At 57.2% G+C, this 57,671-nt stretch carries 47 protein-coding genes (2 of these 47 cut by a window edge); 25 read left to right on the top strand and 22 right to left on the bottom strand.

Going from position 1 to position 57,671, the window contains the following annotated elements:
- Positions 1-41 carry the beginning of a type 1 glutamine amidotransferase domain-containing protein gene (locus PAG01S_RS15995; RefSeq protein ID WP_062759371.1) on the bottom strand. Its footprint begins 481 nt before the window's first position, so only the first 41 of its 522 coding nucleotides appear in the window; it begins with the start codon at positions 39-41; its stop codon lies off the left edge, out of view.
- A gap of 145 nt (positions 42-186) precedes the next feature.
- On the opposite strand from PAG01S_RS15995, the gene PAG01S_RS16000 reads away from it, so the two are divergent.
- Positions 187-822, top strand: coding sequence for an NAD(P)H-binding protein (locus PAG01S_RS16000; RefSeq protein ID WP_062759372.1), 636 nt, complete (start codon positions 187-189; stop codon positions 820-822).
- On the opposite strand, the gene nrdG is transcribed toward PAG01S_RS16000, so the two are convergent.
- Positions 814-1,281 (bottom strand): anaerobic ribonucleoside-triphosphate reductase-activating protein, encoded by a 468-nt coding sequence (gene nrdG / locus PAG01S_RS16005; RefSeq protein WP_022625291.1) that lies wholly within the window; start codon positions 1,279-1,281, stop codon positions 814-816. The genes PAG01S_RS16000 and nrdG overlap by 9 nt on opposite strands.
- Positions 1,278-3,416, bottom strand: a complete 2,139-nt coding sequence (gene nrdD, locus PAG01S_RS16010; protein ID WP_062759373.1) for an anaerobic ribonucleoside-triphosphate reductase — start codon at positions 3,414-3,416, stop codon at positions 1,278-1,280. Before nrdD ends, nrdG begins: the two co-directional genes overlap by 4 nt.
- 249 nt (positions 3,417-3,665) lie before the next feature.
- On the opposite strand from nrdD, the gene PAG01S_RS16015 reads away from it, so the two are divergent.
- Positions 3,666-6,038: a beta-N-acetylhexosaminidase gene (locus PAG01S_RS16015; protein ID WP_062759374.1), complete on the top strand. Its 2,373-nt coding sequence runs from the start codon at positions 3,666-3,668 to the stop codon at positions 6,036-6,038.
- A gap of 33 nt (positions 6,039-6,071) precedes the next feature.
- Here the strand turns inward: PAG01S_RS16015 and galR are convergent, their stop codons facing one another.
- The gene (gene galR, locus PAG01S_RS16020; protein ID WP_010251726.1) at positions 6,072-7,073 is read right to left on the bottom strand and encodes an HTH-type transcriptional regulator GalR; all 1,002 of its coding nucleotides are present in this window, start codon (positions 7,071-7,073) and stop codon (positions 6,072-6,074) included.
- 190 nt (positions 7,074-7,263) lie between these two features.
- Here galR and PAG01S_RS16025 point away from each other — a divergent pair, with 190 nt between their 5' ends.
- From PAG01S_RS16025 to lplT, 8 genes are all read left to right on the top strand, one after another.
- Positions 7,264-9,537: a molybdopterin guanine dinucleotide-containing S/N-oxide reductase gene (locus PAG01S_RS16025; protein WP_010251724.1), complete on the top strand. Its 2,274-nt coding sequence runs from the start codon at positions 7,264-7,266 to the stop codon at positions 9,535-9,537.
- Between the two features lie 279 nt (positions 9,538-9,816).
- Positions 9,817-11,556, top strand: coding sequence for a penicillin-binding transpeptidase domain-containing protein (locus tag PAG01S_RS16030; RefSeq protein ID WP_010251720.1), 1,740 nt, complete (start codon positions 9,817-9,819; stop codon positions 11,554-11,556).
- A gap of 420 nt (positions 11,557-11,976) precedes the next feature.
- Positions 11,977-13,188, top strand: a complete 1,212-nt coding sequence (locus tag PAG01S_RS16035) for an MdtA/MuxA family multidrug efflux RND transporter periplasmic adaptor subunit (protein ID WP_062759375.1) — start codon at positions 11,977-11,979, stop codon at positions 13,186-13,188.
- Positions 13,185-16,418, top strand: a complete 3,234-nt coding sequence (locus PAG01S_RS16040) for an efflux RND transporter permease subunit (RefSeq protein ID WP_062759376.1) — start codon at positions 13,185-13,187, stop codon at positions 16,416-16,418. Before PAG01S_RS16035 ends, PAG01S_RS16040 begins: the two co-directional genes overlap by 4 nt.
- Positions 16,415-19,516, top strand: coding sequence for a multidrug efflux RND transporter permease subunit (locus PAG01S_RS16045; protein WP_062759377.1), 3,102 nt, complete (start codon positions 16,415-16,417; stop codon positions 19,514-19,516). Before PAG01S_RS16040 ends, PAG01S_RS16045 begins: the two co-directional genes overlap by 4 nt.
- 3 nt (positions 19,517-19,519) lie before the next feature.
- Entirely contained in the window at positions 19,520-20,908 is a 1,389-nt protein-coding gene (locus PAG01S_RS16050) for an efflux transporter outer membrane subunit (protein ID WP_062759378.1), read from the top strand.
- A gap of 90 nt (positions 20,909-20,998) precedes the next feature.
- Positions 20,999-23,149 carry a bifunctional acyl-ACP--phospholipid O-acyltransferase/long-chain-fatty-acid--ACP ligase gene (aas, locus tag PAG01S_RS16055; RefSeq protein WP_010671792.1) on the top strand — a complete coding sequence of 717 codons (2,151 nt, stop codon included), beginning with the start codon at positions 20,999-21,001 and terminating at the stop codon, positions 23,147-23,149.
- On the top strand, positions 23,146-24,336 hold the full coding sequence (gene lplT, locus PAG01S_RS16060) for a lysophospholipid transporter LplT (RefSeq protein WP_062759379.1): 1,191 nt from the start codon (positions 23,146-23,148) through the stop codon (positions 24,334-24,336). Before aas ends, lplT begins: the two co-directional genes overlap by 4 nt.
- A gap of 76 nt (positions 24,337-24,412) precedes the next feature.
- On the opposite strand, the gene ridA is transcribed toward lplT, so the two are convergent.
- The 4 genes from ridA to argF form a co-directional block, all read right to left on the bottom strand.
- Complete coding sequence (gene ridA / locus PAG01S_RS16065; protein WP_010251687.1) at positions 24,413-24,799, bottom strand: 2-iminobutanoate/2-iminopropanoate deaminase; 387 nt, start codon at positions 24,797-24,799, stop codon at positions 24,413-24,415.
- 72 nt (positions 24,800-24,871) lie between these two features.
- Positions 24,872-25,336, bottom strand: coding sequence for an aspartate carbamoyltransferase regulatory subunit (gene pyrI / locus PAG01S_RS16070; RefSeq protein WP_010251684.1), 465 nt, complete (start codon positions 25,334-25,336; stop codon positions 24,872-24,874).
- Between the two features lie 12 nt (positions 25,337-25,348).
- A complete protein-coding gene (gene pyrB, locus PAG01S_RS16075; RefSeq protein WP_062759380.1) occupies positions 25,349-26,284 on the bottom strand; it encodes an aspartate carbamoyltransferase in 936 nt (311 codons plus the stop codon).
- Between the two features lie 315 nt (positions 26,285-26,599).
- Positions 26,600-27,607, bottom strand: coding sequence for an ornithine carbamoyltransferase (gene argF, locus PAG01S_RS16080; protein ID WP_062759381.1), 1,008 nt, complete (start codon positions 27,605-27,607; stop codon positions 26,600-26,602).
- Between the two features lie 160 nt (positions 27,608-27,767).
- Here argF and rraB point away from each other — a divergent pair, with 160 nt between their 5' ends.
- The 4 genes from rraB (at position 27,768) to PAG01S_RS16100 (ending at position 31,495) form a co-directional block, all read left to right on the top strand.
- On the top strand, positions 27,768-28,184 hold the full coding sequence (rraB, locus tag PAG01S_RS16085; protein WP_010251675.1) for a ribonuclease E inhibitor RraB: 417 nt from the start codon (positions 27,768-27,770) through the stop codon (positions 28,182-28,184).
- Between the two features lie 54 nt (positions 28,185-28,238).
- On the top strand, positions 28,239-29,000 hold the full coding sequence (miaE, locus tag PAG01S_RS16090) for a tRNA isopentenyl-2-thiomethyl-A-37 hydroxylase MiaE (RefSeq protein ID WP_062759382.1): 762 nt from the start codon (positions 28,239-28,241) through the stop codon (positions 28,998-29,000).
- Positions 29,001-29,370: 370 nt separating this feature from the next.
- Entirely contained in the window at positions 29,371-30,699 is a 1,329-nt protein-coding gene (locus tag PAG01S_RS16095; RefSeq protein ID WP_062759383.1) for an OprD family porin, read from the top strand.
- A 10-nt stretch (positions 30,700-30,709) separates the two neighbouring features.
- On the top strand, positions 30,710-31,495 hold the full coding sequence (locus PAG01S_RS16100) for a histidine phosphatase family protein (RefSeq protein WP_062759384.1): 786 nt from the start codon (positions 30,710-30,712) through the stop codon (positions 31,493-31,495).
- Here PAG01S_RS16100 and PAG01S_RS16105 read toward each other — a convergent pair.
- Positions 31,490-31,990 (bottom strand): GNAT family N-acetyltransferase, encoded by a 501-nt coding sequence (locus PAG01S_RS16105; protein ID WP_010671786.1) that lies wholly within the window; start codon positions 31,988-31,990, stop codon positions 31,490-31,492. The genes PAG01S_RS16100 and PAG01S_RS16105 overlap by 6 nt on opposite strands.
- 305 nt (positions 31,991-32,295) lie before the next feature.
- On the opposite strand from PAG01S_RS16105, the gene PAG01S_RS16110 reads away from it, so the two are divergent.
- Genes PAG01S_RS16110 through PAG01S_RS22120 form a run of 3 tightly spaced genes read left to right on the top strand, consistent with a single transcriptional unit; the run spans position 32,296 to position 33,706 of the window.
- Positions 32,296-32,775 carry an Hcp family type VI secretion system effector gene (locus PAG01S_RS16110; RefSeq protein WP_010671785.1) on the top strand — a complete coding sequence of 160 codons (480 nt, stop codon included), beginning with the start codon at positions 32,296-32,298 and terminating at the stop codon, positions 32,773-32,775.
- Positions 32,776-32,825: 50 nt separating this feature from the next.
- Complete coding sequence (locus PAG01S_RS16115) at positions 32,826-33,188, top strand: tlde1 domain-containing protein (RefSeq protein WP_010671784.1); 363 nt, start codon at positions 32,826-32,828, stop codon at positions 33,186-33,188.
- Positions 33,185-33,706, top strand: coding sequence for a hypothetical protein (locus PAG01S_RS22120; protein WP_062759385.1), 522 nt, complete (start codon positions 33,185-33,187; stop codon positions 33,704-33,706). The genes PAG01S_RS16115 and PAG01S_RS22120 overlap by 4 nt, the downstream gene beginning before the upstream one ends.
- 51 nt (positions 33,707-33,757) lie before the next feature.
- Here PAG01S_RS22120 and PAG01S_RS16125 read toward each other — a convergent pair whose 3' ends face one another.
- The 3 genes from PAG01S_RS16125 to pepA all read right to left on the bottom strand — a co-directional run bounded on the left by PAG01S_RS16125 (position 33,758) and on the right by pepA (position 38,654).
- The gene (locus PAG01S_RS16125; protein ID WP_010251660.1) at positions 33,758-36,613 is read right to left on the bottom strand and encodes a valine--tRNA ligase; all 2,856 of its coding nucleotides are present in this window, start codon (positions 36,611-36,613) and stop codon (positions 33,758-33,760) included.
- 5 nt (positions 36,614-36,618) lie between these two features.
- The gene (locus tag PAG01S_RS16130) at positions 36,619-37,077 is read right to left on the bottom strand and encodes a DNA polymerase III subunit chi (RefSeq protein ID WP_010251657.1); all 459 of its coding nucleotides are present in this window, start codon (positions 37,075-37,077) and stop codon (positions 36,619-36,621) included.
- A 65-nt stretch (positions 37,078-37,142) separates the two neighbouring features.
- On the bottom strand, positions 37,143-38,654 hold the full coding sequence (gene pepA / locus PAG01S_RS16135; protein ID WP_010251654.1) for a leucyl aminopeptidase: 1,512 nt from the start codon (positions 38,652-38,654) through the stop codon (positions 37,143-37,145).
- A gap of 268 nt (positions 38,655-38,922) precedes the next feature.
- On the opposite strand from pepA, the gene lptF reads away from it, so the two are divergent.
- A complete protein-coding gene (lptF, locus tag PAG01S_RS16140; RefSeq protein ID WP_010671780.1) occupies positions 38,923-40,023 on the top strand; it encodes an LPS export ABC transporter permease LptF in 1,101 nt (366 codons plus the stop codon).
- On the top strand, positions 40,023-41,099 hold the full coding sequence (lptG, locus tag PAG01S_RS16145) for an LPS export ABC transporter permease LptG (protein ID WP_010251648.1): 1,077 nt from the start codon (positions 40,023-40,025) through the stop codon (positions 41,097-41,099). Before lptF ends, lptG begins: the two co-directional genes overlap by 1 nt.
- Positions 41,100-41,247: 148 nt before the next feature.
- On the opposite strand, the gene PAG01S_RS16150 is transcribed toward lptG, so the two are convergent.
- Positions 41,248-41,883, bottom strand: a complete 636-nt coding sequence (locus PAG01S_RS16150) for an NADPH-dependent F420 reductase (RefSeq protein ID WP_062759386.1) — start codon at positions 41,881-41,883, stop codon at positions 41,248-41,250.
- A gap of 101 nt (positions 41,884-41,984) precedes the next feature.
- Between PAG01S_RS16150 and PAG01S_RS16155 the strand changes: the two genes are divergently transcribed.
- Positions 41,985-42,893 carry a LysR family transcriptional regulator gene (locus tag PAG01S_RS16155; protein ID WP_033787469.1) on the top strand — a complete coding sequence of 303 codons (909 nt, stop codon included), beginning with the start codon at positions 41,985-41,987 and terminating at the stop codon, positions 42,891-42,893.
- A 9-nt stretch (positions 42,894-42,902) separates the two neighbouring features.
- On the opposite strand, the gene PAG01S_RS16160 is transcribed toward PAG01S_RS16155, so the two are convergent.
- From PAG01S_RS16160 to PAG01S_RS16170, 3 genes are all read right to left on the bottom strand, one after another.
- The gene (locus PAG01S_RS16160) at positions 42,903-44,183 is read right to left on the bottom strand and encodes a DUF445 domain-containing protein (RefSeq protein WP_033759683.1); all 1,281 of its coding nucleotides are present in this window, start codon (positions 44,181-44,183) and stop codon (positions 42,903-42,905) included.
- Positions 44,184-44,209: 26 nt separating this feature from the next.
- Positions 44,210-45,712, bottom strand: a complete 1,503-nt coding sequence (locus tag PAG01S_RS16165) for a helicase HerA-like C-terminal domain-containing protein (RefSeq protein WP_062759387.1) — start codon at positions 45,710-45,712, stop codon at positions 44,210-44,212.
- A gap of 120 nt (positions 45,713-45,832) precedes the next feature.
- Positions 45,833-47,404 carry an ABC transporter substrate-binding protein gene (locus tag PAG01S_RS16170; protein WP_062759388.1) on the bottom strand — a complete coding sequence of 524 codons (1,572 nt, stop codon included), beginning with the start codon at positions 47,402-47,404 and terminating at the stop codon, positions 45,833-45,835.
- 689 nt (positions 47,405-48,093) lie between these two features.
- On the opposite strand from PAG01S_RS16170, the gene PAG01S_RS16175 reads away from it, so the two are divergent.
- From PAG01S_RS16175 to PAG01S_RS16185, 3 genes are read left to right on the top strand one after another with little or no spacing between them, the layout of a single operon-like run.
- Positions 48,094-48,822, top strand: coding sequence for a gluconate 2-dehydrogenase subunit 3 family protein (locus PAG01S_RS16175; RefSeq protein WP_010251628.1), 729 nt, complete (start codon positions 48,094-48,096; stop codon positions 48,820-48,822).
- 36 nt (positions 48,823-48,858) lie between these two features.
- Entirely contained in the window at positions 48,859-50,628 is a 1,770-nt protein-coding gene (locus tag PAG01S_RS16180; protein ID WP_010251625.1) for a GMC family oxidoreductase, read from the top strand.
- A 4-nt stretch (positions 50,629-50,632) separates the two neighbouring features.
- The gene (locus tag PAG01S_RS16185) at positions 50,633-51,895 is read left to right on the top strand and encodes a c-type cytochrome (RefSeq protein ID WP_062759389.1); all 1,263 of its coding nucleotides are present in this window, start codon (positions 50,633-50,635) and stop codon (positions 51,893-51,895) included.
- 43 nt (positions 51,896-51,938) lie between these two features.
- On the opposite strand, the gene PAG01S_RS16190 is transcribed toward PAG01S_RS16185, so the two are convergent.
- The 3 genes from PAG01S_RS16190 to PAG01S_RS16200 form a co-directional block, all read right to left on the bottom strand.
- Complete coding sequence (locus tag PAG01S_RS16190; RefSeq protein WP_022625312.1) at positions 51,939-52,607, bottom strand: MarC family NAAT transporter; 669 nt, start codon at positions 52,605-52,607, stop codon at positions 51,939-51,941.
- Between the two features lie 24 nt (positions 52,608-52,631).
- Positions 52,632-53,267 carry a hypothetical protein gene (locus tag PAG01S_RS16195; protein ID WP_010251615.1) on the bottom strand — a complete coding sequence of 212 codons (636 nt, stop codon included), beginning with the start codon at positions 53,265-53,267 and terminating at the stop codon, positions 52,632-52,634.
- 131 nt (positions 53,268-53,398) lie between these two features.
- On the bottom strand, positions 53,399-53,908 hold the full coding sequence (locus PAG01S_RS16200; protein WP_010251612.1) for a YjjA family protein: 510 nt from the start codon (positions 53,906-53,908) through the stop codon (positions 53,399-53,401).
- 546 nt (positions 53,909-54,454) lie between these two features.
- Here PAG01S_RS16200 and PAG01S_RS16205 point away from each other — a divergent pair.
- Complete coding sequence (locus tag PAG01S_RS16205) at positions 54,455-54,856, top strand: DUF2382 domain-containing protein (RefSeq protein WP_010251609.1); 402 nt, start codon at positions 54,455-54,457, stop codon at positions 54,854-54,856.
- 16 nt (positions 54,857-54,872) lie between these two features.
- On the top strand, positions 54,873-55,868 hold the full coding sequence (locus tag PAG01S_RS16210) for a YsnF/AvaK domain-containing protein (RefSeq protein WP_052271154.1): 996 nt from the start codon (positions 54,873-54,875) through the stop codon (positions 55,866-55,868).
- A gap of 169 nt (positions 55,869-56,037) precedes the next feature.
- Here the strand turns inward: PAG01S_RS16210 and PAG01S_RS16215 are convergent, their stop codons facing one another.
- The 3 genes from PAG01S_RS16215 to PAG01S_RS16225 all read right to left on the bottom strand — a co-directional run.
- On the bottom strand, positions 56,038-56,247 hold the full coding sequence (locus PAG01S_RS16215; protein WP_029519648.1) for a hypothetical protein: 210 nt from the start codon (positions 56,245-56,247) through the stop codon (positions 56,038-56,040).
- Positions 56,228-56,869 carry an Ssp6 family T6SS pore-forming effector gene (locus PAG01S_RS16220; RefSeq protein WP_073970687.1) on the bottom strand — a complete coding sequence of 214 codons (642 nt, stop codon included), beginning with the start codon at positions 56,867-56,869 and terminating at the stop codon, positions 56,228-56,230. Before PAG01S_RS16220 ends, PAG01S_RS16215 begins: the two co-directional genes overlap by 20 nt.
- Positions 56,870-57,271: 402 nt before the next feature.
- On the bottom strand, positions 57,272-57,671 hold the 3' portion of the coding sequence (locus tag PAG01S_RS16225; protein WP_010251600.1) for a class I SAM-dependent methyltransferase. It continues 278 nt past the right edge of the window; the window shows 400 of its 678 coding nt (coding positions 279-678); the start codon falls outside the window, past its right edge; it ends in the stop codon at positions 57,272-57,274.

Below are 57,671 nucleotides of genomic sequence, written 5' to 3' on the forward strand. Positions count from 1 at the left end.
TCAAATTCATCGGTAATTAAAACCGCCACTTTCTTGCTCATTTTTTTCCTCCTTCAGCATGTGGAGCGCGAGACGCGCTTTCCGGATAACGCTATAAGCCTGGTCGCTGAGAGTGAGAACGCAAGCCAGCCCGTTAAGATCAGCTATCTTTTAACCAGTCAGCAGTGAAATAAGGATGAATCTGAGATGAATCGCGTATTACTGACCGGTGCCACCGGCTTAGTCGGGTCGCATCTGCTGCGCTTACTGATTGAGGATCCACGCGTCGATGAGATCATCGCGCCAACCCGTCGGCCACTACCCGCCATGGACAAGGTGGTGAATCCGGTTGAGGCCGATCTCACCGATGTACTCGGGCCGCTGCAAAGCTCGCTGGACACGGTGTTCTGCTGCCTGGGCACCACGCGTAAGCAGGCGGGCAGTAAACAGGCTTTTATCCACGTTGATTACACCCTGGTGGTGGACAGCGGGTTAAGCGGATTACGTCTGGGGGCGAAGCAGATGCTGGTGGTCAGCGCGCACGGGGCCAGTCGTCACTCGCCGTTTTTATATAATCGCGTCAAAGGCGAAATGGAGAATGCGCTGCGCCATCAGGGCTGGCCGCGCCTGACGCTGGTGCGGCCTTCATTGCTGCTTGGGGATCGCGCGCAGAAGCGCCGGGGCGAAAGCCTGGCGGGACCGCTGTTTTCGCTGCTGCCTGGCAACTGGCGGGCGGTCAGCGCGCACGACGTGGCACGCTGTCTGCACCAGCAGGCTTTTACGCCGGGGAGTGAGAGCGTCAATATCATTGAGTCTGGCGAAATTCCGCGCCACTCAGCGTAACTGCCAGATAATCTGATTACGGCTGCCGCGCCATTGCAACGTGGCATCCTTCTCCTCTTCGACAAAACGGCCATCGATCAGCACGTCGAGATAGACCAGTACAGCGCGCTGCGCCGCATTCAGCTCCTGCATCCGGTAACCGGTCCAGAGCCAGATATCTTTACCGGGACACGTCTGTCGCACCCGTTTCACCAGACGGCGAATGTGCGGCACGTTATGCGGATGCAGCGGATCGCCGCCGCTCAGCGACAATCCCTGGCGCGGAATGCGGGTGTCCTGTAAATCCGCCAGCAGTTGCTCCTCCATCGCAAGCGTAAAGGGCACGCCGGAATCAAGCCGCCAGGTGCTCTGGTTGTAGCAGCCGCGACACTGATGTTCGCAACCAGCGACAAACAGCGTGCAGCGGGTGCCAGGTCCATTAACGATATCCACATCATAGTAGCGATGGATATGCATCATCCCAGCGGTCCTTCAGACAGATGCTTCACCCGACGCTGCACTTCCTGCTGTTTACCGGCATTAAAGGGTCGCGCATCCGGGCTGCCCAGATAGCCGCAGACCCGCCGGGTAACGGAGACGCGCGCCGGATCGTGGTTGCCGCAATTCGGACAGGTGAAGCCGCGGCTGGTACAGGTGAACTCGCCGTTGAAGCCGCACTCGTAACACTCATCAATCGGGGTATTGGTGCCGTAATAGGGCACGCGGTCGTAGCTGTAATCCCAGACATCCTCCAGCGCCTTGAGGTTGTGCTGCACATTCGGGTATTCGCCGTAACAGATGAATCCGCCATTCGCCAGCGGCGGATAGGGCGCTTCAAAGTCGATTTTGTCGTAAGGATTGACCTTCTTCTCAACGTCAAGATGGAAGCTGTTGGTGTAGTAGCCCTTGTCGGTAACGCCTGGCACCAGGCCAAACTGCGCCGCATCAAGACGGCAGAAGCGGTCGCACAGATTCTCGCTTGGCGTGCTGTAAAGGCTGAACCCATAGCCTGTTTCAGCTTTCCAGCGCTCGGTGGCATCGCGCATGTAAGCAATGATCTCCACGCCTTTGGCGCGCAGAGCCGCGTCATCGTAAGGATGCTGATGACCGCCGCTGAGCGCATTCAGGGTTTCATGCAGGCCGATATAGCCCAGCGACAGCGACGCACGGCCATTACGGAAAATAGGACCGACTTCATCATCCGCATTCAGCCGAACGCCACAGGCGCCTTCCATATAGAGGATGGGCGCCACGCGCGCTTTGGTCTTCTCCAGCCGCGCCACCCGCGTCATCAGCGCCCGCTTAGCCAGCTGCAGTCGCGCATCGAGCAGCGTCCAGAAGCGCGCTTCATCACCGCCCGCTTCCAGTGCGATGCGCGGCAGGTTCAGGCTGATTACCCCGATATTGTTGCGGCCCTCATGAATCTGCTCGCCGTTCTCTTCATAAACGCCAAGGAAACTACGGCAGCCCATTGGGGTTTTAAACGAGCCGGTGACTTTAACCACCTGATCGTAATTGAGGATGTCGGGATACATCCGCTTGCTGGCGCACTCCAGCGCCAGTTGTTTGATATCGTAATTAACGTCGCCCGCCCGGCGGTTGACGCCTTCGCGAATGCTGAACACCAGTTTAGGGAACACCGCCGTCTTGCGATTTTTACCCAGTCCGGCCAGCCGGTTAAGCAGAATCGACTGCTGAATCAGCCGGGCCGCCCAGTCCGTCCCCAGACCAAAACCAAAGGTGACAAATGGCGTCTGGCCGTTGGCGGTGTGCAGAGTATTCACCTCATACTCCAGCGACTGAAAGGCGTCGTAGCACTCTTTCTCCGTACGCTGGCGCGCATACTGCTCGGCCTGCGGGATCTGCCACTGCTCAGCAATCGCCAGATGCCGGGCATAGCTCTGCTCAACAAACGGGGTCAGCACTTCATCAATACGGTTAATGGTGGTGCCGCCGTAAATATGGCTGGCGACCTGCGCGATGATCTGCGCGGTCACGGCGGTGGCGGTGGCGATCGATTTAGGCGGCTCGATTTCAGCATTGCCCATTTTGAAACCGTTGGTCAGCATGCCTTTCAGATCGATCAGCATGCAGTTGAACATCGGGAAGAAAGGGGAGTAGTCGAGATCGTGATAGTGGATCTCGCCGCGCTCGTGCGCCAGCACCACATCGCGCGGCAGGATCTGCTGCTGTGCGTAGTGTTTTGCCACGATCCCGGCCAGCAGATCGCGCTGAGTCGGGATCACTTTGCTGTCTTTGTTGGCATTCTCGTTCAGCAGCGCCGCATTGGTCTGATCGACCAGCCCGCGGATGGCGTGATGTAACTGGCTCTGACGATCGCGGGCGACATCGCGATCGTGGCGGTATTCAATGTAGGCGCGGGCCAGTTGAGGGTAAGGACCCGCCATCAGCGTCTCTTCAACCGCACACTGAATTTCACGGATATCCACTTCCGGACAATCGGCCAGCCGCAATGCCACGCGCTCAGCGACCTGCGCGCACCAGGCCGCGTCTTCTACTTCGGCTGCCCGTGCCGCCGCCGCCACGGCCTGCTCAATACGCTGCGCATCAAAGCCTGTCCGGCATCCATCACGCTTGATTACCACCGTCGCCATTTCTCTCTCCATAAACTACATATAGGGGTCGAAAGGATTCTATTCGCTACATGTAGTGATTGCTGAGAATTATTGCGATCAGATTTGACCTGAAACAAGGAAGCCTCAACCCGCTGGAAAACTCTGGCTGATGTAAAAAATCGGGTGCTGGTTCAGGTTTCCTGCAGGATCCACTGGCGGATTGGCGAGCAGCAACTTTAATCAACGTTCTGCCCTGTCAAAACGTTGACGTTACAAGGATGCCCGCCAATGTGGTTACCCCGTTCTTTGCTCCTGCTCTCAGCCCTCTGCCCGATCGCCCTGGCCAGTCCGCTGCCGCTGATGCCCTGGCCGCAACAGGTGGAACAGCCCGCCAGCGGCGGCACGCTTATCCTGACGCCGCAGCTGACGCTGCAAATCTCTGGCGATCATCTGGCGGGTGCCGAAGCGCGCTGGCTGGAGCGCATCAGCAATCAGACCGGCTGGCCGCTGTTGCCCGCCACCCAGCCGGTGGCAGCACCGACTATCCGCATCGTCATTGCGAAGGCGGTGGATCCGCAGCCGCTGCCTGATAGCGATGAGAGCTATCAGTTGCAGGTCGATGGCGACGGTGTCCTGTTAACCGCGCCCAGCCGTTTCGGCGCGATGCGCGGCATGGAAACCCTGCTGCAGCTGATACAAAACGGCGCACAGGGGACAACCATTCCTTACGTCACCATCCACGATCATCCGCGCTTTCCGTGGCGCGGCGTGCTGATCGACACGGCGCGTCACTTTATGCCGGTGGAGACGCTTAAACGTCAGATCGACGGCATCGCCGCCGCGCGCATGAACGTCTTTCACTGGCATCTTACTGACGATCAGGGCTGGCGCTTCGCCTCAAGCCACTATCCCCAGCTGCAGCAGAAAGCCAGCGATGGCAACTATTACAGCCAGCAGCAGATGCGGGAGATCGTGAAATATGCCACCGATCGCGGGGTGCGTGTGGTGCCGGAGCTGGATATGCCGGGACATGCTTCCGCGCTGGCGGTGGCGATGCCAGAGCTGATTAGCGCACCCGGCCCCTGGCAGATGGAGCGCGGCTGGGGCGTCTTTAAACCGCTGCTCGATCCCAGCAACGAACAGGTTTATCAGGTGATCGACACGCTGGTGGGTGAGATGGCGGCGATCTTCCCCGATCCCTGGCTGCACATTGGCGGCGATGAGGTGGATCCGACACAGTGGAACGACTCGCCCACTATCCAGCAGTTTATGCGCGACCACGATCTGAAAGATGCCCATGCGCTTCAGGCATATTTCAATCAGCGGGTAGAGAAGATCCTGGAAGTCCATCACCGTCAGATGGTGGGCTGGGATGAGATTGCCCATCCCGACTTGCCGCGCAGCATTCTGATCCAGTCGTGGCAGGGCCAGGATGCGCTGAGCGCGCTGGCAAAAGAGAACTACCGCGGCATCCTCTCCACCGGTTTCTACCTCGATCAGCCTCAGCCTGCCAGCTATCACTACCGCAATGAGGTCACGCCACAGGGCCTCAACGGCCAGGATCGTCTGCGGCCAGGCGACCAGGCGCAGAGCTGGTCATTCACCATGCCGCGGCTGAAAGGCAGCCCGGTAAAGGGCAGCTTTACGCTGATACAGGGAGAACCAGGCTGGCGCGGTTTTATCGACTTCGATGGCAAAGCCCGCCGGATGGTCGGTCAGATCAACTGGCTCTCGACTCAGCAGGTGCGGTTTAGCGTGGATAGCTGGATGGGGCCGTTCCAGCCGGTGTTCACGCTGCAACAGAACGCCCTCAAAGGTTATGCAGAGGTAGGCAACGTGCGTTATCCCACCACCGGCCAACGGCTGGCGCAGACGCCTGCGGGCATCGCGCCCGCGCTGCCCACACCTGCGCAGGTGCAGCAAAATCTGCTGGGTGGCGAGGCGGCGCTGTGGGCGGAAAACATCAACAGCCAGATTATTGATACCAAACTGTGGCCGCGCGCCTTTGTGGTGGCCGAGCGGTTATGGTCGGCACAGGATGTCACCAATACCGACTCGATGTATTCGCGGCTGGCGGCGATGGATCGCTGGAGCAGCGTGTCGGTCGGAACGCTGCAACACGCGCAGACGGAGCAGCAGATGATGCGGCTGGCCAGTGGGCATGACATCGCCCCACTGCGGGTACTGGCCGAGGTGCTGGAACCGGCGCAATACTACACGCGCCAGCATCTCAAGTTTCAGGCGGGCCATTACGACTACCATGAACCCCTGAACCGGCTGGCAGATGTACTGCCCGCTGAGAGTGAGGCGGTACGTCAGCTGGAGCAGCAGGTCGCCGTGTTAATCGCCAATCGTAATAATCCGGCTGCCGCCTCTGCGGTTCGCGCGCCGCTGCAGCGCTGGCAGGCTAACACCAGCGCGGTGCTGCCGATCATTAACGCGAGTGCAACGCTGAAGCCGCTGGCACAGAGCGTGCAGCAGATCGAGGCGCTGAGCGCCATGGGCCTCGCGCTGGTTAATGCTTACGTTCGCAATCAGGCGTTTGGTGCCAGTGAAGTGGCGGAGATGCGTGCGACACTGGATGCCGCCGCAGAGGTACAGGATGAAACAGTGATTGCGCTGGTCAGGCCGCTGGAGACGCTGCTGCGCGCCTTTCAGTAAACGCTGCGGCCGGATAAACCGGCCATAGCGTCCTCAGGCCGGGCCGCTGACCGAGTGGCGGCGCACCAGGGTCGGGCTGAACATGTGGGTCACTTCCGGCAGCGGCTGATTGTTAGCCAGCGCCAGCGCCAGCTGGGCCGCCTGCTGCGCCATGGTGACAATCGGATAGCGGATGGTGGTGAGGCGCGGTCGCACATAGCGCGAAACCAGCACATCATCGAAGCCGATCAGCGACATCTCTTCCGGCACCCGAACGCCGTTATCGCTCAGCACCGCCAGCGCGCCGGCGGCCATTGAGTCGTTGTAGCAGGCGACGGCGGTGAAATTCTTGCCGCGACCCAGCAGTTCCGTCATCGCCTGCTCACCGCCCACTTCATCCGGTTCACCCCAGGTGACCAGCCGATCGCTGCACGGCAGGCCATGTTCTTTCAGCGCATCGTAGTAACCCTGCAGGCGATCTTCTGCATCGGAGATAGTGTGGGTCGAGCAGATAAAGGCGATATTCTGGTGGCCAAGCTGGATCAGATGACGGGTCGCCAGCCAGGCGCCGTAACGGTCGTCGAGCGCGATACAGCGTTTTTCAAAGCCTTTTATCAGCCGGTTCAGCAGCACCATGCCAGGCACCTGCTTCATCAGCACTTCCAGTTCTGCATCCGGGATTTTCTTAGCGTGAACCACCAGCGCCGCGCAGCGGTGACGCATCAGTTGTTCAATCGCCTGCCGCTCTTTTTGCTCATTATGGTAACCGTTACCAATCAGCAAAAAGTTACCGGTGTCACCTGCCACCTCATCCACGGCTTTAACCATTGCGCCAAAAAAGGGATCGGAAACGTCACCAACAATCAGGCCGAGCGTTTCGGTCGATTGCTGCGCCAGCGCGCGTGCGTTGGCATTCGGGTGATACTGAAGCTGCTCCATCGCCTGACCTACGGCCTGTCGGGAGCTGTCGCTGGCTTTGGGAGAATTATTGATTACACGGGAGACTGTGGCGACAGAAACGCCAGCCAGTCGCGCAACATCCTTTATGGTAGCCATGCGTTGACCTGCTTTGGGGAAAACGTTTACACATCGCATCAGTGTTACGGAAAAGGGCGGACACATCAACCCGACAGAATGCCAGCGTCGTCGCAAAAAGGGGTAAAAACGGTCACTGCTGCACGTCTTCTGCTGAGGCGTCGCACCATGCTATGCTCAATCTCCCACCTGGCTACCGTGAAAAACAACGATGAAAACCAAAGTGCCACATCTGGCGCACTGGGGCGCCTTTACCGCCGTCACTGAAAACGATCGCCTGATTGGCTGCGAACCTTTCTTCGCCGATGCCGATCCGTCACCGATGATCCACACCATTCCTGAACTGGTCTATTCCGACAAACGCATTCGTCAGCCGATGGTGCGGCGCTCGTGGCTGAAGTCACGCGAAAAAAGCGACCGTACGCTGCGTGGCCGGGAGGATTTTGTTGCCGTCGACTGGGAAACCGCACTGGATCTGGTGGCGGAGGAGAATCGCCGCATTCGCGAGCGCTATGGCGCATCGGGCATTTTCAACGGCTCCTACGGCTGGTCATCGGCCGGACGTGTTAACCATGCCCGCACCCTGATTCGTCGCTTCTACTTTCAGGGCGGCGGCGGTGTTGATCAGCAGGGTAACTACAGCTGGGGCGCCGCGCAGTTCTTCCTGCCCTATGTGATTGGCACCTACATGCCGCTGACCGGGCGCGTCACCGAATGGCCGCAGGTGGTGGAACATGCCGAAATTTTTGTCGCCTTTGGTGGGCTGGCGCTGAAAAACGCCCAGGTCGCCTCGGGGGGCGCAGGGCAGCACAGCCTGAAACCGGCGCTGATGCAGCTGGCGGCCAAAGGCACGCCGGTGATCAACATCAGCCCGATGCGGGATGACTGCCCGGAATTTGTTAACGCCGAGTGGATTCCGATTCGCCCCAACACCGACGTGGCGCTGATGCTGGCGCTGGGTCATGAGATCACCCAGCGCGGCGCGGTTGACGAAGCGTTTCTCGCCAGCCACTGCACCGGCTGGCCGCAGCTGCGCGCCTATCTGCTGGGCGAAACCGACGGCGTGGCGAAAACCGCCGGCTGGGCCAGTCGTATCACCGGCATCCCGGCCGATCGCATTGTGCAGCTGGCGCAGCAGCTCACCGGCAAGCGCAGCTTTATTACCTGCTCCTATTCCGTTCAGCGCGCCCATCGCGGCGAGCAGCCTTACTGGATGATGATTGCGCTGTCGTCGATGCTTGGCCAGCCAGGCCTGCCGGGCGCAGGTTTCTCTTTTGGTCACGGTTCGATGAACAGCGTCGGCAACCCGCGCCAGGAAGGTCCGGCTCCGATGATGAGCACCGGCCCCAATCCTTCCGGGCTGTCGATTCCGGTGGCGCGGATCAGCGATATGCTGCTCAATCCCGGCCAGCCTTACCGCTTTCAGGGCGAAACCCTGCACTATCCCGACATTCACATGGTGCACTGGGCGGGCGGCAATCCTTTCCATCATCACCAGCAGCTCAACCGGCTGGTGGAGGGCTGGCAGCGGCCCGATACGGTCGTGGTGCAGGATATCGTCTGGACACCCGCCGCGCAGATGGCGGACATCGTACTGCCCGCGACCACCACGCTGGAGCGCAATGACATCGGCGGCTCCTCCCGTGACCGCTTTGTGCTGGCGATGCATCAGGCGATTAAACCGCAGCATCAGGCGCGCAACGACTTCGATATTTTTGCTGACCTGGCGGAGCGCCTCGGCTACCGCGATACCTTCACCGAAGGGCGCAACGAGATGCAGTGGATCGCCCATCTTTATCAGCAGTGTGCGACGGCGCATCAGCGTAAAGGCATCGATTTCCCGTCGTTTGAGGAGTTCTGGCAGCGCGGCTTTGTGGAGATCCCCGAAGGGGGCAAACCCTATCAGTTTATGGATGATTTCCGTGCCGATCCGCAGGCCAATCCGATTAAAACTGCCAGCGGCAAAATCGAGCTCTTCAGCCAGACCATTGCGGACTACCAGCTGGACGATTTCGCCGGCCATCCGGAATGGCGTGAACCCCAGGAGTGGCTCGGTTCGCCGGTCAGCCGCGACTATCCGCTGCACATGATCTCGATTCAGCCTTCCGACCGGTTACACAGTCAGCTGGATGCGACAGAAACGGTGCAGGGCAATAAAACCGCCGGACACGAAACGCTCTACATGCATCCGCAGGATGCGGCCGCGCGCGGGCTGGTGGAGGGCGACGAGATAGAGGTGAGCAACGCACGCGGCGTGATGCTGGCGGGCGTGCGGATCACCGATGGCGTGACGCAGGGCGTGGTGATTATCGCCACCGGCGCCTGGTTTGATCCCGGCTTTGGCAAGGCGTGGCAGCCGCACGATCGCGCGGGTAACCCCAACGTGCTGACGCTCGACATCGGCACCTCGTCGCTGACTCAGGGGCCAAACGCCATGAGCTGCCTGGTGGAAATCAAAAAACATCAGGATTGCACAATAGCGTAAGGATCTCATGGCTGGTTACATTTTGCCGGTAACTGTTGCGTTTGAGAGATGGCAGCCGATCGATCCCTCTTGCTACATTCAGGGTCCCAGAGGTATTGATGGGTGAACATCAATAGATTTTCTTGATTACACCAACCTGCGCAGATGCGCAGGTTTTTTTTTGCCAGAAATCGGCTGCCGATAACGAACTGATACACAGTTTTCCTGTTATACGGCCAGCGCTTTCTTTATAACTGCTGGCACCAGCCCCTTTCTCTTTATTTTGCGCAGCGGAATGCCATGCCCCGGATTAAAAAACTACTGGGAAAAGACCAGATAAAAGCGCCGTTTAACCCTTTTCGTTTCCGACTGATCTGCCTGGGTGTCACGACCTGTCTGGTGGTGCTGCTGGCGCGCGTCGCGGACCTGCAGTTCCTGAATCAGCCGATGCTGGAGCACGAAGCGGATCAGCGATCGCTGCGTACCGTGACGCTGCCGACCAGTCGCGGCACGCTGCTGGATCGTAACGGTGAAGCGCTGGCGCTCAGCGTCCCGTCGCGCGACGTGATTGCCGATCCGCAGCGTGTGCTGGAGAGCAACCCCGATTTTACCAGTGCCAAATGGGCCTATCTGGCGGCGGCGCTTAACACCCGTCCCGAAGAGCTGGCGGCGCAGATCACCGCCAACCCGAAACGTCGCTTCCTCTATCTGGGGCGTAAAGTCGAGCTGGGCATCGCCAAAGATATTAAAGAGCTGAAGCTGAAAGGCATCAGCGAAGTCTATGACGACAGCCGTTTCTATCCGATGAGCGAGGCCTCTGCGCCGCTGATCGGCATCGTCGGGGCGGATAACGTCGGCCTGAACGGACTGGAAAAGGGCTTTGATAAAGTATTGCAGGGCGAGCCGGGCAAAGAGGTCTATCGGCAGGATGCCGCGGGCAATATCATCGCGATGATCAACTATCAGCCGCCAACCCAGCCGCCGACGGTACAGCTCAGCATCGACAAATATGACCAGTACACGCTCTACAGCAAACTGCGCGACGGCGTACTGATCAACAAGGCGGACTCGGGTGCGGCCGTGCTGGTGAAAATCGACACCGGCGAGATTCTGGCGATGGCCTCCTATCCGTCGTTCAACCCCAACAACTATGAAGGGGCAACGCCCGCGCAGATGCGTAACTCTGCCATCAATGACAGCTACGAACCGGGATCGACCGTCAAACCGTTAGTGGTGATGGAAGCGCTGGAGCGCCACCTGGTGCGCCCGGATTCGGTGATCGACACCACGCCTTACAGCGTTAACGGCCACCTGATCCGCGATGTCGGCCACTGGCCGCGCCTGACCATGACCGGCATTCTGCAAAAATCGAGCGACATCGGCGTGTCACACCTCGCGCTGGCGATGCCCGCCGAAGCGCTGGTCAACACCTATCATGCGTTCGGCCTTGGCAAACCAACCGGCTTAGGGCTGACCGGCGAAAGCGTCGGCTACTTTCCGTTGCACCGCACCCGCTGGGCAGATATCGAGCGAGCCACCTTCTCCTTTGGCTATGGCCTGCGTGTGACGCCGCTGCAGATTGCCCGCGAATACGCCACGCTCGGCTCCTATGGCATTTACCGTCCGCTGTCGATCACCCGCGTTACGCCACCGGTCATGGGACGCCAGGTCGCCAACCCGGAAACGGTGAAAGAGGTGGTGCACATGCTGGAGAGTGACGTCCTGCCGGGCGGAACCGGGCTGAAAGCTGCGGTGCCGGGCTACCGTCTGGCAACCAAAACCGGTACGGCGGAAAAAATGGGCACCAGCGGCAAGTATGATGGCGGCTACGTCAACTACACCGCCGGTCTCGCTCCCGCCAGTCATCCTGAAGTGGCACTGGTGGTGATGATCAACCATCCGACGGCGGGCGATCACTTCGGTGGCTCGGTTGCTGCACCGGTGTTCGGCAATATCATGGGACCAGTACTGAAACACATGAATATTGCACCGGATGCCATCTACACCAAACCGGCGGCCACTCCTTCAGATAAATCTTAGATAAATCAGAGTGTAAGCGAGGCGTGAAGGATATTCACACCTCGTTGCACTTCCCCGAATTCGGTTGCGTTTTCCTGCTGTCTCCGCGCGGTCAATCAGTGCGAGGATAGCAGTCCCAGAGGTATTGATGGGTGTGAAAACAACACCGCTTCGGCAGTGAGACCCTGTTATTACACCAACCCACGCAGATGCGTGGGTTTTTTTTGCCTGCTCGCCTGAGCCTGCCGTTACCGCTGTAAAAACCGCCGCTAAATCAACATCGTTCTTAACGAAACCCTGACAGTTTGCCAATAGAAAGGCGCGTCGCCTTTCACTGATAATGGCCGCCGTGAAGCCTGGCGGTTTTTTGTCCGCCGCCGCTCACTGCCGCATTCCGCACGTTCCGGGATTTCTTTTTCTGCTTATCTGAAGAGTTCGACGATGACTCACCTTTCTCGCCCCGCGCGTTCCTTTGGGCTTAAATGGCTGCTCCTGTTGCTGGTGATGGCGATTATCGCTGGGGTTATCTGGCGTCTGCTGGCGGCGGGTCACGGGCCGGGCGAGGGGATGCCGTCGGGCAGACCGGGTGCGCATGGCATGATGGGCGGAGGGGCGACGCTGGTTCACAGCGGTGTCGCCAGCACGGCGGATGTGCCGGTGTGGCTGAATGCGCTCGGCACGGTCATCCCCAACGCCAGCGTCACGGTGACCAGCCGCGTTGACGGCCAGCTGGAGCAGGTTTTCTTTACCGAGGGACAGAAAGTCAGCGCCGGGCAGCTGCTGGCGCAGATCGATCCGCGCAGCTTTCAGGCCACGCTGAACCAGTATCAGGGCGAACTCAGTGAAAACCAGGCGCTGCTGAAAAGTGCGGAGCTGACGCTGGCGCGCTACCGCAAACTGGCGGCGCAGGATGCACTGGCGCGTCAGGATCTGGACAGCCAGATTGCCACTGTCGGGCAGTATCGCGGTGCGGTCGCCGCCGATCAGGCGCAGATCGCCAGTGCCAGACTCAGCATTGAATATGCCCGGATCACTGCCCCGATCAGCGGGCGCGTCGGCCTGCGTCAGGTCGATCCCGGCAACATGGTTCAGAGTGCCAGCAGCACCGGCCTGGTGACTATTACCCAGATGCAGCCCGCCGCCGTGACCTTTAGCGTGCCGCAAAGCGAAATCCCGACGCTGGTCAGCGTGCTGCATCAGGGGCAGAGCCTGCCCGCCACGCTGTATGATCAGGACAACCAGCATCAGCTCGGCAGCGGCGAGGTGAAGTTCATCAGCAACCAGATCGACACCGCCACCGGCACCGTGGCGCTGAAAGCGGTGTTCGCCAACCAGGATGAGTCGCTGTTTGCCAATCAGTTTGTGAATCTGCGGCTGCAGACCCGGGTGCTGAAAGGCGCGACGGTGATCCCGGCCCAGGCGCTGCAGCTGAGCAGCGACGGCAGCTTTGTCTTTGTGATCAATCAGGATCACAGCGTCACGCGCAAAGCGGTCACCACCGGTCCCGCTTTCGGAGACGATCAGCAGGCGATCCTCAGCGGCGTTTCGCCGGGCGATCGGCTGGTGACGGAAGGGATCGATCGTCTGACCAGCGGCAGCAAAGTGTCGCTGGCTGATGAGACGCCTGCCGCTGCGGGTGCTGTGTCGAAATGAACCCGTCGCGCCTGTTTATTCTGCGTCCGGTCGCCACCATTCTGCTGATGGTCGGCGTGCTGATCGCCGGCATTTTTGCCTGGAAATTCCTCTCTACCTCGGCGCTGCCGCAGGTCGACTATCCGATCATTCAGGTCACCACGCTCTATCCGGGTGCCAGCCCGGATGTGATGGCGTCGTCGGTCACCTCACCGCTGGAGCGCCAGTTAGGGCAGATGGCGGGGCTGAGCCAGATGAGCTCCACCAGTGCCAGCGGCTCCTCGATCATTACCCTGAAGTTCAGCCTCGATCTGTCGCTGGATGTCGCCGAGCAGGAGGTGCAGGCAGCGATCAATGCGGCGAATAACCTGCTGCCCGACGACCTGCCCAATCCGCCGACCTACAAAAAGGTCAATCCGGCGGACAGCGCGGTGGTGACGCTGGCGGCGAGCTCCAGCACGCTGCCGTTGACCGCGGTGCAGGATCTGGTCAACACCCGGGTGGCGCTGAAGCTGTCGCAGATCTCCGGCGTCGGGATGGTGACGCTGGCGGGCGGCCACCAGCCGGCGATTCGGGTGCAGATGAATCCTCAGGCGCTGGCGGCGCATCATCTGACGCTGGAGGCGGTAAATACGCTGATTGGCAACAGCAACGTCAATGGCTCCAAAGGCGGCTTTGACGGGAAATATCATTCGGTGACCATTGACGCCAACGACCAGCTGCGCACCGCAACCGAGTACGGCAACCTCATCCTCAGCTATGAGAATGGCGCGGCGCTGCGCCTGAAAGATATCGCCCACATTGAACAGGGCCCGGAAAACAGCTTCCAGTCGGCGTGGGCCAACAACCAGCCCGCGATTGTGATCAGCGTGCAGCGCCAGCCGGGCGCGAACGTCATCCAGGTGGTGGACAACATCAAGGCGCAGCTCCCCGCGCTGCAGGCGGCACTGCCGGACGGGGTGAAGATGACCATTCTCTCCGATCGCACCCAGACCATTCGCGCCTCGATCAGCGACGTGCAGTTTGAACTGATGCTGTCGATTGCGCTGGTGGTGATGGTGACTTTCCTGTTCCTGCGCAACGTGGCCGCCACGCTGATTCCGAGCGTGGCAGTGCCGCTGTCGCTGGTCGGCACCTTTGGTGTGATGTATCTGGCGGGCTTCAGCCTGAATAATCTGTCGCTGATGGCGCTGACTATCGCCACCGGTTTTGTCATTGATGACGCCATCGTGGTGGTCGAGAACATCTCCCGGCGGCTGGAGCAGGGTGAGTCGCCGATGGAAGCGGCGCTGAAAGGCTCCCGGCAGATTGGCTTCACCATTATCTCGCTGACCTTTTCCCTGATTGCGGTGCTGATCCCGCTGCTGTTTATGGGCGATGTAGTCGGGCGACTGTTCCGGGAGTTTGCGATTACCCTGGCGGTGGCAATTCTGGTGTCGATGGTGGTATCGCTGACCCTGACACCGATGCTGTGTGCGTATCTGCTGCGCCACATTCCGCCCGAACAGCAGTCGACGTTTGCCCGCAAGGGCGGCGAACTGTTTGATGCCCTGGTGCGCGGTTATGATCGGCTGCTGAACGTGGTACTGAACCATCAGAAACTGACGCTGCTGGTGGCGCTGGCCACCTTCGGGCTGACGGCGCTGCTCTACATGATGGTGCCGAAAGGCTTCTTCCCGACCCAGGATACCGGGCTGATTCAGGGCATTACCGTCGCCTCACAGGACGTCTCGTTTAACGCCATGGCAACGCGGCAGCAGGCGTTGTCGGCGCGGATCCTGAAAAACCCGGCGGTGGAGAGCGTCTCATCGACGATCGGCATCGACGGCACCAACACCAGCCTTAACAGCGGACGATTGCAGATCAACCTTAAGCCGTTTGGCTCGCGTGATGTGAAAGCGGGTGAGGTGATTAAACAACTGCAACAGGCGACCGCCGATGTGGCGGGCATCCGGCTCTATCTGCAACCGGCGCAGGATCTCACCGTCAACGATCAGGTCTCGCCGAGTCAGTATCAGTTCACCCTCGATGATGCCGACAGTGAAAATCTGGTCAGCGAGTCGCCGAAACTGGTGGCGGCATTGCAGCAGCGGCCCGAGTTTAATGGCGTGGTAAGTAACCTGCAGGATCAGGGGCGCGTCTCTTACGTTGAGCTGAACCGCGATAAAGCGGCGCGCTTCGGCATTACTGCCTCGGATGTGGACACCGCGCTCTATAACGCCTTTGGTCAGCGGCTGGTCTCCACCATCTTCACCCAGTCGAATCAGTATCGGGTGGTGCTGGAAGTGGCTCCGGCATACCAGCAGGGTCCGGCGTCGTTTGATGATGTCTGGCTGCAATCGTCCGGCAGCAGCAGTTCGGCGTCGTCATCCACCAGCACGACTTCATCAACGTCAACGTCTTCGTCAACATCTACGTCTTCGTCGACGTCCACTTCAGCCTCTGACACCAGCGCCAGCACCACCAGCAGCGGCATGGTCAAACTCACCTCTATCGCCACTATCCACCAGCGCACCGGCTCGCTGATGCACATGCGGCTGAATCAGTTTCCGGCGGTGATGATCTCCTTCAACCTTAATCCGGGCTATTCGCTGGAGGATGGACTGCGGGCGATCGCGGACGTGCAGCAGCAGCTGCAGCTGCAGCTGCCGGAGAGCACCACGCTGCGTTATCAGGGGGAAACCTCGGCGTTTCAGAGCGCCACCGGTAACACGCTGTGGCTGATTCTGGCGGCGCTGATCACCATGTATGTGGTGCTCGGCATCCTCTACGAAAGCTTTATCCATCCGGTGACCATCCTCTCTACGCTGCCGTCGGCGGCGGTGGGCGCGCTGCTGACGCTGCTGCTGGCGGGCACCGAATTCAGCCTGATTGCGCTGATTGGGGTGATCCTGCTGATCGGCATCGTGAAAAAGAACGCCATCATGATGATCGACTTCGCGCTGGAGGCGGAACACCATCAGCAACTCAGCGCGCGCGACGCGATTCATCAGGCCTGCCTGCTGCGCTTCCGCCCGATTCTGATGACGACGATGGCGGCGCTGCTGGGTGCGCTGCCGCTGATGCTGGCCTCCGGCTCCGGGGCAGAGCTGCGTCAGCCGCTGGGGCTGGTGATTGTCGGCGGGCTGATTGTCAGTCAGGTGCTGACACTCTTCTCCACGCCGGTCATCTACCTCCTGTTTGATGGGCTGGCGCAGCGCGGTAACGCCTGGGTGAAACGCCGTCAGCAGCGGGCGCGGAGCGGGCAATGAATCTGACGCGGCTGTTTATCTTTCGTCCGGTGGCGACGCTGCTGCTGACGCTGGCGATCCTGCTGCTGGGCGCGCTGGGCTACCGGCTGCTGCCGGTAGCACCGCTGCCGCAGGTCGATTTTCCTACGATCATGGTCAGCGCCAGTCTGGCAGGCGCCAGCCCGGAAACCATGGCGGCGACGGTCGCTACGCCGCTGGAACGTTCGCTGGGGCAGATTGCCGGTATCAGTGAGATGACCTCCAGCAGCTCGCAGGGCTCCAGCAGCATCATCCTGCAGTTTGAACTGGACCGCGATATCAATGGCGCGGCGCGCGACGTTCAGGCGGCAATCAACGCAGCGCGCAGCCTGCTGCCCAGCGCAATGGCCTCGCTGCCGACCTATCGCAAAGCCAACCCGTCAGACGCGCCAATAGTAATGCTGGCGCTGACCTCTGCCACCCGCACGCCAGGCGAGCTCTACGATCTGGCGGAGAGCAAAATCGAACAGGCGATGGGGCAGGTACAGGGCGTCGGCGAAGTGTCGCTGATGGGCAGCGCCTTACCGGCGGTGCGGATTGATCTGCAGCCGCTGAAGCTGACCCATTACGGCATCTCGCTGGAGACGGTGCGTGCCGCCGTCGCCAACAGCACCACTAATCTGCCTAAAGGGATCTTACAGAGCAGTGACCAGTCGTGGCTGGTGGACAGCAACGGCCAGCTGGAGAAGGCCGCCAGCTACCGCGATCTGATCATCACTTATCAGCAGGGCAAGGCGGTGCGACTGCGCGACGTCGCCACGGTCTATGACTCGGTGGAAGATCGCTATCAGGCGGGGTTTCTGAATGCCACACCGGCGGTGATGATCGGTATCAAACGTCAGGCGGGTGCCAACATGCTGGAAACCATCGACGCGATAAAAGCGCAGTTGCCGCAGCTGGAAAAGAGCCTGCCCGCTGACAGCCAGCTGAACGTGGTGGTTGACCGTTCGCCTGGCGTGCGCGCCTCGCTGTATGACACCGAAGAGACGCTGCTGATCGCGGTGCTGCTGGTGATTGCGGTGGTGTTTATTTTTCTGCGCAATCTGCAGGCGGTGATCATTCCGGCGCTGGCACTGCCGGTGTCGCTGATCGGCACCTGCGCGGTGATGTATCTGCTGGGATACAGCCTGGATAACCTGTCGCTGATGGCGTTGATTATCGCCACCGGCTTCGTGGTGGATGATGCGATTGTGGTGCTGGAGAACATCACCCGTCACATTGAGCGCGGGCTGAGCCCGCTGCGGGCGGCGCTGCGCGGGGCGCAGGAGGTGAGCTTCACCGTGCTGTCGATGACCGTGTCGCTGATCGCGGTGTTCATCCCAATCCTGCTGATGGGCAGCATTGTCGGGCGGCTGTTCCGCGAATTCGCCGTGACGCTCACCGTGTCGCTGCTGATCTCGCTGTTTGTTTCGCTGAGCCTGACGCCGATGCTCTGCGCCCGCCTGCTGAAACCAAAGCCGCCCGTCAGCCAGCGGCCGCATCCGCTTTATCAGTTGATTGAAAACCAGCTGAATCGCCTGCTGGCCGCCTACGGGCGCGGGCTGGCCTGGGTGATGCGCCATCAGAAACTGACGCTGCTCAGCCTGCTGCTGACCGTACTACTGAATGTTTTTCTCTTCGTCGTGGTGCAGAAGGGCTTCTTCCCCAATCAGGATACCGGGCTGCTGATGGGTGCGCTGCGCGCCGATCAGAACATCTCGTTCCAGGCGATGAAGCCGAAAATGCTGATGTTCACGCAGATCATTCAGCAAGACCCGGCGGTAGAGAGTGTGATGTCGTCGATGGGCAGCGGGATGTTTGGCTCCCGTAACAGCGCCAACTTCTTTGTGCGGCTTAAAGATTTTGATCAGCGCGATGCGACCGCCACCGAGGTGGCCAACCGGCTGACGCGCAAAACCAGTCACATCGCCGGGGCGCAGATGTTCCTGATGGCGGCGCAGGACCTGCACATTGGCGGACGCAGCGCCAACGCCACGTATCAATACAGCCTGCAGGCGGACGATCTCGATCTGCTGCGCACCTGGACGCCGAAAGTGCAGGCGGCGCTGGCGGCGATCCCCGAGCTTAACAGCGTGGACTCCGATTCGCAGACCGGCGGCCAGGAGGTGGAGCTGACCATTGATCGTGATCGCGCCACCCGGCTGGGCGTCAACGTGAACATGCTGGATACGCTGCTGAACAATGCGTTCAGCCAGCGGCAGATCGCCACGCTCTATCACACTCTGAATCAGTATCACGTGGTGATGTCACTGCAGAATAGCGACACTGCCAATCCCGAGACGCTGCAGCAGCTTTATGTGATTAACGACAGCGGTGACCGCGTGCCGCTCTCCGCCTTTGCCCGCTTCAGCGGCGGCAACGCGCCGCTGTCGGTGGCGCATCAGGGCCAGGCCGCGACCAGCACCCTGGCGTTTAATCTCAACGAGGGTGTGTCACTGGAACAGGCGCAGGAACTGATAAAACAGGCGATGGCGAAGCTGGGCCTGCCATCGACCCTTCACGCCGGTTTTGCCGGCACCGCCGCCGCCTTTTCTCAGCTGACCGCGACCATGCCGTGGCTGATTCTGGCGGCGCTGGCGGCGGTCTATCTCGTGCTCGGCGTGCTCTATGAGAGCTACATCCAGCCGCTGACCATTCTTTCGACCCTGCCGTCAGCGGGCGTCGGCGCGCTGTTACTGCTGCTGCTGACCGGCACGCAGCTCACGGTGATCGCGCTGATTGGCATCATCCTGCTGATCGGCATCGTGAAAAAGAACGCCATCATGATGATCGATTTCGCCATCGACGCGGAACGGCAGCAGGGCATGTCGCCACAGCAGGCGATCACCCAGGCGTGCCTGATGCGCTTCCGGCCCATCATGATGACCACGCTGGCCGCCTTTTTCGGCGCGTTGCCGCTGGCGCTGGGCAGCGGCGGTGATGCCGATCTGCGCAGCCCGCTGGGCATCGCTATTGCGGGCGGACTGGCGCTCAGCCAGCTGCTCACGCTGTTTACCACGCCGGTTGTTTATCTTTGGCTCGATCGTCTGGGCCGTGCCACTCAACGTCAATGGCGTCGTCTGCGCCCTACGGAATCCTGATCCATGAAACCGCTTATCCCCTTTGTTGTGATGCTGCTGCTGGGCGGCTGTAGCGTCGGTCCCGACTATCAGCGCCCCGCGATGGTGATGCCGGTCCACTATAAAGAGGCCAGAGGCTGGCAGCAGGCGACGCCGCTTGATGCGCAAAGCAAAGGCGAATGGTGGGCGGTTTATCACGACGCCACCCTGAGCGGCCTGCTGAACCAGGTGAGCATCTCGAACCAGAACGTGGCGAATTATGCCGCGCAGTACCGGCAGGCACAGGCGCTGGCGAGTGAGTCACGCGCGGCGCTGTTTCCCTCGCTGGGCTATGACGGCAGCGCGACGCGCAGCGGCAGCCACGCGACTGACAGCAGCGTTCGCACCACCAGCAGCAGCCATCAGGCGGAGCTGAGCGCCAGCTGGGAGCTGGATCTGTGGGGCAAACTGCGACGCACGCTGGAGGAGAACCGCGCCAGCGCCTCGGCCAGCGCGGCGGAACTGGCCAATATCACCCTGAGCGCCCAGTCTGAGCTGGCGCAGGACTATTTCCAGCTGCGCATCATGGATCAGAAAATCGCGCTCTATCAGCAGAGCGTTGATGCTTATCAGCGCTATCTGAAAGTGATTACCAGCCAGTATCAGGCGGGCACCGCGTCGCGTGCCACCCTGGCTCAGGCGCAGCTGCAGCTGGAGAGCGCCAGCGCCTCGGCGCAGGATTATCAGTGGCAGCGTGCACAGATGGAGCACGCCATTGCGCTGCTGGTCGGCAAAGCACCCGCTGAATTCAGCCTGACCGCCGCGCCGCTGACGGCCACGCTGCCCGCGATTCCGGCAGCCCTGCCGGGCGAGCTGTTGCAGCGCCGTCCCGACATTGCTTACGCCGAACGTAACATGGCCGCGGCCAATGCTGCGGTGGGCGTGGCGGTGGCCGGTTACTATCCCGACCTGACCCTGAGCGCCAGCGGTGGCGTCAGTTCTTCCGTGCTGCATTCGCTCTTCTCGCTGCCGAACCGCGTCTGGTCGCTGGGGCCGGAGCTGAGCGGCACGCTGCTGGATTTTGGTGCGACCGCAGCACAGGTCGATCAGGCACGAGCGAGCTGGGATGCCAGCGTTGCGACCTATCGTCAGACGGTGCTGACCGCAATGCAGGAGGTGGAAGATAAGCTGGTGGAGCTGAACACGCTGCAGGGTGAGATCGCCGCGCAGCAGCGCGCCACCGACGCGGCGCAGACCTCGTCGCGGGTGACGCGTTTGCAGTATGAGGCGGGCATGATTACGTATCTGGATGTGGCGACCACCGAAAACAGCCGCCTGAGTACGCAGCAGAGTTTGCTGACGTTGCAGAGCACGCAGTGGGTCAGCAGTGTGGCGCTGATTGCGGCACTCGGCGGTGGCTGGCAGGCACCCTGAAGGCGGCGTCAGGTTACCGATAATTCTGTTGTCGAACCGCGTCAAATCCTGCATCGTGAGGGGCTATTTTCACGATGCTAAGGAGCCGGCATGGTTTTCACACTATTGCGCCTGATATTTCGCCTGTTATGGCGGGTCGAACTACGTGGCGACGTCGCCGAACTGCATAAGCAGAAGGTATTGATCACGCCGAACCATATGTCGTTTCTCGACGGCATATTGCTGGCGCTATTTTTGCCGATTAAGCCGGTCTATGCGGTCTATTCGACCATCAGCGAAAGCTGGTTTATGCGGCTGGTTAAACCCTTTATCGACTATGTGCCGCTCGATCCCACCAAACCCATGGCGCTCAAACAGCTGGTCAGGCTGATCGACAGTGGCCGTCCGGTGGTGATCTTCCCGGAAGGACGTATTACCGTCACCGGATCGCTGATGAAGATCTACAGCGGGGCGGGTTTTGTCGCGGCGCGTTCGGGCGCGAATGTGGTGCCGATGCGCATTGAAGGCGCAGAGTACACGCCGTTTGGTCGTCTGGCGGGCGTGTTTAAACGTCGCCTGTTCCCGCGCATCACCCTGACGATTCTGCCCGCCACCCGCATTCCGATGCCGGAGGCGAAACGGGCGCGCGATCGGCGCGTGCTGGCCGGTGAGCATCTGCACCATGTGATGATGGAAGCGCGCATGGCGGTGCGTCCGCGTGAAACCCTGTTTGAGGCGTTTCTGGCGGCGCGTACGCGTTATGGCGCGTTTAAACGCTGCATCGAAGATGTCAATTTCAAACCTGACAGCTACAACGGACTGCTGAAGAAGGCGCTGGGCGTGGGCCGTATTCTGGAGCGCTACAGCCAGCCGCGCGAAGTGGTAGGGCTGCTGCTGCCCAATACCACCGTCACGGCGGCGGCGATTTTCGGGGCATCCCTGCGTGGACGCGTTCCGGCGATGCTCAACTACACGGCGGGCGTGAACGGCATGCGGGCGGCACTGACCGCCGCGCAGATCAAAACGGTCTTCACGTCGCGCCAGTTCCTGGACAAAGGCAACCTGTGGCATCTGCCGCAGGGGCTTGATGATGTGCAGTGGATCTATCTGGAAGATCTGAAAGATACCGTGACCAGTAAAGATAAACTGTGGATCGTCGCCCATCTGCTGATGCCGCATCGCGCGCAGCTGCCCCAGCAGCCGGAAGACGCCGCGATGGTACTGTTTACCTCCGGCTCGGAAGGCAACCCCAAAGGGGTGGTGCATTCGCATAAAAGCCTGCTGGCGAACGTCGAACAGATCCGCACCATCGCCGACTTCACCCCGCGCGACCGCTTTATGTCGGCGCTGCCGCTGTTCCATGCATTTGGTCTGACCGTCGGGCTGTTTACGCCGCTGATGACCGGCGCCCAGGTGTTCCTCTATCCCAGCCCGCTGCACTATCGCATCGTGCCGGAGCTGGTTTATGACCGCAACTGCACCGTGCTGTTTGGCACCTCGACCTTCCTCGGCAACTACGCGCGCTTTGCCGCGCCCTATGATTTTGCCCGCCTGCGCTATGTGGTGGCGGGGGCGGAGAAGCTACAGGAGAACACCCGTCAGCTCTACATGGAGAAGTATGGCATTCGCATTCTTGAAGGCTACGGCGTAACCGAATGCGCGCCAGTGGTCGCGATTAACGTGCCGATGGCGGCGAAGGCGCACACCGTCGGACGCATTCTGCCGGGCATGGATTCGCGGCTGATGTCGGTGCCGGGCATTGAGCAGGGCGGACGGCTGCAGCTGCGCGGACCGAACGTGATGAAGGGCTATCTGCGCGTCGAGAATCCAGGCGTGCTGGAAGTGCCGGTCGCCGACGATGGCGAAGGCAATCAGGAAGCGGGCTGGTATGACACGGGTGATATCGTCAGCTTTGATGACGGCGGTTTCTGCCAGATTCAGGGGCGCGCCAAACGCTTCGCGAAGATTGCCGGTGAGATGGTGTCGCTGGAGATCGTCGAGCAGATCGCTCTGAAGGCGTCGCCGGACAAACAACATGCCGCCTCGCTGCGCCCGGATGGTCAGCGTGGTGAGGCGCTGGTGCTGTTCACCACCGACGCTGAACTGGCGCGCGACAGCCTGCAGAAAGCGGCCCGCGAGCTGGGTGCGCCAGAACTGGCGCTGCCGCGTGATATCCGGGTGATGAAGCAGTTGCCGCAGCTGGGCAGCGGTAAACCCGATTACGTCACGCTGAAAAAAATGGCGGAAGAGGAGCAGGCATGAGCCTTGATCGTAATGCGCCGCTGATGTCACGCGGCATGATCGCCGTGATTATCGCCCAGTTCTTTTCGGCCTTCGGCGATAACGCGCTGCTGTTTGCCACGCTGGCCGTGCTGAAAAGCCAGTTCTATCCCGACTGGAGTCAGCCGGTGCTGCAGATGCTCTTTGTCGCAGCCTACATTCTGCTGGCACCGTTTGTCGGTCAGGTGGCGGACAGCATGGCAAAAGGGCGGGTGATGATGCTCGCCAACAGCCTGAAGCTGCTGGGCGCGCTGGTGATCTGTTTCGGCTTTAATCCCTTCCTCGGTTATACCCTGGTGGGCGCGGGCGCAGCGGCCTACTCCCCGGCTAAATATGGCATTCTCGGTGAGATCACCCACGGCGAGAAGCTGGTGAAAGCCAACGGGCTGATGGAGGGATCGACCATCGCCGCCATTCTGCTCGGCTCAGTGGCGGGTGGGATGCTGGCTGACTGGCATCTGCTGGCGGCGCTGGGGATCTGTGCGCTGACCTACGGCATTGCCGTGGTAGCCAACCTGTTTATCCCGAAACTGCAGGCGGCGCGTCCCGGTCAGAGCTGGCAGCTGGGTATGATGGCACGCAGTTTTTTCAGTGCCGCCGCGCTGCTATGGCGTGATGCGGAGACGCGCTTCTCGCTGCTCGGCACCAGCCTGTTCTGGGGCGCAGGCGTGACGCTGCGTTTTCTGCTGGTGCTGTGGGTGCCGGTGGCGCTGGGCATCAATGACAACACCACGCCGACCACGCTGAATGCCATGGTAGCGATTGGCATCGTGATTGGGGCGGCGGCGGCGGCGAAGCTGGTGACGCTTGAAACGGTGCGTCGCTGTATGCCAGCCGGTGTGCTGATTGGTGTGATGGTCGTCGTCTTCGCGCTGCAGCATTCTCTGCTGAATGCGTACTTAGTGCTGATGCTGATTGGTGCGCTGGGCGGTTTCTTTGTGGTGCCGCTGAATGCGCTGTTGCAGGCGCGGGGCAAAGAGAGCGTCGGTTCAGGTAATGCGATTGCGGTGCAGAATCTGGGTGAGAACAGCGCCATGCTGATCATGCTGGGGTTCTATACGCTGGCGATTAAGGCGGGTGCACCTGCGGTGGCGACGGGCGTCGGTTTTGGCGTGCTGTTTGCGCTGGCGATAGCGCTGCTGTGGCTGTGGCGACCGGCTAAGCGTTAAGCGATTCACCGCCTCTCTCCGGGATAGCCGGAGAGAGGCGGGCGCCCTCGTTAACAATAGATGTTAACAACGGAGATTAGCGACGAAGGGCAATCGCTTCGATTTCGATCTTCACATCTTTTGGCAGACGCGCCACTTCGACACAGGAACGCGCCGGGAAGTGAGCTTCATGCTCGGTGAAAAACGCCTCATAAGCCGCATTGACCGTGGCGAAGTCATTTAAGTCTTTCACGAACACCGTGGTCTTCACGATGTCGCCGACCTTCAGACCTGCTGCTTCAACAATCGCCTTCACATTTTCCAGTGACTGACGCGCCTGTGCGGCAACGTCATCCGCCACCTGGCCGGTCGCCGGATCCACCGGGATCTGACCCGAGGTGATGATCATGCTGCCCAGATCGACACCCTGAACATAGGGGCCGATAGCGGCAGGGGCTTTTTCAGTACTGATTTCACGAGACATCATTGCTCCTTTGATTACGTCGTCAGGCGGCGATGCCGCCGGTGTTGCCCATTATAAGGTCGGGCAGGGCGATTACCAGTGACCCAGCACCACATGGCGGGCGAACTCTTTTTCGCAATATTTGCACTTCAGATGCACATCGTCGGCGCGCTGCTTCACGGCAAAGCTGGAGAAGACCGGCTCGCTGCGGCTGATGCAGTTGCTGTTCGGGCAGGTCAGCACCCGTTCAACGTGGTCCGGCAGCGTCGGGGCGATCTTCGCGACCACTTCATAGTCGTCGATGCGGTTGACCGTGGCATGGGGCGCGTAGACCGCCAGCTGATTCACCTGATCGTCGGTGAGAAAGGTGTTCTCAATCTTGATCAGATCTTTGCGGCCCATCTCGCCCGAGGGCAGATTCAGGCCAATGGTAATGCGCTGATCGGTTTCGGTCAGCCGGAACAGGGAGAGCAATTTAAAGCCGATCTGCGCCGGAATATGGTCGATGACCGTGCCGCGTTTGATCGCTTCGACCTGCAGTTTGTTGTCCTGCGTCATGGGGGTATCTCCTTACAGGGCGAGTTCGCTGTTTAAAACCAGTGCCAGCAGAGCCTGGCGCGCATAGATGCCGTTACCCGCCTGCTGGAAATACCAGGCATACGGGGTTTTGTCGACATCGGTGGTGATTTCGTCGATGCGCGGCAGCGGGTGCAGTACCTTCATATTGTCGCGCGCTGTAGCGAGATCGGCGGCGCGCAGAATGAACTGCGCTTTGACGTTGGCATATTCTGACGGATCGAGCCGTTCTTTCTGCACGCGCGTCATGTAGAGGATATCGAGATGCGGCATCACCTCTTCAAAGCTGTCGTGACGTGACCAGCTGATATTCTTCTCATCCAGCATATCGGTGATATAGGCCGGCATCGCCAGCGCATCGGGCGCGATAAAAAAGAAGCGGTTGCCGTCAAACTTCGCCAGCGCCTGGGTCAGGGAGTGGACGGTTCGGCCATACTTCAGGTCGCCGACCATCGCCACATTCAGCTGATTAAGACGGCTCTGCGTCTCCTGAATGGTGAAGAGATCAAGCAGCGTCTGGGTCGGATGCTGGTTCGCGCCGTCACCGGCGTTGAGAATCGGGATGCCGCCGGAGAATTCGGTCGCCAGCCGCGCTGCGCCTTCCTGCGGGTGACGCATCACAATGGCATCGACGTAGGTGCTGATCACTGAAATGGTGTCGGCCAGGGTTTCGCCTTTTTTGCCCAGCGACGTATTACTGCCGTCAGCAAAGCCCACCGCTGACGCGCCGAGGCGATGAATGGCGGTTTCAAACGACAGGCGGGTACGGGTCGACGCCTCAAAGAAGCAGCTGGCGATAACCTTGTGCTTCAGCAGTTCCGGCTGCGGGTGGGCTTTCAGCTTTGCGGCGGTGTGTAGCGCCAGTTCCAGCTCTTCACGACTGAGGTCGTTGATTGAAATAATGTGCTTGCGATATAGCGGGTTAGCCATAGCTGTCTCCTCTGCGCGGCCGGATTGCGGACAAAAAAAAGCCCCTGCTTAAGGGGCTTTTTTAAGATCGGGTCGATGACCGAAAGAAACAGTAGCACCGCCTGCGGTCAGGCGTGATTGAGCGTCAAATTGTCCGCTGTGCTGTAGCATATTTCCTCCGGCAAATTGGGCCGCATTATACCCGTTCGCGGTGGGGCAGCAAGAGGAAAACGTTTGCGCCTGCTTAGCCGATCAGAGACCGGGCCAGATAAGACGGTGAATCGGCCGCTATGAGCGGGCGCGACTCAGCGTCCTCAGCCGCGCGGTGCTGGTCGGTCAGCGCTGGCCCAGCGTGGCCACCATTACCGCTTTAATCGTGTGCATCCGGTTCTCGGCCTGGTCGAACACAATGCTGTGCGGCGACTCAAATACCTCGTTGCTCACTTCCATGCCGTTGGGCAGATCGTACTGTTCCGCCATCTGCTGGCCCAGCGTGGTCTGGTCGTCGTGGAAGGCGGGCAGACAGTGCAGGAATTTAACCTGCGGGTTGCCGGTCAGATCGAGCATCGCCCGGTTCACCTGATAGTCACGCAGCAGCGCGATACGCTCGGCCCACACCGCTTTGGCTTCGCCCATCGACACCCAGACATCGGTGTAGATAAAGTCAGCGCCTTTCACGCCGTCGGCAATATTTTCGGTGAGGGTAATTTTCCCGCCGGTCTGCTGCGCGGCTTCACGGCACTGCGCCACCAGTTGCTCCTCTGGCCAGCAGCTCTTCGGTGCCACCAGACGCAGATCCAGCCCCACCTGTGCGGCGGCTTCCAGCATGGTGTTGCCCATGTTGTTGCGCGCATCACCCACATAAACCAGCGTCATCTCGCTGAGTTTTTTGCCCGGCAGATGCTCCTGCATGGTCAGCAGGTCGGCCAGCAGCTGGGTCGGATGAAACTCGGTGGTCAGGCCGTTCCACACCGGCACACCGGCATGTTCCGCCAGTGTTTCCACCAGTTCCTGTCCGTAACCGCGATACTGAATGCCATCGTACATCCGGCCCAGCACCCGCGCGGTGTCGCGCATCGACTCTTTATGGCCGATCTGGCTGCCACTCGGGCCAAGATAGGTGACGTTTGCACCCTGATCGTAAGCGGCAACTTCGAAAGAGCATCGGGTACGGGTCGAGTCTTTTTCGAAGATGAGCGCGATGTTTTTACCTTTCAGATGCTGCACTTCCTGGGCACTTTTTTTCGCCCGTTTCAATTCAGCGGAAAGGATAAGCAGGTGATCAATCTCGGCGGGCGTAAAATCCAGAAGTCTGAGGAAATGGCGCTGATACAGCTGACTCATACAACACTCCGGTAATCATTAAAGTGAATTAAAATTCAATCTAACCGGATGAATATGCATTTTCAAGTGCGGTGCTAATAAACTTTTCGTTTTGTGTAGTGGCGCGACGGGCAGTATGGGAAAATAATTGATTATTGCCGAACTCAGAGAGGATATCGTCATGGCATATGAAGCATTACTGGAAGAGCAGCAGGAAGAGACGCGGCAGATTATTGAAGAGCTGCTGGAGGATGGCAGCGATCCTGATGCGCTCTATACCATCGAGCACCATCTCTCATGCAATAATTTTGATTCGCTGGAAAAAGCGGCCGTTGATGCGTTCAAGCTGGGTTATGAAGTGACCGAGCCGGAAGAGCTGGAGCTGGAAGATGGCACCACCGTGATGTGCGTCGACATCATCAGCGAATCCGCCCTGAAGCCTGAACTGATCGATGTGCAGGTTGAGCAGCTGGTGAACCTGATTGGTAAGTACAACGTCGATTACGACGGCTGGGGTACCTATTTTGAAGATCCCGATGCCGAAGATGAAGATGACGACGCCATCGAAGATGAAGATGATGATGGTATTCGCCACTAAGTAGCCGGGGCGGAGAGTTCTCCGCCTGTCACCCCTGCCACCTGTTTTAACATCATGAACTACGCACCCTTACTTGAACCGATCTATCAGTTTCTGCACTGCCGCACGCCACAGGCCTGGATTGATGAGGCGCGCAAGCCGGAAAATCTGACCCTGCTGTTAACCGACCATCTGGTGTGCGAACTGAAAGCCGCACAGACCGCGGTGTGGTTGATCCGCAAATATGTTGCCGACAAACCCAGCGGCGACACCATTATGGCGTGGCTGAAACCCTATGAAGATTTTATCTTCCGCGAAGATGGCGACAGCGACTTTATCAACGCCCATAAGAACCTGACAAAACGTATCATCGTGCGCAATGCGCTGCCGTGGGCGGATGAGCTGGTGGAGAAGATGATGCTGCTGATTAAAGAGGAGCTGCATCACTTCTATCAGGTGTGGGAAATTATGCAGTCGCGCGGGCTGGTCTATCAGAAGATTACCTCCAGCCGCTATGCCAAATCGCTGCTGCGCGAAGTCACCACCCATGAACCGGAAACGCTGGTGGATAAGCTGATATGCGGCGCTTACATCGAGGCGCGCTCCTGCGAACGTTTCGCCAGTCTGGCACCTTATCTTGATGACGAACTGGCGAAGTTCTATCTGTCGCTGTTGCGCTCAGAGGCGCGGCATTATCAGGACTATTTAACCCTGGCGGCGCAGATTGCCACCAGAGACATCACGCCGCGGGTGCAGGTGATTGGGGCAACAGAAGGGCGGTTAATTAGCGAACCCGACAACGAATTACGCTTTCACAGCGGCGTACCGGCGTTCTGAAAAGAGTAAACGGAGCTCTTACGATGGCCGTTTATTTTTTATATTGAACCGGGTTGATTTTATTAATAATAAAAAGATAAATATTAACCATTAATCTAATGTGAACGCGTTACTTCCCCTAAATATAATTTGAGTGACCCCTCACAAAATACTTTATCTCTTCTGTTTTTTCTTTGCGGAATAACTATAGTGCTCTTGCCGGATTAGGATTGTTATTTTTCAAGCAAAACCTGATTCATAACACCTCTTTGCCAGAGAGGGTTGTGAATCAGGTTTTTTTTTGCACCGGCTATAGCCGGGGAAAAGAATCAGCGACTTTTTTTTGGCGTCCAGTTTTGCTAATAAGCATTTAATGGAAGGAGTCATTAACATGAGGGGAAAGCGAGGTATTCCGTTATTTATTTTACTGTTTTTGCAGCCACCTGGCGCATGGGCTGACTTTTCTGACGCATTATCGTTCTCTGACAATGCTTTCCTGCGTGATTCGCAACTCGATCTCAGACTGCGTAATCACTGGAAGTATCTCAAGGAAAATGAAGCGCAGCCTGCCGCTGTTCATAATGCCTGGGGACAGGCGGCAAGCCTGAATTTTCTTTCCGGCTATCAGTGGGACTGGCTGGGTTTCGATGCAACCTATACCCGAGCAATCAGGCTGGGAGCCAGCGACTACTTTGCCACGCGCGGCCTGCTTTACGACAGCGGCGGTCATCAGCAAAAAGCTGACGCGCACGGCTTCAGCAAGTTTGGTGAACGCTATCTGAAAGTGAAGCTGGGGGACGCGAATGCGGGATTTAAAGGAAAAGCGGGCTGGCAGGAGTTAAAAAACATCGGCGTGCTGACCACCACGGACCGCTTGTCACGCAACAGTTACTCAGGCTATAGCGGCGCGCTGAACGTGCAGAAGGTACGGCTGGATTTGGCTTACGTGACCAAAACGCTTCGCCACGACTCGCCGGAGAGTCTTGCCCTGCAAACCCAGGACCGACGAAAAATTAATGCGATCTATACCGGCGCACTGAGCTATACCGGTGATCGCGGACGTCTCGCCTACGCATTTGGCGAAGCGGAAGCCTACCAGCGGCGTCATGTTATCGAAGCGAATTACTCGCTCTCACCGAACTGGCGCTTGTCCTCTCAAATTTATGGCAGTCAGGGGCTGGAAAATTATAAAAGCATGGCGGCCAGCAAAAGATCGTTCGATAACCACGCGTGGCACTATGTCGGTGAAGCAGACTGGATTAACGACAGATGGACACAGAAATTCGCTGCCGCCTGGACTTCGGCGCCCAAACATAATGCGGTGGGATATTATGTGCGCCCGCTGACAAAAAATACCCGTGGGCGTTTCAACGCCCTGACCTCTGCCGGAAAAGATTATACCCGTGATAAAGAACTGGCGCTGGTGTCGCAGACGGAATTTGAAATTTCAAAAGGCATTTTTAGCGGATTTCAGATTAACTATGGACAGTTTAATTATCGTAATACGCGTATACGTTCGGGGGAAGTCGCGCTCATAAACCGCTTCATCGAACCCCATCCGGTCCTGAAGGATTTATCGGTCTTTACGCTATTCGGTTATGGCTGGTCATATAAGAATAATAAAGAAACCCCGGTTTTTAATGCGCAAGGGAAATATATGCGTTCTCCCAGCCTTTCTGCAGAGATCGCGGTTGAATATAAATTAAATCTGTTCAGATAAGGAAAATACGATGAAAAGAATTTTTAAAGCGTTGCTGATTCTTATTGTGGTTGGGGCTGTCGCAGGCGAAGCCTTTGCCGCCGATGTCACTCTCTACGTTACGCGGCATGGTAAAACGATGTTCAACACGGTGCATCGCGCGCAGGGATGGGCAGATACTCCGCTAACGCCAGCGGGGGTAGAGGTGGCGCAAAAGCTGGGACGCGGTCTGAAGACGATCCCGTTTATCGCCGTCTGGTCCAGCGATGCTGGCAGAGCGAGAGAAACCGCGCAGCTTGTGATGCAGGCATGGAAAGCGCCGCTGCCGCTGAACGAACGCCGGGAATTGCGGGAAGTGGGCTTTGGCCTGTATGAGGGCGATCTGAATAATAATATGTTGAACGATGCCGCCCATGAGTTGGGATTTGCATCCGATACGGCGCTAATGGAGGCCTATGGCAAAGGCAAGGTTCATGTCGACAGGATCATAGACGCTATCCGGCAGGCGGAAGCGTCAGGCACGCCGGCACTGAGAGGCATTAAATCAGCAGGCATGGCCGAAAGCTATCAGCAGGTTGCGAAGCGAATGGTCGATAGCCTGACTGAGATAGCGCAGCAGGCCCGGCAGCAGGGCGGCGGTAACGTTCTGGTGGTCACGCATGGCCTGGCGATTACAGCGCTACTGCAGGCGCTTGGCGATACGTCATTAAACCAGACGCTGGACAATGCGAGCGTGACCCGGCTGCGCTATACCGACAGCGGAGAGTTCGTGATTGAATCCATCAACGATATGAGTTACGTCGCGCGCGGCTTATAACTTCCGCAACATACGCACTTCGCAGTCGACATGGCCTGTGCAGCCCATCGCGCTGTCGATATGCTCGAAGCCGAGTGACTCATAGAGTTTAATGGCCCGCGTCAGGCTGGCGGTGGTTTCCAGATAGCAGCGACGGAAGCCGTGGCTGCGTGCATGTTCTATCGCCCGCAGCGCCAGTTCGCGTGCCAGACCCTGACCGCGCACCTCCGGCAGAAAGTACATCTTTTGCAGTTCGCAGATATCGGGCGCGCTGCAGGCGAGCGGCGCAACACCGCCGCCGCCGACCACCTTGCCCTGATACTCAACAATCCAGTAGGCGCTCTGTTCGGCACTGTAGAGCTCAAACAGCTGGTCGAGCTGCGGATCGGAAACGGTGTAGCCCTTGTCAGCCGTCAGGCCGAACTCCGCGGAAACGTCGCGGATCACCTGGGCGATATGCGGATTATCGGCGGCAGTAATCGGCCGCACCTGGAGGTGCTGAGAGTCAGAAATCATGTGGGAGTTGAACTATGTAAATCGGTTAGACGTTTACCAGAAGTAACATTATCGTCATGTAAAAGCAATATTCCTGACAATGCAGGGAGGCTTTAAAAACGTCATGTTTTTTAATGTCACTTGAAAATCTGTTTTATCATTTACACCTTACTATGTTCAGTAATAAGGGATTGTTTCTATCTTCTGGTCTTAATAGTGCTGATTACTTCACAATCAATTTGTTTGTCTTAATTGATGTGAATCAAAAATGCTGACTGCTACTCCTGTAAGTTAATACCTTTAACGCTAATTAAAGGATTAATTTCATGGCAATTCCAGCTTACCTATGGCTGAAAGATGATGGTGGCGCAGATATCAAAGGATCAGTTGACGTCCAACATCGAGAAGGAAGTATTGAAGTACTTAGTTTCATGCATGGTTTGAGCATACCGGTCGATCCTCACACCGGTAAACTCACAGGGACGCGTGTTCATAGTGCATTAGAATTCGAAAAAGAATTCGACTCATCCAGCCCTTATCTCTATAAAGCAGTCTCCTCCGGGCAAACACTCAGGTCAGCTGAAATAAAATGGTACCGTATTAATCACGCTGGCCAGGAAGAGGAGTACTTCAATATGTTCATTGAAGGAGTGAAAGTGGTGTCGGTTAATCCACTCATGCATAACATCAAATCCATTGAAAATATGAACCATCTTGAGTCAGTAACGCTGCGCTACGAAAAAATCACCTGGAAGTACTGTGATGGCAATATTCAGCACTCCGATTCATGGAAGGAACGCACATAATTCAACTATCAATGGCGCAGCAATTCTGTGAGTCATTTTAAGGAGCGTGTATGACATGGGTCTATGACGTCAGAAAGCGATCTTTTACACGAGATGGTGTCTATAAATTCGATGCGTTATATGCCGGGGCTGAAGGATATAAAGACGATCCTGCATTAGCATGTGAGGTGAACAAAGGTCCTTTGCCAGCAGGAAAGTATAAGATTGCCAGTCCTATGGCAAAGCATCCTACAGCCGGACGATTTGTTCTCCGTCTGATACCTTATGCGGGTAACAATATGTGTGGTCGCGCCGGATTTCTTATTCATGGAGATAACGGCTTTGGTACCGCTTCGAATGGCTGTATTGTCGCGTCTTTCAATGTAAGAAAAAGTATTGCGGATAGCGGCGACAGGGAGTTAATAGTGAAATGAAATGGCTCATTATTTTGCTATTAGCATTGTTTTCCGTCTCCTGTTCATCAGGAAGGTTCAATTCTGCAGAACATGTTTTGTCAGATAAAGTGATTACGGCATCCCGCAATAATGACAGCAGTTCACTTTCAGATGCTGATTATGACAAGATAACAGAATATCTTTCTCAGGGCCGGACACGCTGGATTGAACTTTACCCCATTCTTAATCGATCGCCATTCTTAGGCGCAACCTCTTTTCAGGAAGGTCTGGACATCGCGATGGCCTATGCCTTACCTGAAAATCCTGGCGCGGTAATGAAATACGTTAATCAAGGCAATGTTAATAAGCTATGCGGCATGCCATTTATTGAGCCGACGCCGGATGAAACAGATGCGTACTTTTTAAAAGCCCGCACGGCGCTTACTCAGTTAACGTCAGAAAGTGACCGGGAAAAAAGATGCCTGTCTGTATTAGAAAAGAGTCATGATCATCTTGCTGCTGAAACAAGGACGGGAAGGGTGTCATCGAAAAAATGATTTAAAAAACCCCGCGCCAGAGCGCAGGGTTTTTTCAGAGCGAGGAATCAATCAGAGCGCCGCAATGACCGCCTGCTGTTCAATCAGTTTTGTTTTTGATTGTTGCAGGTCCGCTACGCGTTCGCGCTCTTTCGCCACCACCGCTTCCGGAGCACGCGAAACAAAGCCTTCGTTCGCCAGCTTGGTTTCGATCTTCTCGATTTCCACATCCAGCTTAACCAGCTCTTTCGCCAGACGCTCCAGCTCGGCGGTTTTATCCACCAGATCCGCCATCGGGATCAGTAGCTCTGCGCCTTCGACCAGTTTGGTCACCGACACCGGACCTTTCTCGCCTGCAGGCAGAATGGTCAGGCTTTCCAGACGCGCAAGGCGCGACAGGAAGTTGCGGTTGGCTTCAACGCGACGCAGCGCCGCAGGCGAGCAGTCACGCAGCAGCACATCCAGCGGCTTGCTCAGTGCGATGTTCATCTCGGCACGGATATTACGCACCGCCACGATCGCCTGTTTCATCCACTCAATGTCCGCTTTCGCTTCGGCATCTTCTTTCGCCGCATCGTACTGCGGGAAAGGCTGCAGCATGATGGTGTCGTCGCTGATATTTTTCAGCCCCTTCACGCGCTGCCAGATGGTTTCAGTGATAAACGGAATGATCGGATGCGCCAGACGCAGCAGCGCTTCCAGCACGTGAACCAGCGTATGACGGGTGCCACGCAGTTCAGATTCACTGCCGCTGTTCATGACCGGCTTGGTCAGCTCCAGATACCAGTCGCAGAACTGGTTCCAGGTGAAGTCATACAGCAGGTTAGCCGCGATATCGAAACGGTAGCTATCCAGCGCTTCACGGTACGCTTTCACCGTATTGTTGAACTCGGTCAGGATCCAGCGATCTGCCAGCGACAGCGTCATTTCGCCGCCATTCTGTCCGCAATCCTGCTCTTCGGTGTTCATCAGCACAAAGCGGCTGGCGTTCCACAGCTTGTTACAGAAGTTGCGATAGCCTTCCAGGCGCTTCATGTCCCAGTTGATGTCGCGACCGGTAGAGGCCAGCGCCGCCAGGGTGAAACGCAGCGCATCGGTGCCTGATGGCTCGATGCCGTCCGGGAACTGCTTCTCGGTACGTTTGCGGATTTTCTCCGCCAGCTGTGGCTGCATCATGTTGCCGGTGCGTTTTTCCAGCAGTGCTTCCAGTGAAATGCCGTCGACCATATCCAGCGGGTCAATCACGTTGCCCTTGGATTTCGACATCTTCTGACCTTCTTCATCACGGATCAGACCGGTCATGTAGACGGTTTTAAACGGTACCTGTGGTTTGCCGTTTTCATCTTTGATGAAGTGCATGGTCAGCATGATCATGCGGGCAATCCAGAAGAAGATGATGTCGAAGCCGCTGACCAGCACACTGGTCGGATGGAAAGTACGCAGCGCTTCGGTGTTTTCCGGCCAGCCCAGGGTGGAGAAGGTCCACAGACCTGAGGAGAACCAGGTATCCAGCACGTCATCATCCTGACGCAGCGCCACATCGGCGGCCAGGTTATTCTCGGCGCGCACTTCGTCTTCGGTGCGGCCGACGTAGACGTTACCGTTGTCGTCATACCACGCCGGGATGCGGTGACCCCACCAGAGCTGACGGGAGATACACCAGTCCTGAATATCGCGCATCCAGGAGAAGTACATGTTTTCGTACTGCTTCGGTACAAACTGGATGTCGCCGTTTTCAACGGCTTCAACCGCGACTTTCGCCAGCGGTGCGGTACGCACATACCACTGATCAGTCAGCATCGGCTCGATAACCACGCCGCCACGGTCGCCGTAGGGCACGGTCAGATCGTGGGGTTTGATCTCTTCAAGCAGGCCGAGTTCATCGACAGCGGCAACAATCGCTTTACGCGCCGCGAAGCGTTCCATGTTCTGGAAAGCCGCCGGGATCTCATCGGAACAGGCATCGCTGGCTTCGCCATTGGTGTCATACACCTGAGCACGGTCGCGGATATCGCCGTCGAAGGTCAGGATGTTGATCATCGGCAGTTTGTGACGACGGCCGACTTCGTAGTCGTTGAAGTCATGCGCCGGGGTGATCTTGACGCAGCCGGTGCCTTTTTCCATGTCGGCATGTTCGTCGCCAACGATAGGGATAAGACGGCCAACCAGCGGCAGCATCACAAATTTGCCGATCAGATCTTTGTAACGTGGATCTTCCGGGTTAACGGCGACGCCGGTATCGCCCAGCAGGGTTTCCGGACGCGTGGTGGCGACCACCAGATAATCTTTGCCGTCGGCGGTTTTTGCGCCGTCAGCCAGTGGATAGCGGATATGCCACATCGAGCCTTTGCTCTCGCGGTTTTCCACTTCCAGGTCGGAGATTGCGGTACGCAGTTTTGGATCCCAGTTCACCAGGCGTTTGCCACGGTAGATCAGGTTCTCTTTATAGAGGCGAACAAACACCTCTTTCACGGCGTTGGAAAGGCCGTCGTCCATGGTGAAGCGCTCGCGCTCCCAGTCGACGGAGTTGCCCAGACGGCGCATCTGGCGGGTAATGGTGCCGCCGGATTCTGCTTTCCACTGCCAGATTTTGTCGATGAACGCATCACGGCCATAGTCCTGGCGCGTCTTGCCCTCTTCAGCCGCAATTTTGCGCTCAACCACCATCTGCGTGGCGATGCCCGCGTGGTCAGTACCTGCTTGCCACAGGGTATTTTTCCCCTGCATGCGCTGGTAACGGATCATGGTGTCCATGATGGTTTGCTGGAAGGCGTGACCCATGTGCAAGCTACCGGTGACGTTCGGCGGCGGGATCATGATGCAAAAGCTTTCCTGGCTGGTATCGCCATTCGGTTTGAAGTAGCCCTGCTTTTCCCAATGCTCGTAAAGCGGCTGCTCGATATCTTGCGGGTTATATGTCTTTTCCATTTCTGCTATGTCGTTTGCGGCTGTGGTGGCGCTGCCGTATTCAATTGGAATCCAACGCTGCGATACGCTTTATAGCGGTCGCGCGCCAGTTGTTTGAGCGTGTCTTCGTAAGGAACGAAGTCTATCACTTCATGGAAAGCAGTAGCAAAATCTGCGAAGTGGGGCAGCAGGCTAATCAGCAGGTCACGCGGTGAACTGCCGCGACGCTGTGGCCAGGCCAGCTCAACCGGCGCACCGTAGCGCGGGCCTTCACCCGCCAGGTTATGCGGCACGAAGGCGTTTGCCGGTCGTTGCCACAGCGCTTCGTCGAGACGAATGGCTTGCTGTTCATCTTCGCAGGCGATCAACACCCGCTTTCCGGCCCGCCAGCGTGTTTCCGCCAGATTGCACACCAGCGCTTCAACGGCGCTAAGGCCATCGCTCGTTGCATCGGTTTCCAGCACGTAGAAGGTTGCGTTTTTCATCGGTTTGCTCATCAGAAGATCAAGGGCGGAATGATATCCGCCCTTGCTGTCAGAAAAGAGGGCGCTTAATCGTCGCCGTTCAATCCTGCCCGATTCAACAGAAATTGCGACAGCATCGGCACCGGACGTCCGGTGGCGCCTTTGGCCTTGCCGGAGCGCCAGGCGGTACCGGCGATATCCAGGTGTGCCCAGTTATATTTGCGGGCAAAGCGTGCCAGGAAGCAGGCGGCGGTAATCGCGCCGCCGGGACGGCCACCAATGTTCGCCATATCGGCAAAGTTGGACTCCAGCTGCTCCTGGAACTCATCCGCCATCGGCAGACGCCAGGCGCGATCGCCTGACTGCTCCGAGGCGCTGATCAGCTCATGCGCCAGCGGATTGTGGTTCGACAGCAGGCCACTGATGTGATGACCCAGCGCAATCACGCAGGCACCGGTCAGCGTCGCGACGTCAATCACCACTTCCGGATCGAAACGTTCAACATAGGTCAGCGCATCGCACAGGACCAGGCGGCCTTCGGCATCGGTGTTCAGCACCTCAACCGTCTGGCCAGACATGGTGGTCAGCACGTCGCCCGGACGCATCGACCGGCCATCCGGCATGTTTTCACAGCCCGCCAGCACGCCAACCACGTTCAGCGGCAGATTCAGCTCTGCCACCATACGCATCACGCCATAGACGGCGGCCGCGCCGCACATGTCATACTTCATTTCGTCCATGCTGTCGGCAGGCTTGATGGAGATGCCGCCGGAGTCAAAGGTCAGCCCTTTACCCACCAGCACAATCGGACGTGCTTCCGCATCCGGATTGCCTTTATATTCAATTACCGACATCAGCGATTCGTTTTGCGAACCGGCCCCGACAGCGAGATAGGCGTTCATGCCCAGCTCTTTCATCTGCTGTTCGCCAATGACGCGGGTGGTGACATTTTTGCTGAAGGCATCCGCCAGCTGACGCGCCTGTGACGCCAGATAGGCGGCGTTACAGATATTAGGTGGCATGTTGCCGAGATCTTTAGCCGCTTTCATACCGGCAGCGACCGCTAATCCATGCTGGATCGCCCGTTCGCCGCTGGTCAGTTCACGGCGGGTCGGCACGTTAAAGACCAGCTTGCGCAGCGGACGACGTGGCTCTGCTTTGTTACTTTTCAGCTGGTCAAAGTTGTAGAGCGCCTCTTTGGAGGTCTCTACTGCCTGACGCACTTTCCAGTAGGTGTTGCGGCCTTTGACATGCAGCTCGGTCAGGAAGCAGACCGCTTCCATTGAGCCGGTGTCGTTGAGCGTGTTAATGGTTTTCTGAATGACCTGCTTGTACTGGCGTTCATCCAGCTCACGCTCTTTACCGCAGCCAATCAGCAGAATACGCTCGGACAGGATATTTGGCACATGATGCAGCAGCAGTGTCTGGCCCACTTTTCCTTCCAGCTCGCCGCGGCGCAGCAGGGCGCTGATGTAGCCGTCGCTGATTTTATCCAGCTGCTCGGCAATCGGTGACAGACGACGCGGTTCGAAAACGCCAACGACAATGCAGGCACTGCGCTGTTTTTCCGGGCTTCCGCTTTTTACACTGAACTCCATGCACTCTCCTGAATCTTAAAGACAACGGCCGCTGCTGCCGCTAGAATGTAGCGCGCTCATGACCCATTTATTCATCGTCGCAGCATGACATTCTGCTGCTGGAGGTCATAATGAATCAGGGTGACAAGATGTTGTTTTTTCACCACCCGGACGCGTTTTTCATACAAATTTAGCTACGGCGACGGCCATTGATGAAGAAAAATGGCTGATAAGCGTTGAAACTAGCGATTTTCCTGCAAAAAGACAAGTTTTCACAGGCGTACTAAGCGTGATCATCATTAGATATCTGGTTCGGGAAACGCTCAAAAGCCAGCTGGCTATCCTGTTTATCCTGCTACTCATCTTCTTTTGTCAGAAGTTAGTCAGGATCCTGGGTGCCGCGGTGGATGGCGAAGTGCCGACAAACCTCGTTCTGACCTTGTTAGGACTCGGTGTGCCTCAAATGGCACAACTTATACTGCCCTTAAGTCTGTTTCTGGCGATCCTGATGACGCTGGGGCGGCTCTACACGGAAAGTGAAATTACCGTGATGCACGCCTGCGGCCTGAGTAAGGCCGTCCTGGTGAAAGCGGCGATGGTGCTGATGCTGTTTACCTCGATAGTGGCGGCAGTAAACGTCATCTGGCTGGGGCCGTGGTCATCCCGCTATCAGGATGAGGTGACGCAGAACGCCAAAGCGAACCCGGGTGCGGCAGCAATGGCCGCCGGACAGTTCCAGACCTCCAGCGACGGCAGCGCCGTGCTGTTTGTCGAGGATGTGAAGGGCAACAACTTTGGTAACGTGTTCCTGGCGCAGTTACGGCCAAAGGGCAACGCGCGACCATCGGTGGTGCTGGCTGACAGCGGTCACATGGAGCAGCATAAAGATGGCTCGCAGGTGGTGACGCTGGATAAAGGCACCCGTTTTGAGGGCACCGCTCTGCTGCGTGATTTCCGTATCACCGACTTCACCAATTATCAGGCCATCGTAGGCTATAAAGCGGCAACGCTCGATCCTAACGATGCAGAACAGGCAAGCCTGACCGACCTGTTCGCGAATAAGACACCTGAGTTTCAGGCCGAGCTGCACTGGCGTCTGACGCTGGTGTTTGCGGTGCTGGTGATGGCGCTGATGGTGGTGCCGCTCAGCGTGGTGAACCCACGTCAGGGGCGCGTGCTGTCGATGCTGCCCGCCATGATGCTCTATCTGATTTTCTTCCTGTTGCAGAGCTCGCTGAAGTCGAGCGGCGCGAAAGGGCGGCTCGATCCGGCGCTCTGGATGTGGGTGGTGAATATCAGCTATCTGGTGCTGGCGGTGCTCCTTAACCTGTGGGATACGGTGCCGATGCGTCGGATTCGCGCTCGCTTTACCCGCGGAGGGTCGGTCTGATGTTTCGCGTACTTGACCGCTATATCGGTAAAACCATTTTCAATACCATTATGCTGACGCTGTTCATGCTGGTGTCGCTTTCCGGCATCATCAAGTTCGTCGATCAGCTACGCAAGACCGGCCAGGGCAGCTACAACGCGCTGAGCGCCGGTTACTACACCCTGCTGAGCGTTCCCAAAGATATTGAGATCTTTTTCCCGATGGCGGCTCTGTTGGGCGCACTGCTGGGACTGGGCGCGCTGGCGCAGCGCAGTGAACTGGTGGTGATGCAGGCGGCGGGCTTTACCCGCATGCAGGTTGCGCTGTCAGTGATGAAAACTGCGATTCCGCTGGTGTTGCTGACCATGGCGATTGGCGAGTTTGTTGCGCCCTCGGGCGAGCAGATGGCGCGTAACTACCGGGCGCAGCAGCTTTACGGCGGCGCACTGGTGTCGACGCAGAACGGTCTGTGGGCGAAAGATGGCAATAGCTTTATCTTTATCGAGCGCATTAAAGGCGACAACGAAATTGATGGCGTGAGCATCTACAGCTTTAACGATCAGCGTCGTCTGCAGAGTGTGCGTTACGCGGCGACGGCGACCTGGGATGCGGCTAAGAAGCGCTGGATACTGTCGCAGGTTGATGAGTCTAATCTCACCGATCCGAAGCAGATTACCGGTTCACAGAGCCTGAGTGGCGAGTGGAAAACCAATCTGACGCCGGACAAGCTGGGTGTGGTTGCGCTGGATCCAGACGCGTTATCGATTCGCGGTCTGCATAGCTACAGCAAATATCTGAAGCAGAGCGGCCAGGAATCGGGACGTTATCAGCTGAATATGTGGAGCAAAATCTTCCAGCCGCTGTCGGTGGCGGTGATGATGCTGATGGCGCTGTCGTTTATCTTTGGTCCGCTGCGTAGCGTGTCGATGGGTGTGCGTGTCGTAACCGGTATCAGTTTTGGCTTCCTGTTCTACGTGCTGGACCAGATTTTCGGTCCGCTGAGTCTGGTTTACGGTCTGCCGCCGATTCTGGGGGCGATTCTGCCAAGTTTTGCGTTCTTCGCTATCAGTATGTTTATGTTGATTAAGCGGCGCTAAGCGCAGTAAATGCAGTAAAAGAAAAGGCCGCGCAAGCGGCCTTTTTTGTGACCGGTGTTAAGGCTCAGGGCAGGCTTCCATCGCTTTACGTTTGGTCTCCGTCTGGAAGATGCGGTTTCAGCGGCTTTATTCTGCGCTGATGCCCTGTTTATGCGGAGTGCCGGGTAGTCTCTTTCAGTGTCCTGGTGAGTTGCTCTCTGTTCAGGGCTACGCAATAGGCGGGTGTCCCACGCTCGAAACGCCAGCCTTCCGCTAATGCTCCCGCATCCACGGCATCAAATCCAAAGGCTTCATATAATGCCGTGGCGGTCGCTTTCCCTTCGCTATCATCTCCCGCCAGCGGTAATGCCTGCCGGTTAGCATCGCCCGGCGGCAGGCCCTGCGTTTCAAGATCGGTCATGCGGATGGCATTGAATGCCTTGGTGACGCGGCTGTCAGGAAGCAGGCGGGCAAGCCGTTCACTGGTGCTGATGCGGCCATTGAGCAGCTCTTCAATTTCGCCATCGCGGTCGGGATAGTAATTGACCGCATCAAGCACGATTTTTCCCCGCAATTCTGTGGCCGGAAGTTGTTCCGTTGCCGTGAGCGGCACGGCAATCACCGCCACGTCGCCGAACTCTGCGGCCTCTGTGGCGGTACCGGTTTCACAGCCAATCATCGGTTTCAGGCTGAACAGCGTTCGTGGATCGCGCGAGTTGCTGAGCATCACCTGATGTCCTGCCTGAATCGCCAGTTTTGCAATCGCCCGGCCAACAAAGCCTGCGCCAATAATGCCTATTTTCATACGTTTCTCCTCGATGAGTTTCACGCACTGACCTTAATTAAAAACAGGAGGTGAATAAATCGACAAACAGACGCAATATAAACAACCAACAGGAGGGAATCATGGATCGGCTTACCAGCATGAACGTGTTCGTTACCGTCGCGGAATCGGGCTCGTTTGCCGCAGCCGCCGGGCATTTGCAAATCTCACCGCAGATGGTGGCGAAGCATATCGCCATGCTGGAGAAGCATCTCGGTACGCTGCTTCTGCATCGCACCACCCGACGACAAAGTCTGACGGATGTGGGCCGCAACTATTTCGAACGCTGCAAAATCGTGCTGGCAGAGGTGCAGGAAGCGGATGCGATCGCGCTGGATATGCAGCAGCGGCCGTCCGGTACGCTGAAGGTCAGCGCCCCGGTCACGTTTGGTTCTTTTAGCCTGGCGCCGTTTGTGACCCGCTATCTTGACCGGTTTCCGGAAACGCAGGTCGATCTTGAACTCAGCGATCGGCTGGTCGATCCGTTTGAAGAGGGTTATGAGGTGGTGATCCGGATTGGTGCGCTGGCGGACAGTTCGATCATCGCCCATCCACTGCAGCCCTACCGGCTGATAGCCTGCGCGTCGCCAGCCTATCTGGCGCGGCACGGTGTTCCCGCCACGCCAGCGGAGCTGGTGAACCACGCCTGTCTCGTTTATGGCATCTGGTCGCCCTCAAAACCCTGCCGCTGGGTATTCAGCCAGGCCGGTAAGGTTGAAGAGGTGCATCCGCAGGGACGCATGCGATCAAATGACTGGAAAGCGCTGCTGCATGCGGCGCTGGAGGGTTATGGCATTACCCTGGGGCCGGCCACCATTCTCTCTGAAGAGATCAGACAGGGCCGGCTGGTCCAGGTGCTGCCCGATTATGCCGGGCCAGCACGACCCATGCATGTGCTGATCCCGGCGGGCCGCCGCCAGACGGTGAAAATCCGCAGTTTTGTTAGCGCCATTATCACCGAGTTTGGCCTCTATCCACCCCAATCCGGTTAAACCAGGCGGTTATCGGCTCAGCAGCGGGAGTAACTGGGGCAGCTGCGACAACAGGTAGAGAATCAGACCGATGGTGCCGCCAACCAGCGTGCCGTTGATGCGGATAAACTGCAGGTCTTTGCCGATATTAAGTTCGATCTGCTGCGACATGTCGCGTGCATCCCAGCTCTTCACGGTGTCGCTGATGTGGCGCGTCAGGAAGCCAGCAAACTCGGGTGCAACGCTGCGTGCGGCCTGTTCCAGATGCTGATTCATCGAGTCACGCAGCGCCGGGTCGGCCGCCAGGGTTTCGCCCAGCCATAAGGCTGCACCGCGCACTTTCTCCTGCACCCGTGAGTCATCACTGCTGAGATCCGCCTTGAGCCAGTTGCGCATATCATTCCACAGTTCGCCGATGTAACGATTGAATGAGGCATCTTCTTTCAGCCAGCCTTTGATCTCCTCGGCACGCTCTGCCATTTCCGGGTCGTTCTGCAGTTTAACGATCAGTTTGTCGACCGCCCGATTGAAGCCGAGGCGTAGCTCATGCCCCTGATCCAGCGCCACATCATCCAGCAGTGAATCGACCGCGTTTGCCACCAGTTCGGCGCTGTGCTCGCCCAGCCATTCGGTCGGCAACATTTTTGCTTTAATCGGATGCTCGCGTTTCAGCCAGCGCACCAGCTGCATGGCAATAAACTCGCGGGTACTGGGCTTATGCAGCAGCTTCAGCAGCTGTTCGATTGCCGCGTCCAGCAGCGCCTGATGACGGTTGTTTTTCGTCAGGCTCTCCAGCAGCAGGGCGCTGGTCTGGCTGAGATCGACCTTGTCGATGGCGCGATGTACTGCGCGGCGCATGAAATTCTGGATCCGTGTGTCATCGGTCAGATCAAGGAAGCCGCGCATGACCTGCAGCAGATGGCGGCCAATGCGGTCAGCATTGCCCGGCGCATTCAGCCATTGCGCCAGCAGGTTGGAAGGATCGTGACGGCGAATCAGATTCAGCAGCGAGTCGGTATCAAGAAACTTCTCCTGCACAAAGCGACCGAGGTTTTCACCGATACGATCTTTGTTGCGCGGAATGATGGCGGTATGACGCGAGATAAAGGGCACCGGCACGCGCCGGAACAGTGCGACCACCGCGAACCAGTCCGCCAGCGCGCCGACCATCGCAGCTTCTGCTATCGCCTTTACGCCGCTGACCCAGAAGCCGGGTGGCAGAAAAAGCGTAACGATAAAGGTAATTGCAGCCAGCAGTAACAGCAGCAGCGCCAGACGTTTCGTCCGTTTCAGTTCGTGTTGTTTATCCATATCCTGATCTTAGCAGAGAGCCGGTTTCATCGGCGACGGCCACCCAGCAGGCTGCCGAGTACGCCGCGGATGATCTGATTGGTAATCTGGCGCGTGGCGCTTTTCGCCATGGTCTGTACCACGCCATCGTGCTTGCCGCCGCGCGGGCCGGTTCGGCCAAACAGGATCTCTTTCAGCCCGCCGAGAATGCCGTTATCTACCGCGACATCGTCGCCTTTCGCCGGAGGCGCGCTGGCCTGATCGCTGGCGGCCTGAAACCCTTTTTGCAGCTTCTCAAATGCCGATTCGCGATCAACTTCGCTGTCATATTTGCCATAGAGCGGTGAATGATTGATCAGGCCGTTGCGCTCATCGCCTGTGACCGGACCCATACGTGAGCCGGGGGCGATCACCATGGCCCGTTCCACCACCGACGGACTGCCTTTGGTATCCAGGAAGGAGATCAGCGCTTCGCCGGTGCCCAGCGCCTGAATTGCCTCGACGCTGTCAAACGCCGGATTGGCGCGCAGGGTATCGGCGGCGGTTTTTACCGCTTTCTGATCTTTAGGGGTGAAGGCGCGCAGGGCGTGCTGAACGCGGTTGCCGAGCTGGCCCAGCACCCGATCCGGAATATCCGCCGGGTTCTGGGTGACGAACCAGACGCCGACCCCTTTGGAGCGGATCAGCCGCATGACCTGTTCTATTTTCTCCAGCAGCACCGGCGGCGCGTCGGTAAACAGCAGGTGCGCCTCATCAAAGAAGAACACCAGCTTTGGCTGATCGAGATCGCCCGCTTCCGGCAGATGCTCATAAAGCTCCGACAGCAGCCACAGCAGGCTGGTGGCGTAGAGTTTCGGCATCTGGTAGAGCTTCTCAGCAGAGAGGATGTTGATGACGCCTTTGCCGTTGCTGTCGACACGCATCCAGTCGGCAATATCCAGCATCGGTTCACCAAAGAAGTGCTCCGCGCCCTGTTGCTCCAGCGTCAGTAACCCGCGCTGGATGGCGCCGACCGAGGCGCTGTTGATATTGCCGTAGTGGGTCTGGAAGCTTTTGGCGTTGTCACCGATGTACTGGGTCATGGCGCGCAGATCTTTGAAGTCCAGCAGCAGCAAACCCTGGTCATCGGCGATGCGGAAAATAATCTGCAATACGCCGCTCTGCACCTCATTCAGATTCAGCAGTCGCGCCAGCAGCAGCGGCCCGAGATCGGAGACGGTAGCGCGAACCGGATGGCCTTTCTCGCCGAAGATATCCCACAGCACCACCGGATTACTCTGCGGCTGCCAGTCGGTGACGCCGATTTTCTCCAGCCTCTCCTGCAGCTTTTCGCTGGACTGGCCAGCCATCGCCACGCCGGTCAAATCGCCTTTAACGTCAGCCATAAAGACCGGCACGCCGCTGGCGGAGAACGATTCCGCCAGTTTCTGCAGCGTAACGGTTTTACCGGTGCCGGTCGCGCCGGTGATCAGGCCGTGGCGGTTGGCCATTTGCGGTAACAGATGAAGTTCGACGTCTGGCGTACGGGCAATCAGTAGCGGGGAAGTCATGATTTTCCACTCTCAGGCATTGGGTTATGCCTGAAGGATAGCAAGCCGGAGCGGCACAGGAGGAGAACTATTCACCAAAAAAAGGCCGCTGCCCGGGGAGCAGCGGCCTGCAACAGTGGTTTACTTCTGCACCTCTTCAAAATTGAGCAGGCTGACGCCGATGCCCTGCTGCAGGTGACTGAGGTTGCTGCGCACCGCCACCTGGGTTGCGCCCTGTAACAGCATGACAAACGGCGAATCCTGCTGGATGCGGGTTTGCAGCCCGGTGTAGAGGTTGCGACGTTTCGCCGCATCGCTCTCTCCGGCGGCGGCGCGGGTCTGTGCACTCAGCTCCGGAATCGTCCAGCCGACGCGCCACGCCAGGGTTTTGCCGCCGCCCGGCACGTTATAGGCAAAGGTGCTGGCATTGGTGTTGGGATCGATGTAGTCCGCGCCCCAGTAAGTAAAGATGGCCTGGAAGTCACGGCTGCGCATTTTGCTCCACAGCTCCGATTCCGCCACCGGCTGGATATCAAGCTGCACATCCGCTTTGGCAAAGCTGGCCTGCAGTGCCTGCGCCACATCAATGTAAGGTGGCTGGTTCACCACCGTCAGCGCGATATGGGTGCCAGGTTTGATGCCGCCTTTTTGCAGTATCGCCTGTGCCTTTTTCAGATCGTAATGGAACGGTGTCGTGTTCAGCGCACCATCGAAGCCGTCCGGCAGGAAGCTCTGATGAATGCGGTACTGACCTTTCAGCAGCTGGTTCGCCAGGCTGTCATAGTCAACCAGCCAGCGCGCCGCCTGCCACAACGCCGGATTCCCCAGCGCCGGTTGCTGCGGGCTTTGGGTGTTAAAGCCCAGGTAGTAAACCAGGCTGGACGGGAAGGCATCAATACGCACATTGGCGGTGTTCTTCAGCGCGGTAATCTGATCCGGGCCGAGCTGATAGGCGACATCCACATCACCCTGCTGGATCAGCAGACGGCGGCTGCCCGGATCGGCCACACCTTTTAGCAATACCCGCTTCAGATGCGGCTTCTGGCTGCTGTGGGGATTGGCTTCCAGCACCAGCGCCTGTAGCGGCACAAACTGTTTGATGGCATAGGCGGCGCTGCCGGCGGAGTGCACCTTCAGCCAGCTATTGCCGTAATCGTTGTTGCTGGCGTGCTCTTGTGCCAGTTTGCTGTCGACGATGGAGGAGACCGGCGCGGTCAGCAGGCGCAACGCCAGATCGCTGCCAATCTCCGCTGGCCAGCGCAGTTCAAGCTGGTGGTCGTTGATCACGGTGAACTGCTGATCGATGTTTTCTGGCGTCCAGCCAAATTCACCCAGAATAAAAGAGGGCGCTTTATTGAGTTTTACCGCGCGGGTTAATGAAAAGACCACATCCTGTGCAGTCACGGGATGACCACTGGCGAAGCGGGCCTGCGGATTAAGATCAAACACCAGGCTATGAGGCGTTTTGCCTGCCTGCCAGCGCGTAGCAGCCAGCGGTGAGAGCTGCTGCGGATTCTGATGATCCGGCTCCAGCAGTGTCTGATAGATATTGCGCTGGCTACTGTTGCTGACGGTCTCAAAACTTTCCGCCGGGTCGAAACTGATGATGCCATCAAGCGGAACGGCAATCACCAGCGTGTCGGCAGGCGTGGCGGCATGTGCCGGGTGAACCAGTGCCAGAGCCGTAAACAGTGACAAGAGTGTTTTTCGCATGGAGGGTTATCCTGAGTCGTTGATAGCTCTACTCTATCGGGCGCCGGATAATCTCCAAATGCGGGTTTCTTATGAGCTTTGCACAATTATTAGCGTAGTCATTCAGGCAAAGAGACAAAATAAGATAATGACGGTCAGTAATTATTTTATTGTCATTTTACAGCGGGCGGAATAAAGCCGGTTTTACTCAGCCGATCACAAATTGCGCACAGTCTGATTGTATGACTATCAAAGTCACTATAGTGTTAACGATGAGAATGATTCTCTTGTATGGAAGTATGATATTTTTTTATCGGTTATCTGGCGTGATGATGACAGGGCGAAAATAATAACCCTCATTCCTGCGTTAAAAGAGTTAAATACCCGATGTTTATGCGGTTTTACCCCCGATTTCCGCGCTGTAAATCTTTTACCTCTCCGCAACCCTTTCGCAACACCATGATAAACTTTTACTAAGACACATCTTAAATTCAATTTTTACATTCAGACATATCTATATCCCTAAGATTGCCAGGTTATTAACCGATAAGTTTCGTTAGTCACCGAACCATAATTCTACCTGCCCTTGTCTGTTCTGCCGTCGTCTGTGCCGCGTGCGTTGATCTCAGCGGGGAGTTTTCCGCCTGCACTCAGCCTTTCAGCTTCATAACAAATAAAGCGGGTATTTAGCAGATGAGAGTCGTGCGGATATGCTTTTAGAAAAACCCACCACCAGGCGTAAATTTTTGCTCGGTTCACTTCTGGCGTTGCCATTAAGTGAACTGGTCTTCAAAGGCATTACTGCGGCACAGGCGGCAGAGATGGCCGCACCGGAGTTAGCCGATTATAAACCGATCTTTTTTAGTGCCGATGAGTGGCAGTTTATCCTGGCCGCCACTGACCGTTTGATTCCGGCAGGCGGCAAAGGCAAAGCGCCGGGCGCGCTGGAAACTAACGTGCCGATCTTTATCGATCAGCAACTGCACAGCGAAGCGTTTGGCAGCGAAATCTACATGCAGGGGCCGTTCAATACGCAGGCGCCTGCAACCATGGGTTACCAGATCCCGTTCCGCCCACAGCAGATGTATCAGACCGGTATCCGGCTGATTAATCAGTGGTCGCAGAACACCCATCAGAAAGCGTTTCATGCACTGACGCTGGAAGAGAAAGATGCGGTGCTGACCCAGGTAAACAAAAACGAGATCGACTTTGCCGCACTGGGCGAAGCCGATCTTAAGCCTGCGCATTTCTTCAGCCAGCTGCTTTCCGATACCAAGCATGGCTACCTTGCTGACCCGATGTACGGCGGTAATAAAGGCATGAAAGCCTGGATCGCCATCGGCTTCCCCGGCGCGCGTGCCAGCTTCACCGAATGGGTGAAACAGCACAACGTTCCTTATCCGCTGGGTCCGGTCAGTGTGAAGGGCGAACGCGCGTAGGGCGCGTCCACATCAGGTATTTGAAACAGGATTATCATGGCACAGGTTACTAAAAAAGAAGTCGACGTCGTGGTCTGCGGCCTCGGCTGGGCAGGCTCGCTGATGAGCATCGAGCTGGCACTGGCAGGTCTGGACGTGCGCGCCCTTGAGCGCGGCGGCGATCGCGATTATGACGAGTTCGCCTACCCGAAACCAGCGGATGAATACGCCTATGCGGTGCGCAATAAAGTGTTTGCCACCCCCGCCGAAGTGGCGGTCACCGTCCGCTACAACAGCAGCCAGACGGCATTGCCAACCCGTAAATGGGGTGCGTTTGCTCCGGGCACCGGCGTAGGCGGTTCCGGCCTGCACTGGACCGCAGTACTGATCCGTCCGACACCAACCGATATCAAACTGAAGACTTATGTCGACGAGGCTTACAAGCCGGGCATTCTGCAGGATGATATGCGGGTGATGGACTTCCCGTTCAGCTGGGAAGAGATCGAACCCTACTACTACAAATTCGAACTGATTTGCGGCCAGTCGGGCAACACCGGCAACCTGCGCGGCAAAATTCTGGAAGGCGGCGATCCGTTTGAAGGCCCGCGTTCTGAGCCTTATCCGCTGCCTGCGCTGGATGACACACTGAACAACGTGATGTTCAAAGAGGTGGCGACCAAACTCGGTTACCATCCGTTCCCGAACCCGTCGGCCTGTGTGTCGCGTGCGTGGAAAAACCCGTACGGCAACCAGATCGCGCCGTGCAACTACTGCGGCTACTGCAGTAAATATCCCTGCCTGAACTACTCCAAAGCGTCGCCGCAGACCGCCGTAATGGATTCACTAAAGCGTATGCCGAACTTCTCCTATGAAGTGAATGCGGAAGTGATCAAGGTCGTGCTGAACGATGATAAGAAAACCGCGAAAGGCGTGATCTACATCGATGCACAGGGCAACGAGTGCTTCCAGCCAGCGAAAATCGTGGTGCTGAGCAGCTTCCAGCTCTACAACGTGCGTCTGATGCTGCTCTCCGGCATCGGCAAGCCTTACAACCCGATTACCGAAGAGGGTGTGGTAGGACGTAACTACGCGTTCCTTTCCAACGGCGGCGCAACGCTGTTCTTTAAAGATAAAAACTTCAATCCGTACGCCACGGCGGGCGCGACCGGCCAGATGTTTAACGATATCTCGCCAGGCAACTTCGACGGACCATCACTCGGCTTCCTCGGCGGCGCGAAGATCCACAGCTCACAGGCGACCGGTACGCCGATCAGCACCGCGCTGCCAAAAGGCACGCCGACCTGGGGCATGGGATACAAGGAAGGTCTGGAGGAGTGGTACGGTCATTCGATGAAGATCAGCATCACCACCACCTGTCAGTCTTACCGCGATATCTATCTGGATCTCGACCCGAACTATAACGATCACCGTGGCCTGCCACTGCTGCGCATGACCTTCAACTGGAAAGAGAATGAGCTGAAGCTGCAGCAGCACCTGAAAGGCATCGTCGGCAATATCGCGAAAGAGCTGAACCCTGACAGCATGAGCATGAGCTTCCTGCCAATGGGTGCGGATTTCGATCTGACCAAATATGTCTCTACCCACAACGTGGGCGGTGCCGTAATGGGCGATAACCCGAAAACCTCGGCGCTGAACAAGTATCTGCAGAGCTGGGACGTGCATAACGTCTTTGTGCCGGGTGGCAACGCTTTCCCGCAGAACTTCCAGGCGAACCCGACCGATACCATCGGTGCGATCACCCTGATGGCGGCACAGGCGATCAAAGATCAGTATCTGAAAAATCCCGGCCCACTGGTACAGGCATAAGCGCATGAATAAGCTGAAACTGAAATCTTTTATCTTTGCCAACGCGGTGCTGTTAGCCAGCGGATTTGCGCTGCCGGCTCACGCCGAAGATGAAGCGCAACTGATTAAGCAGGGCGAATATCTCTCGCGGCTGGGCGACTGCATGGCCTGCCACTCACTGCCTGGCAAGCCTGACTATTCGGGCGGGCTGGCGATTGAGTCGAACCTTGGCACCATCTTCTCCACTAACATCACGCCCGATAAGCAGCACGGTATTGGCAACTACAGCGAGCAGCAGTTCTCTGACGCGGTGCGCAAAGGGGTATTACCGGACGGTTCGCATCTCTATCCGGCGATGCCTTATCCTGATTACGCCAAAATCAGTGATGCCGACATCCACGCGCTTTACGTCTACTTCATGAAAGGCGTGCAGCCAAGCTCAGAACAGCCGCCGGAAACCGATCTGAGCTTCCCGTTCAGCCAGCGCTGGGGTATGCGTTTCTGGAACTGGGCGTTCGCCTCGGATAAGCCGTTCCAGCCGATTGGTGGCGCTTCTGAAGAGGTCAACCGCGGTGCCTATATCGTGGAGAGTCTGGGCCACTGCGGCAGCTGTCATACGCCGCGCGGTCTGGGCATGAACGAGAAAGCGCTGGATAGCGGTGACGATAAATTCCTGACAGGCGGTAGCCTGAACAACTGGGATGTGCCGTCACTGCGTGGCCTGCCACGCTGGAGCGAGCAGGAAGTGGTGGACTACCTGCAGACCGGCCGTAACGATAAAGCGGCGGTGGGCGGCGAGATGACCTCGGTGATTGAGCACAGCAGCTCACACATGACCGACGCCGATCTGAAAGCCATCGCGGCCTACCTGAAGTTCCTGGGCGGCAACCCGCCATTGCAGGCGTACAACGTGCAGGCGCAGCAGGCAACGGAAGCGAAACTCACTGCCGCGAAGAACCTGAGCGAAGGCGAGCGTCTTTATCTGGATAACTGCGGTGCCTGTCACTTCGTGACCGGCAAAGGCGCGCCAGGGATCTTCCCGGAGCTGGATCAGGCGACGATCGTCAATGCCAAAGATCCAACCGGTCTGATCCACACCATCCTGGCCGGCGCACAGCAGCCTTCCACCGCGAAGGCCCCGTCGAAACTGGCGATGCCAGGCTTTGGTCAGCGTCTGAGTGATGATGAAGTCGCGCAGCTGGCGACCTTTATTCGCCAGGGCTGGAGCAACACCGCGCCAGCGGTGAGCAAAGATCAGGTTGCTGAAGTGCGTAAAACGCTGAAGTAATCGAGCTTTCCCCTCTGCCCGTTCGGAGAGGGGAAATCCCGGATTAGTGAAAGGTGCGCACCACTTCCAGCACGCCGTTAATGATAAACTGCACGCCCATACAGACCAGTAAAAATCCCATCAGGCGCGATATCGCCTCAATGCCGCTTTTACCCACCAGCTTCATGATGGCACCCGAGCTGCGCAGTGAAACCCACAGAATCAGACTCACCAGCAGGAAGATCAGCACTGGCGCGACGGTGATGACCCAGGCCGGAAAGTCGACGCCGCTTCTTACCGTCGAGGCAGAGGAGATGATCATCGCAATGGTACCTGGCCCGGCCGTGCTTGGCATCGCCAGCGGCACAAAGGCGATATTCACTGGCTCTTTGGCTTCATCCAGCTCATCCAGTTTCTGCTTTGCTTCGACAGAATGGCCGGCAGGTTTAGCCGGAAACAGCATCCGAAAACCGATAAAAGCAACGATCAGGCCGCCCGCCATGCGCAGGCCAGGAATGGAGATGCCGAAAGTATTCAGCACCGCGCTGCCCGCATACCACGCCACCATCATGATGGCGAAGACATAGATGGAAGCCTGGCGCGCCTGTCGGTTGCGCTCCTGGAAGTTCATCTCACCCGCCAGCCCCAGGAACAGCGCCACGGTGGTGAGTGGATTGGCGAGCGGCAGGATCACCACCAGCCCCAGACTGACTGCTTTAATTAACTCCAGCATGACAAATCGCCTTTTCCGTGGTGATTAGTGCTTCGGACGCTCCAGCGCCTCAAGCAGTTCCGGAAAGAAGTCCTGCAGGATTTCAGGCGTCATCAGTTCGGGATACTGCATCAGATGCTCGCGGATACGCTCATTGATGTCCGGCAGCAGACGCTGGGCCGCAGCGCTGGCGGTGATTTTGTGCTTCTTCATGGCGCGCAGCAGATCGCCCGGCAGCGCGTCTTCGTCGTCGGCGTCATCCACCATCTCCAGCGCGTCCAGCTCGTCGAACATCTCCATCAGCGCTTCGGTCTGCGGCGTGCGCGACTCATATTCACGCGGATGTTCATCTTCCAGGAAACGCAGCATGGCGCGCATTGGCGTGCCGTCTGGCGTGGAAGGCGGCTCGGTGGCGAACCAGCTCAGCAGCTGATGCATGGTGACCTGATGAACGCGAAAGCCGCTGTCGACCAGCTCATCGGCCAGCAGCTCGGCGGTTTCGTTTTCAATCACGCAGATGTGAGTACGTTTGGGTTCGTACTGCTCCAGCCACTGGTAGATCTCTTCAATCACGCCATCGTCATACTCGAATTTTTTGGTGACATAGCTGTCGTCCTGTTCGTGAACGCAGGCCTGAATCTGATCGGGGTCGAAGTAAAGTGCGATGTTGATGCCTTTCATGCGTGCTGTCCTGTAGAAATCAAAACAACACTATAGCGCTCAACCCCAGGTTAAGGGAATGTCAGGCATCACAGCATGGGGGCGTTTAACGCTCCCCTCAGAGCAGAGAGGGGAGAGAGAAGGGAAGGAGATCAGGAGATAAAGTTTTTGCCCTGCTTCAGCACTACGTCACAGGCTTTGGTTTTCAGCTTCTCACCCATTGGCGAGTTGCTCAGGCTTTGCAGATTCAACTGCTGGCCATTACCGGTATTCAGCAGACCGGCCACGCCCTGGGTGTAATCGGTTTTCTGTTCCTGCGCGGTGGTGGTGTTCAGACCGAGCTTGCTCAGCACCTGGTCTTTGACCGACTGCACGTTGTTTTTCACCACGTTATGTTCGACGCAGTACTGCATCACACCAGCGGCGTTGGTCATGCTGTTGGCGCTGACCGCTTTATCGCCGCCACCCAGCATGCTGGTAATGGTAGAAAGCGACATGCCGCCATTCTGCTGCGTGGTGCCGGTGGTGCTGCCGTTGTTCTGCTGGCTGAGCTGCGATGCTGCACTGCTCAGCTGATCCTGCCAGCTTGCCGCTGATGCACTGCCTGCGACCAGAAGTGCCGCCAGTCCCCATCCCCACGCACTGCGTTGTGCTTGCTTCATTTCAACCTCGGTATGTGCTTATTCAGTTTTCCTAAGAAAGGCTGACGGGCAGAAAGTTCCTGACTTCCTTTTATAAATAGCGTCTTAAATAGCACTTTGGGAATCTTCTGTAATAAGAGCGATAAAATATTCAGATGCTTGTGGGTGTTATTATTCTGTGAAGTGATTAACTGAAGGCAGTAATAAGTACATCCCGCGGAAACATTATTTAATATCCTCACCATGTTTATCAGGAATCGTCCTGGTTTAAATTAAAGTTACCGCTTTGCTTATAGCGTGTTTTCTAAGCGATTGCGTCTGGTCTGGTAATATTTACCTGAGAAATCATATTAATGTAACTTCATGTATTTTGGTTATTTTATATTTTTATCGTAGCGGTGATTTAAGCCGGGTTGCTGTTTTTTGATGCGATTTTCTGTGCCGTAATTAAATTGAGTTAGCGGAGTTTTTTATTATTCCGGCTTGCGAAATCAGCCAGAGTGTTCATGCTTAATCACTGTGTCAGGCAGTTGTGGCAGATATTAAATTTAAAACGGGAGCGATATTATGGCTGGACAGCCAGAGCACAATAATAATGCAGAGGTCACGCTTAAACTCGCTGAAGAGCAAATAGCCCTGACGAAGCAAAAGATTGTGGATGGACATGTCCGTGTTACCCGTTCCACAACTGAGCATGACGAGGTCATCAGTACACTGCTTAACCGGGAGAAGGTTGAGGTTGAGCATGTAGCGAAAGCGCAACCCGTTGAAACGATGCCCGAAATCAGGGAAGAGAACGGTGTACTGATTGTCCCGGTAGTAGAGGAAGAAATCCAAATCGTCAGAAAGCTGGTGCTTAAAGAGGAGATCCACATCCGAAAAGTGCAGGAAAATGTTCCTTTTCAGGAGGTGGTGACCCGACGTGAGCAGCAGGTGAACGTTGAAAGAGATGACGATCAAATTAGCTAACAGAGAGGAACCTATCATGGCACATGAAAAAATCGTAACACTGTTCGATTCTGCAAATCAGGCAGAGGCCGCGAAAAGAAATCTCGTGAAAGCAGGCTTTTCTGATCGGGACATCAGTCTTATCAGTGGAGAACGTTTGCAGGAGGAAGGACACTCTATCCGCCATCCGAGCATCTGGCAGCGTCTGTTTGGTCACTCCGTTGATAAAGAGCAGGCCGATGTTTACACCAGAGCGATGGACAAGGGCGGCGTCGTGCTGACCATCCGTACTGAGGAGGAGAAGCTGGCTCGCGCCATGACCATTCTCCATTCTCATGACTCGGTGGACGTTCCGTCACGTATGCAAAGCTCGGTTGAGAATGGCACCACCGCGCCGGGCATCAACCCGACGACGGCAGGCAAGCAGTTTGCCGGTGAGACCAACGACCGCCAGGTTGAACCGCGACGCACCTCACTGACCGGTGATGAGAGCGAAGCTGATATTCTGCGTCTCGCCGAAGAGCAGGTGGAAGTGGGTAAACGTCTGGTGAGCGAAGGCTCTACCCGTGTTCGCCGCTATACCGTGACCGATACCGTATCTGAAGATATTTCGCTGCATGAGCAGCACGCTGACATCTTCCGCCGTTCGGTGAATGAACCCGCGCTGGCTGGTGAAGTGGACTGGTCAGAGAAAACCGTCGAGGTTGCTGAGACGCATGAGCAGCCGGTGATCAACAAAACGACCCACGTGAAAGAAGAAGTGGTGGTGCGTACCGACGGCAGCGATCGTACCGAGACCATTAACGACACGGTACGTCGTCAGGAAGTGGATATCGACCATGCACGAGGTGGTCTGGAGCGCGAACTGCCGGGTACGACCGCAGGGGTAAAACCTGCGACCGCCGCAGCAGGCACGCAGTCACCAGGTGCACATAACCGTGACCACAAAGAGAGCCTGACTGAGAAGGTGAGTGAGAAAGCCAGCGAAGTGAAGGATAAGGTCGGGAACAAGCTACACGACCACTCGCATTGAGGCGCTTATCCTGACAACAACAGGCGCTAATGGGCACCGCTGATGCCCGATGCTGAGCAAGCAAGATGCAAGAAGGGGCCAACCGAGAGGTTGGCTCTTTTGCGTTGTGTGGGGGGCAGGTGAGCGGTTAAGGTTGCGGCTTGTTGTCCGGGCTTTAGTCAGCACAGGGTTAACGGCGGTCTGGCTTTTCAGCAATCAGCCAAGTCAGGCCGTAAACAACCAGGCCCACAACAAGAACGAGCAGCGGAGCAATTATGCGCATGGCACCCTCATTCAGCGTGGCTGCCAAAAAAATGCCCACCACCATAGCCATTAATACCAGACCGCCAGACACTTCGGCGATGAGCTTACGAAGAAGTCTAATAAGTTTCGATAGCATTAATAAATTCTCTGGAGGCTGAGGGGTTTTTACGTAACATTTCACCCATTTTGATGAAGTTTTGCAGGGGTTCTTCGAACATGAAATAGAGCATGTCGTAGTCGTTAATCCGCAGTTTTCGCCACAGTCCAGGGTTTTGTATCTGAAGTCGTCTGGAGGCTTCACAGGCGCGGGAAATCACGCCCTGAGCGATGACGCCGCCAGTCAGGCCACCGGTCAGTCCCCGGAGTGCCACGCGGGAAATGAATGACAGCATGACACCACTGATGACCTTTGATCCCAGGTAAGAAGACAATGTAAGTTGCGTAGCCGTCCGGCTGGTCATTGACGTTGCGTTGCCTATCAGCTTGTCATAAACCTTACGCAGTGCAGGTTCGGGAAGGTACTGCAGCGAATCATCAATGATGATATTAACGATTTTCGCTATCTTATTTCTGTCCCTGAAGGCCTGATAGACAGCCCGGCCAACGCGGACGTCGTCATGCATATTGCGTGACTGGATGCCTCTGCCGCCATCAGAAAGGTTTAAATCCTGAAAGGTTCGCTCCAGTCCCAGATAAAAATCCATCGGTACTGAAACTACGCCCGATAAGACTGAACTGGCGAGCATTGTTGCGTCCATTGCTTTTCCTCGGAAACCGTGTCCATTGATGAATTAACATTAAAATATTGTAACTGTCATGGCAATCTTTTGAGGGGCCTGACCGTGCCAAAATGACAGCTGTTTAAGATTATATGTAAAAAAACTTTCCTTGAAGTTTCAACGTGCACCCGGCGCGTATAACCGCGACCACAAAGAGAGCCTGACTGAGAAGGTGAAAGATAAAGCCGGCGAAGTGAAGGATTAGGTCGAAAACAAGCTGCATCATGACCATACGCATTGAGGCGCTCATCCTGACAACAACAGGCGCTGATGGGCACTGATAATGCCTGATGCTGAGCATGTGATATGCAAGAAAGAGCCAACCGCGAGGTTGGCTCTTTTGCGTTTGTGGGGGAGGAGCCAGGGCCTTTTACAGGCCAGCTAGAAGATTAAACTTTTCCTGATAATCGCATTCAGCCAGACTTCGTCGCCGCGTCCGATACGAACATCACCGGTCTGCCAGATTTTATCTATTTCAAGAGCAAATCTCTTTACCGCTGTGTCCTCAGAGCCAGCCTCACTTTTTATCTCCATCGTATTTTTAGTCAGGAGGCTGCCGCCGGGAGTATTAATCCTCTCGATCAGTTTCTGTAACCCAGCCCTATCCATATCCGTAAATCTGCGCCCATCCTTTTCCCGTTCGCCGTGGCCATGTTTAAAAGAGAGATACCCTACGCCGCCAGGCTTCAGCGCCATGGCCAGTTTTGTCATGACGCCGGGTAGTTCAGCTTTGGAAACATGCAGCAGCGAGGCGCAGCACCAGATACCGTCATATCTTTCA

The sequence above is a fragment of the Pantoea agglomerans NBRC 102470 genome, assembly GCF_001598475.1.
In the GTDB taxonomy this organism is placed as follows: Bacteria; Pseudomonadota; Gammaproteobacteria; order Enterobacterales; family Enterobacteriaceae; genus Pantoea; species Pantoea agglomerans.

What these genes read in the sequence shown, in the direction of transcription:
- PAG01S_RS16000 (WP_062759372.1), top strand. Translation starts at nt 187, where the DNA reads ATGAATCGCGTATTACTGACCGGTGCCACCGGCTTAGTCGGGTCGCAT.
- nrdG (WP_022625291.1), bottom strand. Translation starts at nt 1,281, where the DNA reads ATGATGCATATCCATCGCTACTATGATGTGGATATCGTTAATGGACCT.
- nrdD (WP_062759373.1), bottom strand. Translation starts at nt 3,416, where the DNA reads ATGGCGACGGTGGTAATCAAGCGTGATGGATGCCGGACAGGCTTTGAT.
- PAG01S_RS16015 (WP_062759374.1), top strand. Translation starts at nt 3,666, where the DNA reads ATGTGGTTACCCCGTTCTTTGCTCCTGCTCTCAGCCCTCTGCCCGATC.
- galR (WP_010251726.1), bottom strand. Translation starts at nt 7,073, where the DNA reads ATGGCTACCATAAAGGATGTTGCGCGACTGGCTGGCGTTTCTGTCGCC.
- PAG01S_RS16025 (WP_010251724.1), top strand. Translation starts at nt 7,264, where the DNA reads ATGAAAACCAAAGTGCCACATCTGGCGCACTGGGGCGCCTTTACCGCC.
- PAG01S_RS16030 (WP_010251720.1), top strand. Translation starts at nt 9,817, where the DNA reads ATGCCCCGGATTAAAAAACTACTGGGAAAAGACCAGATAAAAGCGCCG.
- PAG01S_RS16035 (WP_062759375.1), top strand. Translation starts at nt 11,977, where the DNA reads ATGACTCACCTTTCTCGCCCCGCGCGTTCCTTTGGGCTTAAATGGCTG.
- PAG01S_RS16040 (WP_062759376.1), top strand. Translation starts at nt 13,185, where the DNA reads ATGAACCCGTCGCGCCTGTTTATTCTGCGTCCGGTCGCCACCATTCTG.
- PAG01S_RS16045 (WP_062759377.1), top strand. Translation starts at nt 16,415, where the DNA reads ATGAATCTGACGCGGCTGTTTATCTTTCGTCCGGTGGCGACGCTGCTG.
- PAG01S_RS16050 (WP_062759378.1), top strand. Translation starts at nt 19,520, where the DNA reads ATGAAACCGCTTATCCCCTTTGTTGTGATGCTGCTGCTGGGCGGCTGT.
- aas (WP_010671792.1), top strand. Translation starts at nt 20,999, where the DNA reads ATGGTTTTCACACTATTGCGCCTGATATTTCGCCTGTTATGGCGGGTC.
- lplT (WP_062759379.1), top strand. Translation starts at nt 23,146, where the DNA reads ATGAGCCTTGATCGTAATGCGCCGCTGATGTCACGCGGCATGATCGCC.
- ridA (WP_010251687.1), bottom strand. Translation starts at nt 24,799, where the DNA reads ATGTCTCGTGAAATCAGTACTGAAAAAGCCCCTGCCGCTATCGGCCCC.
- pyrI (WP_010251684.1), bottom strand. Translation starts at nt 25,336, where the DNA reads ATGACGCAGGACAACAAACTGCAGGTCGAAGCGATCAAACGCGGCACG.
- pyrB (WP_062759380.1), bottom strand. Translation starts at nt 26,284, where the DNA reads ATGGCTAACCCGCTATATCGCAAGCACATTATTTCAATCAACGACCTC.
- argF (WP_062759381.1), bottom strand. Translation starts at nt 27,607, where the DNA reads ATGAGTCAGCTGTATCAGCGCCATTTCCTCAGACTTCTGGATTTTACG.
- rraB (WP_010251675.1), top strand. Translation starts at nt 27,768, where the DNA reads ATGGCATATGAAGCATTACTGGAAGAGCAGCAGGAAGAGACGCGGCAG.
- miaE (WP_062759382.1), top strand. Translation starts at nt 28,239, where the DNA reads ATGAACTACGCACCCTTACTTGAACCGATCTATCAGTTTCTGCACTGC.
- PAG01S_RS16095 (WP_062759383.1), top strand. Translation starts at nt 29,371, where the DNA reads ATGAGGGGAAAGCGAGGTATTCCGTTATTTATTTTACTGTTTTTGCAG.
- PAG01S_RS16100 (WP_062759384.1), top strand. Translation starts at nt 30,710, where the DNA reads ATGAAAAGAATTTTTAAAGCGTTGCTGATTCTTATTGTGGTTGGGGCT.
- PAG01S_RS16105 (WP_010671786.1), bottom strand. Translation starts at nt 31,990, where the DNA reads ATGATTTCTGACTCTCAGCACCTCCAGGTGCGGCCGATTACTGCCGCC.
- PAG01S_RS16110 (WP_010671785.1), top strand. Translation starts at nt 32,296, where the DNA reads ATGGCAATTCCAGCTTACCTATGGCTGAAAGATGATGGTGGCGCAGAT.
- PAG01S_RS16115 (WP_010671784.1), top strand. Translation starts at nt 32,826, where the DNA reads ATGACATGGGTCTATGACGTCAGAAAGCGATCTTTTACACGAGATGGT.
- PAG01S_RS22120 (WP_062759385.1), top strand. Translation starts at nt 33,185, where the DNA reads ATGAAATGGCTCATTATTTTGCTATTAGCATTGTTTTCCGTCTCCTGT.
- PAG01S_RS16125 (WP_010251660.1), bottom strand. Translation starts at nt 36,613, where the DNA reads ATGGAAAAGACATATAACCCGCAAGATATCGAGCAGCCGCTTTACGAG.
- PAG01S_RS16130 (WP_010251657.1), bottom strand. Translation starts at nt 37,077, where the DNA reads ATGAAAAACGCAACCTTCTACGTGCTGGAAACCGATGCAACGAGCGAT.
- pepA (WP_010251654.1), bottom strand. Translation starts at nt 38,654, where the DNA reads ATGGAGTTCAGTGTAAAAAGCGGAAGCCCGGAAAAACAGCGCAGTGCC.
- lptG (WP_010251648.1), top strand. Translation starts at nt 40,023, where the DNA reads ATGTTTCGCGTACTTGACCGCTATATCGGTAAAACCATTTTCAATACC.
- PAG01S_RS16150 (WP_062759386.1), bottom strand. Translation starts at nt 41,883, where the DNA reads ATGAAAATAGGCATTATTGGCGCAGGCTTTGTTGGCCGGGCGATTGCA.
- PAG01S_RS16155 (WP_033787469.1), top strand. Translation starts at nt 41,985, where the DNA reads ATGGATCGGCTTACCAGCATGAACGTGTTCGTTACCGTCGCGGAATCG.
- PAG01S_RS16160 (WP_033759683.1), bottom strand. Translation starts at nt 44,183, where the DNA reads ATGGATAAACAACACGAACTGAAACGGACGAAACGTCTGGCGCTGCTG.
- PAG01S_RS16165 (WP_062759387.1), bottom strand. Translation starts at nt 45,712, where the DNA reads ATGACTTCCCCGCTACTGATTGCCCGTACGCCAGACGTCGAACTTCAT.
- PAG01S_RS16170 (WP_062759388.1), bottom strand. Translation starts at nt 47,404, where the DNA reads ATGCGAAAAACACTCTTGTCACTGTTTACGGCTCTGGCACTGGTTCAC.
- PAG01S_RS16175 (WP_010251628.1), top strand. Translation starts at nt 48,094, where the DNA reads ATGCTTTTAGAAAAACCCACCACCAGGCGTAAATTTTTGCTCGGTTCA.
- PAG01S_RS16180 (WP_010251625.1), top strand. Translation starts at nt 48,859, where the DNA reads ATGGCACAGGTTACTAAAAAAGAAGTCGACGTCGTGGTCTGCGGCCTC.
- PAG01S_RS16185 (WP_062759389.1), top strand. Translation starts at nt 50,633, where the DNA reads ATGAATAAGCTGAAACTGAAATCTTTTATCTTTGCCAACGCGGTGCTG.
- PAG01S_RS16190 (WP_022625312.1), bottom strand. Translation starts at nt 52,607, where the DNA reads ATGCTGGAGTTAATTAAAGCAGTCAGTCTGGGGCTGGTGGTGATCCTG.
- PAG01S_RS16195 (WP_010251615.1), bottom strand. Translation starts at nt 53,267, where the DNA reads ATGAAAGGCATCAACATCGCACTTTACTTCGACCCCGATCAGATTCAG.
- PAG01S_RS16200 (WP_010251612.1), bottom strand. Translation starts at nt 53,908, where the DNA reads ATGAAGCAAGCACAACGCAGTGCGTGGGGATGGGGACTGGCGGCACTT.
- PAG01S_RS16205 (WP_010251609.1), top strand. Translation starts at nt 54,455, where the DNA reads ATGGCTGGACAGCCAGAGCACAATAATAATGCAGAGGTCACGCTTAAA.
- PAG01S_RS16210 (WP_052271154.1), top strand. Translation starts at nt 54,873, where the DNA reads ATGGCACATGAAAAAATCGTAACACTGTTCGATTCTGCAAATCAGGCA.
- PAG01S_RS16215 (WP_029519648.1), bottom strand. Translation starts at nt 56,247, where the DNA reads ATGCTATCGAAACTTATTAGACTTCTTCGTAAGCTCATCGCCGAAGTG.
- PAG01S_RS16220 (WP_073970687.1), bottom strand. Translation starts at nt 56,869, where the DNA reads ATGGACGCAACAATGCTCGCCAGTTCAGTCTTATCGGGCGTAGTTTCA.